Source organism: Nocardioides oleivorans, assembly GCF_004137255.1.
Taxonomy (GTDB): domain Bacteria; phylum Actinomycetota; class Actinomycetes; order Propionibacteriales; family Nocardioidaceae; genus Nocardioides; species Nocardioides oleivorans.
In genome coordinates this window covers 3,037,160-3,093,051 of the sequence record NZ_SDWT01000001.1, presented here as the reverse complement: position 1 = coordinate 3,093,051, position 55,892 = coordinate 3,037,160, and the positions used below count along the sequence as shown (strand labels likewise).

At 71.5% G+C, this 55,892-nt stretch carries 57 protein-coding genes (2 of these 57 running past the window's edge); 26 read left to right on the top strand and 31 right to left on the bottom strand.

Going from position 1 to position 55,892, the window contains the following annotated elements; all coding sequences use genetic code 11:
• Both EUA93_RS14825 and EUA93_RS14820 read left to right on the top strand, forming a co-directional pair.
• Positions 1-210: the end of a hypothetical protein gene (locus EUA93_RS14825; protein ID WP_129400834.1), read on the top strand. 420 nt of this gene lie to the left of the window's left edge; 210 of the gene's 630 nt are visible here — the last part of the coding sequence; its start codon lies off the left edge, out of view; its stop codon occupies positions 208-210.
• Entirely contained in the window at positions 207-1,592 is a 1,386-nt protein-coding gene (locus EUA93_RS14820; RefSeq protein WP_129400833.1) for a hypothetical protein, read from the top strand. The genes EUA93_RS14825 and EUA93_RS14820 overlap by 4 nt, the downstream gene beginning before the upstream one ends.
• Positions 1,593-1,608: 16 nt before the next feature.
• On the opposite strand, the gene trpD is transcribed toward EUA93_RS14820, so the two are convergent.
• Genes trpD through EUA93_RS14805 form a run of 3 tightly spaced genes read right to left on the bottom strand, consistent with a single transcriptional unit; the run spans position 1,609 to position 3,984 of the window.
• Entirely contained in the window at positions 1,609-2,643 is a 1,035-nt protein-coding gene (gene trpD, locus EUA93_RS14815; RefSeq protein ID WP_129400832.1) for an anthranilate phosphoribosyltransferase, read from the bottom strand.
• Between the two features lie 44 nt (positions 2,644-2,687).
• Positions 2,688-3,566 carry a glycosyltransferase family 87 protein gene (locus EUA93_RS14810; protein WP_129400831.1) on the bottom strand — a complete coding sequence of 293 codons (879 nt, stop codon included), beginning with the start codon at positions 3,564-3,566 and terminating at the stop codon, positions 2,688-2,690.
• A 7-nt stretch (positions 3,567-3,573) separates the two neighbouring features.
• Positions 3,574-3,984, bottom strand: coding sequence for an Rv3143 family two-component system response regulator (locus tag EUA93_RS14805; protein ID WP_129400830.1), 411 nt, complete (start codon positions 3,982-3,984; stop codon positions 3,574-3,576).
• A gap of 91 nt (positions 3,985-4,075) precedes the next feature.
• Between EUA93_RS14805 and EUA93_RS14800 the strand changes: the two genes are divergently transcribed.
• On the top strand, positions 4,076-4,984 hold the full coding sequence (locus tag EUA93_RS14800; protein ID WP_129400829.1) for a glycosyltransferase family 87 protein: 909 nt from the start codon (positions 4,076-4,078) through the stop codon (positions 4,982-4,984).
• Here the strand turns inward: EUA93_RS14800 and EUA93_RS14795 are convergent.
• Complete coding sequence (locus EUA93_RS14795; protein WP_129400828.1) at positions 4,869-5,822, bottom strand: cytochrome c oxidase assembly protein; 954 nt, start codon at positions 5,820-5,822, stop codon at positions 4,869-4,871. The genes EUA93_RS14800 and EUA93_RS14795 overlap by 116 nt on opposite strands.
• 12 nt (positions 5,823-5,834) lie before the next feature.
• Here EUA93_RS14795 and ctaE point away from each other — a divergent pair, with 12 nt between their 5' ends.
• From ctaE to qcrB, 4 genes are read left to right on the top strand one after another with little or no spacing between them, the layout of a single operon-like run.
• A complete protein-coding gene (ctaE, locus tag EUA93_RS14790) occupies positions 5,835-6,539 on the top strand; it encodes an aa3-type cytochrome oxidase subunit III (RefSeq protein ID WP_476703584.1) in 705 nt (234 codons plus the stop codon).
• Between the two features lie 31 nt (positions 6,540-6,570).
• Positions 6,571-7,443 (top strand): cytochrome bc1 complex diheme cytochrome c subunit, encoded by an 873-nt coding sequence (gene qcrC, locus EUA93_RS14785; protein ID WP_129400826.1) that lies wholly within the window; start codon positions 6,571-6,573, stop codon positions 7,441-7,443.
• Complete coding sequence (qcrA, locus tag EUA93_RS14780) at positions 7,440-8,513, top strand: cytochrome bc1 complex Rieske iron-sulfur subunit (protein ID WP_207208693.1); 1,074 nt, start codon at positions 7,440-7,442, stop codon at positions 8,511-8,513. The genes qcrC and qcrA overlap by 4 nt, the downstream gene beginning before the upstream one ends.
• Entirely contained in the window at positions 8,510-10,264 is a 1,755-nt protein-coding gene (gene qcrB / locus EUA93_RS14775; protein WP_420819070.1) for a cytochrome bc1 complex cytochrome b subunit, read from the top strand. Before qcrA ends, qcrB begins: the two co-directional genes overlap by 4 nt.
• Before the next feature lie 85 nt (positions 10,265-10,349).
• Here the strand turns inward: qcrB and EUA93_RS14770 are convergent, their stop codons facing one another.
• From EUA93_RS14770 to ctaC, 5 genes are all read right to left on the bottom strand, one after another.
• Entirely contained in the window at positions 10,350-11,513 is a 1,164-nt protein-coding gene (locus EUA93_RS14770) for an RtcB family protein (RefSeq protein ID WP_129400825.1), read from the bottom strand.
• A gap of 122 nt (positions 11,514-11,635) precedes the next feature.
• On the bottom strand, positions 11,636-12,877 hold the full coding sequence (locus EUA93_RS14765) for a L,D-transpeptidase (protein ID WP_129400824.1): 1,242 nt from the start codon (positions 12,875-12,877) through the stop codon (positions 11,636-11,638).
• Between the two features lie 122 nt (positions 12,878-12,999).
• Entirely contained in the window at positions 13,000-13,398 is a 399-nt protein-coding gene (locus EUA93_RS14760) for a cytochrome c oxidase subunit 4 (RefSeq protein ID WP_129400823.1), read from the bottom strand.
• Positions 13,395-15,179, bottom strand: a complete 1,785-nt coding sequence (ctaD, locus tag EUA93_RS14755) for an aa3-type cytochrome oxidase subunit I (RefSeq protein ID WP_420819069.1) — start codon at positions 15,177-15,179, stop codon at positions 13,395-13,397. Before ctaD ends, EUA93_RS14760 begins: the two co-directional genes overlap by 4 nt.
• Complete coding sequence (gene ctaC, locus EUA93_RS14750; protein ID WP_242497385.1) at positions 15,176-16,069, bottom strand: aa3-type cytochrome oxidase subunit II; 894 nt, start codon at positions 16,067-16,069, stop codon at positions 15,176-15,178. Before ctaC ends, ctaD begins: the two co-directional genes overlap by 4 nt.
• Positions 16,070-16,256: 187 nt before the next feature.
• On the opposite strand from ctaC, the gene EUA93_RS14745 reads away from it, so the two are divergent.
• Complete coding sequence (locus EUA93_RS14745; protein ID WP_129400822.1) at positions 16,257-17,396, top strand: cysteine desulfurase family protein; 1,140 nt, start codon at positions 16,257-16,259, stop codon at positions 17,394-17,396.
• Positions 17,393-17,653, top strand: coding sequence for a sulfurtransferase TusA family protein (locus EUA93_RS14740; protein ID WP_242497384.1), 261 nt, complete (start codon positions 17,393-17,395; stop codon positions 17,651-17,653). The genes EUA93_RS14745 and EUA93_RS14740 overlap by 4 nt, the downstream gene beginning before the upstream one ends.
• A gap of 25 nt (positions 17,654-17,678) precedes the next feature.
• On the opposite strand, the gene EUA93_RS14735 is transcribed toward EUA93_RS14740, so the two are convergent.
• Positions 17,679-18,665 carry a carbohydrate kinase family protein gene (locus tag EUA93_RS14735; protein ID WP_129400821.1) on the bottom strand — a complete coding sequence of 329 codons (987 nt, stop codon included), beginning with the start codon at positions 18,663-18,665 and terminating at the stop codon, positions 17,679-17,681.
• Positions 18,666-18,729: 64 nt separating this feature from the next.
• Here EUA93_RS14735 and EUA93_RS14730 point away from each other — a divergent pair, with 64 nt between their 5' ends.
• The gene (locus EUA93_RS14730; RefSeq protein WP_129400820.1) at positions 18,730-18,984 is read left to right on the top strand and encodes a hypothetical protein; all 255 of its coding nucleotides are present in this window, start codon (positions 18,730-18,732) and stop codon (positions 18,982-18,984) included.
• A 71-nt stretch (positions 18,985-19,055) separates the two neighbouring features.
• Here the strand turns inward: EUA93_RS14730 and erpA are convergent, their stop codons facing one another.
• Together erpA and EUA93_RS14720 are read right to left on the bottom strand one after the other, a co-directional pair.
• Positions 19,056-19,415, bottom strand: coding sequence for an iron-sulfur cluster insertion protein ErpA (gene erpA / locus EUA93_RS14725; protein WP_129400819.1), 360 nt, complete (start codon positions 19,413-19,415; stop codon positions 19,056-19,058).
• 160 nt (positions 19,416-19,575) lie between these two features.
• A complete protein-coding gene (locus EUA93_RS14720; RefSeq protein WP_129400818.1) occupies positions 19,576-20,658 on the bottom strand; it encodes a glycerate kinase family protein in 1,083 nt (360 codons plus the stop codon).
• Between the two features lie 41 nt (positions 20,659-20,699).
• On the opposite strand from EUA93_RS14720, the gene EUA93_RS14715 reads away from it, so the two are divergent.
• Both EUA93_RS14715 and EUA93_RS14710 read left to right on the top strand, forming a co-directional pair.
• On the top strand, positions 20,700-21,119 hold the full coding sequence (locus EUA93_RS14715) for an SRPBCC domain-containing protein (protein ID WP_129400817.1): 420 nt from the start codon (positions 20,700-20,702) through the stop codon (positions 21,117-21,119).
• On the top strand, positions 21,116-22,003 hold the full coding sequence (locus EUA93_RS14710) for a GNAT family N-acetyltransferase (RefSeq protein ID WP_207208692.1): 888 nt from the start codon (positions 21,116-21,118) through the stop codon (positions 22,001-22,003). The genes EUA93_RS14715 and EUA93_RS14710 overlap by 4 nt, the downstream gene beginning before the upstream one ends.
• Before the next feature lie 31 nt (positions 22,004-22,034).
• Here the strand turns inward: EUA93_RS14710 and EUA93_RS14705 are convergent, their stop codons facing one another.
• On the bottom strand, positions 22,035-23,255 hold the full coding sequence (locus tag EUA93_RS14705) for a glucose-1-phosphate adenylyltransferase family protein (protein ID WP_129400816.1): 1,221 nt from the start codon (positions 23,253-23,255) through the stop codon (positions 22,035-22,037).
• 56 nt (positions 23,256-23,311) lie between these two features.
• Between EUA93_RS14705 and nadA the strand changes: the two genes are divergently transcribed.
• On the top strand, positions 23,312-24,496 hold the full coding sequence (gene nadA / locus EUA93_RS14700; protein ID WP_129400815.1) for a quinolinate synthase NadA: 1,185 nt from the start codon (positions 23,312-23,314) through the stop codon (positions 24,494-24,496).
• Positions 24,497-24,506: 10 nt separating this feature from the next.
• Entirely contained in the window at positions 24,507-25,685 is a 1,179-nt protein-coding gene (locus tag EUA93_RS14695) for a winged helix DNA-binding domain-containing protein (protein ID WP_129400814.1), read from the top strand.
• 40 nt (positions 25,686-25,725) lie between these two features.
• On the opposite strand, the gene EUA93_RS14690 is transcribed toward EUA93_RS14695, so the two are convergent.
• Genes EUA93_RS14690 through EUA93_RS14670 form a run of 5 tightly spaced genes read right to left on the bottom strand, consistent with a single transcriptional unit; the run spans position 25,726 to position 29,485 of the window.
• The gene (locus tag EUA93_RS14690) at positions 25,726-26,907 is read right to left on the bottom strand and encodes a GAF domain-containing sensor histidine kinase (protein WP_129400813.1); all 1,182 of its coding nucleotides are present in this window, start codon (positions 26,905-26,907) and stop codon (positions 25,726-25,728) included.
• Positions 26,904-27,476 (bottom strand): PspA-associated protein PspAB, encoded by a 573-nt coding sequence (pspAB, locus tag EUA93_RS14685; RefSeq protein WP_129400812.1) that lies wholly within the window; start codon positions 27,474-27,476, stop codon positions 26,904-26,906. Before pspAB ends, EUA93_RS14690 begins: the two co-directional genes overlap by 4 nt.
• A 14-nt stretch (positions 27,477-27,490) precedes the next feature.
• On the bottom strand, positions 27,491-28,399 hold the full coding sequence (gene htpX / locus EUA93_RS14680; RefSeq protein ID WP_129400811.1) for a zinc metalloprotease HtpX: 909 nt from the start codon (positions 28,397-28,399) through the stop codon (positions 27,491-27,493).
• 10 nt (positions 28,400-28,409) lie between these two features.
• Complete coding sequence (gene pspAA / locus EUA93_RS14675; protein ID WP_090971874.1) at positions 28,410-28,688, bottom strand: PspA-associated protein PspAA; 279 nt, start codon at positions 28,686-28,688, stop codon at positions 28,410-28,412.
• On the bottom strand, positions 28,685-29,485 hold the full coding sequence (locus EUA93_RS14670; protein ID WP_129400810.1) for a PspA/IM30 family protein: 801 nt from the start codon (positions 29,483-29,485) through the stop codon (positions 28,685-28,687). Before EUA93_RS14670 ends, pspAA begins: the two co-directional genes overlap by 4 nt.
• A 181-nt stretch (positions 29,486-29,666) precedes the next feature.
• On the opposite strand from EUA93_RS14670, the gene EUA93_RS14665 reads away from it, so the two are divergent.
• The 5 genes from EUA93_RS14665 to EUA93_RS14645 all read left to right on the top strand — a co-directional run bounded on the left by EUA93_RS14665 (position 29,667) and on the right by EUA93_RS14645 (position 32,237).
• Positions 29,667-30,242 (top strand): DUF3043 domain-containing protein, encoded by a 576-nt coding sequence (locus tag EUA93_RS14665; RefSeq protein ID WP_129400809.1) that lies wholly within the window; start codon positions 29,667-29,669, stop codon positions 30,240-30,242.
• Positions 30,239-30,799, top strand: a complete 561-nt coding sequence (locus EUA93_RS14660; protein ID WP_129400808.1) for a GNAT family N-acetyltransferase — start codon at positions 30,239-30,241, stop codon at positions 30,797-30,799. Before EUA93_RS14665 ends, EUA93_RS14660 begins: the two co-directional genes overlap by 4 nt.
• A 107-nt stretch (positions 30,800-30,906) precedes the next feature.
• On the top strand, positions 30,907-31,134 hold the full coding sequence (locus EUA93_RS14655; RefSeq protein WP_129400807.1) for a hypothetical protein: 228 nt from the start codon (positions 30,907-30,909) through the stop codon (positions 31,132-31,134).
• Between the two features lie 66 nt (positions 31,135-31,200).
• Positions 31,201-31,932 (top strand): AzlC family ABC transporter permease, encoded by a 732-nt coding sequence (locus tag EUA93_RS14650; protein WP_129400806.1) that lies wholly within the window; start codon positions 31,201-31,203, stop codon positions 31,930-31,932.
• Positions 31,932-32,237, top strand: coding sequence for an AzlD domain-containing protein (locus EUA93_RS14645; protein ID WP_129400805.1), 306 nt, complete (start codon positions 31,932-31,934; stop codon positions 32,235-32,237). The genes EUA93_RS14650 and EUA93_RS14645 overlap by 1 nt, the downstream gene beginning before the upstream one ends.
• A 48-nt stretch (positions 32,238-32,285) precedes the next feature.
• On the opposite strand, the gene EUA93_RS14640 is transcribed toward EUA93_RS14645, so the two are convergent.
• Together EUA93_RS14640 and dapB are read right to left on the bottom strand one after the other, a co-directional pair.
• Positions 32,286-33,911 carry a M4 family metallopeptidase gene (locus EUA93_RS14640; RefSeq protein WP_129400804.1) on the bottom strand — a complete coding sequence of 542 codons (1,626 nt, stop codon included), beginning with the start codon at positions 33,909-33,911 and terminating at the stop codon, positions 32,286-32,288.
• A 99-nt stretch (positions 33,912-34,010) separates the two neighbouring features.
• Positions 34,011-34,742 (bottom strand): 4-hydroxy-tetrahydrodipicolinate reductase, encoded by a 732-nt coding sequence (dapB, locus tag EUA93_RS14635; protein ID WP_420819078.1) that lies wholly within the window; start codon positions 34,740-34,742, stop codon positions 34,011-34,013.
• A gap of 150 nt (positions 34,743-34,892) precedes the next feature.
• Here dapB and EUA93_RS14630 point away from each other — a divergent pair, with 150 nt between their 5' ends.
• Positions 34,893-35,408 carry a class I SAM-dependent methyltransferase gene (locus tag EUA93_RS14630; protein ID WP_129400802.1) on the top strand — a complete coding sequence of 172 codons (516 nt, stop codon included), beginning with the start codon at positions 34,893-34,895 and terminating at the stop codon, positions 35,406-35,408.
• On the opposite strand, the gene EUA93_RS14625 is transcribed toward EUA93_RS14630, so the two are convergent.
• On the bottom strand, positions 35,392-36,285 hold the full coding sequence (locus EUA93_RS14625; RefSeq protein WP_207208691.1) for a LysR family transcriptional regulator: 894 nt from the start codon (positions 36,283-36,285) through the stop codon (positions 35,392-35,394). The two genes, EUA93_RS14630 and EUA93_RS14625, sit on opposite strands and share 17 nt — an antisense overlap.
• A gap of 77 nt (positions 36,286-36,362) precedes the next feature.
• Here EUA93_RS14625 and EUA93_RS14620 point away from each other — a divergent pair, with 77 nt between their 5' ends.
• Positions 36,363-37,349 (top strand): EamA family transporter, encoded by a 987-nt coding sequence (locus EUA93_RS14620; protein ID WP_129400800.1) that lies wholly within the window; start codon positions 36,363-36,365, stop codon positions 37,347-37,349.
• On the opposite strand, the gene EUA93_RS14615 is transcribed toward EUA93_RS14620, so the two are convergent.
• From EUA93_RS14615 to EUA93_RS14600, 4 genes are all read right to left on the bottom strand, one after another.
• Complete coding sequence (locus EUA93_RS14615; RefSeq protein WP_129400799.1) at positions 37,306-38,616, bottom strand: M16 family metallopeptidase; 1,311 nt, start codon at positions 38,614-38,616, stop codon at positions 37,306-37,308. The genes EUA93_RS14620 and EUA93_RS14615 overlap by 44 nt on opposite strands.
• A gap of 126 nt (positions 38,617-38,742) precedes the next feature.
• Positions 38,743-40,968 carry a polyribonucleotide nucleotidyltransferase gene (locus tag EUA93_RS14610; RefSeq protein WP_129400798.1) on the bottom strand — a complete coding sequence of 742 codons (2,226 nt, stop codon included), beginning with the start codon at positions 40,966-40,968 and terminating at the stop codon, positions 38,743-38,745.
• A gap of 240 nt (positions 40,969-41,208) precedes the next feature.
• Positions 41,209-41,484, bottom strand: coding sequence for a 30S ribosomal protein S15 (gene rpsO, locus EUA93_RS14605; RefSeq protein ID WP_129400797.1), 276 nt, complete (start codon positions 41,482-41,484; stop codon positions 41,209-41,211).
• 213 nt (positions 41,485-41,697) lie between these two features.
• A complete protein-coding gene (locus EUA93_RS14600) occupies positions 41,698-41,961 on the bottom strand; it encodes a DUF6458 family protein (RefSeq protein WP_129400796.1) in 264 nt (87 codons plus the stop codon).
• A 119-nt stretch (positions 41,962-42,080) separates the two neighbouring features.
• Between EUA93_RS14600 and EUA93_RS14595 the strand changes: the two genes are divergently transcribed.
• Positions 42,081-44,210, top strand: a complete 2,130-nt coding sequence (locus EUA93_RS14595) for a molybdopterin-dependent oxidoreductase (RefSeq protein WP_207208690.1) — start codon at positions 42,081-42,083, stop codon at positions 44,208-44,210.
• A gap of 72 nt (positions 44,211-44,282) precedes the next feature.
• Here the strand turns inward: EUA93_RS14595 and EUA93_RS14590 are convergent, their stop codons facing one another.
• Positions 44,283-45,371, bottom strand: a complete 1,089-nt coding sequence (locus tag EUA93_RS14590; RefSeq protein ID WP_129400795.1) for a DUF1700 domain-containing protein — start codon at positions 45,369-45,371, stop codon at positions 44,283-44,285.
• Positions 45,368-45,721, bottom strand: a complete 354-nt coding sequence (locus tag EUA93_RS14585) for a PadR family transcriptional regulator (protein WP_129400794.1) — start codon at positions 45,719-45,721, stop codon at positions 45,368-45,370. The genes EUA93_RS14590 and EUA93_RS14585 overlap by 4 nt, the downstream gene beginning before the upstream one ends.
• A gap of 180 nt (positions 45,722-45,901) precedes the next feature.
• Between EUA93_RS14585 and EUA93_RS14580 the strand changes: the two genes are divergently transcribed.
• The gene (locus EUA93_RS14580) at positions 45,902-46,846 is read left to right on the top strand and encodes a TauD/TfdA dioxygenase family protein (RefSeq protein WP_129400793.1); all 945 of its coding nucleotides are present in this window, start codon (positions 45,902-45,904) and stop codon (positions 46,844-46,846) included.
• A gap of 54 nt (positions 46,847-46,900) precedes the next feature.
• Here the strand turns inward: EUA93_RS14580 and EUA93_RS14575 are convergent, their stop codons facing one another.
• The 4 genes from EUA93_RS14575 to ptsP form a co-directional block, all read right to left on the bottom strand.
• The gene (locus EUA93_RS14575) at positions 46,901-47,335 is read right to left on the bottom strand and encodes a PTS mannitol transporter subunit IIA (protein WP_129400792.1); all 435 of its coding nucleotides are present in this window, start codon (positions 47,333-47,335) and stop codon (positions 46,901-46,903) included.
• Positions 47,336-47,527: 192 nt separating this feature from the next.
• Positions 47,528-49,027, bottom strand: coding sequence for a PTS mannitol transporter subunit IIBC (locus EUA93_RS14570; RefSeq protein WP_129400791.1), 1,500 nt, complete (start codon positions 49,025-49,027; stop codon positions 47,528-47,530).
• Between the two features lie 197 nt (positions 49,028-49,224).
• A complete protein-coding gene (locus EUA93_RS14565; protein ID WP_129400790.1) occupies positions 49,225-50,961 on the bottom strand; it encodes a zinc-binding dehydrogenase in 1,737 nt (578 codons plus the stop codon).
• Between the two features lie 119 nt (positions 50,962-51,080).
• Positions 51,081-52,763 carry a phosphoenolpyruvate--protein phosphotransferase gene (ptsP, locus tag EUA93_RS14560; protein WP_129400789.1) on the bottom strand — a complete coding sequence of 561 codons (1,683 nt, stop codon included), beginning with the start codon at positions 52,761-52,763 and terminating at the stop codon, positions 51,081-51,083.
• An 81-nt stretch (positions 52,764-52,844) separates the two neighbouring features.
• Here ptsP and EUA93_RS14555 point away from each other — a divergent pair, with 81 nt between their 5' ends.
• The 3 genes in view from EUA93_RS14555 to EUA93_RS14545 are tightly spaced (each overlapping or abutting the next) and all read left to right on the top strand, a layout consistent with a single transcriptional unit that may run on beyond the window.
• Complete coding sequence (locus tag EUA93_RS14555; RefSeq protein WP_129400788.1) at positions 52,845-53,612, top strand: DeoR/GlpR family DNA-binding transcription regulator; 768 nt, start codon at positions 52,845-52,847, stop codon at positions 53,610-53,612.
• Entirely contained in the window at positions 53,609-54,574 is a 966-nt protein-coding gene (locus EUA93_RS14550) for a 1-phosphofructokinase family hexose kinase (RefSeq protein WP_129400787.1), read from the top strand. The genes EUA93_RS14555 and EUA93_RS14550 overlap by 4 nt, the downstream gene beginning before the upstream one ends.
• Positions 54,571-55,892, top strand: partial view of a PTS fructose transporter subunit IIABC gene (locus tag EUA93_RS14545; protein WP_129400786.1) — the 5' portion only. It continues 775 nt past the right edge of the window; 1,322 of the gene's 2,097 nt are visible here — the first part of the coding sequence; the start codon lies at positions 54,571-54,573; its stop codon lies off the right edge, out of view. Before EUA93_RS14550 ends, EUA93_RS14545 begins: the two co-directional genes overlap by 4 nt.

Here is a 55,892-nt window from a genome sequence, read left to right as displayed (position 1 = left end):
GAGGGCGAGACGGCGAGGGTCCAGCTCGACTACGTGACCCCGCGCTACCGCGACTTCTCCCCCGGCGAGTTCGTCTGGCGGCGCAGCGGCCTCCTGGCGGGTCGCGGCATCCGCGAGGTCGTCACCCCGCCCGGGATGGTCGGCGCCTACTACGACCGGCTCGGCTTCCAGCGGGTCGGGCAGTCCTGGCGCCTCGACCTCGGCTCGTGATCACCACCTTCATCCGCCGGGTCCTCCCGCTGGTCGGGCTGGCCGCCGCCCTGGTGGTCCTGATCGGCCTCCAGGACGTGCCCGCGGCGGGCAGCGACGCCTGGCTCCACCTGCGGCTGGGACAGGAGTTCCGTGACGGCTGGTCGCTGGCCCACCCCGGCCACCTCGGTGTCTACGACACGGCCACCTGGTACCCCACCCAGTGGGCGTCGCAGCTGGCGATGTCCTGGACGTGGACCACGTTCGGCACCGCCGGGATCATCTGGCTGGCAGGCGCGCTGACCCTGCTGCTGCCGGTGACCCTCTACCTGGTCAGCCGTCGCCGTGCCTCACCGCTCCCCGCCGTGCTGGCTGCCTGCCTCGGTGTCTGCGCTGCCGCGCCCGGCCTCACCGCCCGGCCGCAGCTGGTGAGCTACCTCTTCATCGCGATCGTCGTGGCGGCCTGGCTCCGCACGGTCGAGGACGGCCGGCCGAGGTGGTGGCTGGTCGCGCTCACCTGGGTGTGGGTGCCGCTCCACGGGATGTGGATCGTCGGCGTGAGCATCGGCGTCGCCGTGACCGTGGGCATCGCGCTGTCGCGTCGCCACGACCTGCGCCGGGTGCTCCAGCTCGCCTCGATCCCGGTGCTCTCGACGCTGGTCACGGTTGCCACGCCCCTCGGCCTCGACATCGTCGACTCCGTCACCGGCGTGGGCACCCGCAACAGCGTGCTGACCGAGTGGGGCCCGCCGGACTTCACCAGCCCCGGCTCGTTGTTCCTCGTCCTGATGGTCGCGATCGTGCTGGTCGTGCACCTGCGCGGCGACGCGCTCGACTGGCCGACCCTCATGCTGCTCGGCCTGTCGATGGCGTGGGGCCTCTACTCGGTGCGCACGGTCATCGTCGCCGGCATCATGCTCACCCCGCTGGTCGCGGTCGCGCTCCAGCGGATGGTGCCGCCCACGGGCGCCCCGGGGCGGCGCGAGGTGTCGGTCGTCGCCGCCATCACCGCTGTGGCGCTCGGCGCCCTGGCCGTCACGTCGGCCCAGCGCGCCGACCAGCCGGTCGTCGCGTCGTGGGTGGACTCCCGCCTCGACGCGATGCCCAGCGGCACGAAGGTGCTCGACGACTGGCCGCTCGGCCACTACGTGCTGGCCAACCACCCCCAGGTCCAGGTGGTCATGCACGGCTACGTCGAGATGTTCACGCCCGACGAGCTCGATCGCAACGTCGACATCACGCGGCTCAACCCGGACTGGGACTCGATGGTCGACGACCTCGACGTCGACTACGCCCTCGTCGATCCCGACTCGCAGCTCGGCTACGCCCTGGTCCACCAGCTCGGCTGGACGACCGTCGAGGGCGACGACGACTACGTGCTGCTGGTCCCGGCCGCGTCCTGACCGACCGGCAGCGGGCTCACCGACCTGCAGCGGTGGCGGCGACCCAGCGCTCGAGCGTCCCGAGGGCAGCCCCGGAGTCGATCGCCTCGGCCGCCCGGGCCACCCCGGCCGCGAGCGACTCCTCAGCGGGCCGCGCGGGCTCGGCGTGCACCGCCAGCGCCGCCCCCGCGTTGAGCAGCACGGCGTCACGCACCGGACCGGGCTCGCCGGCGAGGAGACGGCGTACGACGTCGGCGTTGTGGGCCGCGTCGCCTCCCCGGAGGTCCTCGGTGGTGGCCCGGGCGATGCCGAGGTCGGCCGGGTCGATCGTGAGCGTGCGCACCGTCCCGGCGTGGACCTGCCACACCGTCGAGGTGGACGTGGTGGTCAGCTCGTCGAGGCCGTCGTCACCCCGGAACACCCAGGCGTCCACCTCGCGCTCGGCCAGCACGCCGGCCATCACCGGGGCCATCCGCGCGTCGGCGCAGCCGATGGCCTGCGCCTGGGGGCGGGCCGGGTTCGTCAGGGGGCCGAGGATGTTGAAGGTCGTGGCGATGCCGAGCTCGCGGCGCGTCACGGCGGCGTGCCTCATCGCCGGGTGGAAGGCGGCCGAGAAGCAGAACGTGATGCCGGCCTCCTCGGCCACCTCGGCGACGCGCGCGGGCGACAGGTCCAGCCGGACGCCCAGCGCCTCCAGCACGTCGGCGGAGCCGGACTGCGAGGAGGCCGAGCGGTTGCCGTGCTTGACGACCCGGGCGCCGGCACCCGCCGCGACGATCGCCGACATGGTCGAGATGTTGACCGACATCGAGCGGTCTCCCCCGGTCCCGACGACGTCGAGGAGCCTGCCCGGCACCGAGATCGGGTTGGCGGCGGCGAGCATGGCCGCCGCGAAGCCGGAGACCTCCTCGACGGTCTCGCCCTTGGCCCGCAGCGCCACCACGAAGCCGGCGAGCTGGACGGGGGTGGCGGCACCGGCGAAGACCTCGTCGGTGGCCCATCGTGCCTGCTCCGCGGTGAGGTCGTCGCCTGCGACGAGGGTGGAGAGGACGTCGGGCCACGTGTGGGACATGGGGGTCAGGCTATCGGCGCGGCACCGACAACCCGCACGTCCGCTCAGGAGTCGGTACGACGCCCGCGCGCCGGACCCGGAGTGCCGGCCCTCCCGGCCGCGTCCAGGCGCACCAGCCCCGCCAGCACGGCCAGGGCGCCGATGCCGAACACCGGCGATCCCAGGATCATGCCCACCGGCAGCACCCAGGTCCGTCCGAGACGGGCTCCCACCGCGACGACGACGACCGCGAGCGGGATGCGGATGACCGGTGCCGGCAGGAGCGACCCGCCGAGGACGCTCGTGCTGCGATCGGCATTGCTGACGAGGAAGTCGAACCACTGGCGCCAGAGCTCGGGTGCCGCGACCGCCGAGACGAGGACCACGCCCAACGTGGCCCCCACGGAGACGCCCAGGGCACGCCACTCGCGCCTGACCAGGAACCAGACCGGCCCGACGCAGGGGGTCACCTTGGTCAGGGCGGGGAACGCCCACAACCACGGATGCCGCAGGCCGAGCGCGGCCACGACGGCGAAGACCCAGTTGACGTTGCCGGTGGCGATCTCGAACGAGCAGCACAGCATCAGCGGGACCCACCAGCGCCACCCGAGTGGTCTCAGCAACCACCAGAGCGTGATCGTCGTGGCCAGCGACACGCCGGCGACGAAGACGGCGCGCGGCAGGTAGGTGAACGGCCAGATCGCCTGCGCGAAGGCCGGGCTGTAGAGGTACGCACCGGCCCTGGCGGGCGGGACGTCGTAGAGACCGTCGCGCCAGGCACCCCAGTAGGCGCCGGAGTCGATCCCCCAGCCGTACTCGGACAGCCACGCCCAGGTGCCGGCCACCATGAAGACGCCGAAGATCCAGGCGAGGTCGCGGGGCAGCCGTTCGCGGACACTGACCTGCCGGGACAGGCGCCCCCTCAGCGACGGGTCGGCGGCCACGCGCGCGTCAGCGGGCAGCCGGTACCGATGGCCGGAGGAGGCCGACGACCGCCTCCGCGAGCTGGATGGGGTCGATCGGGTGCGGGACCGCTGCCTCGGCGCGCGACCACGTCGCGAGCCACGCGTCCTGGGGACGGCCGGTGAGCACGACGACCGGCGGGCAGTCGTAGATCTCGTCCTTGAGCTGCTTGGCGATGCCCATCCCCCCGGCCGGGACGGCCTCGCCGTCGAGGATCGCGAGGGCGATGTCGCCGCGGTCCATGTTCTGCAGGACGACCGGCTCGGTGGCCACCTCGACGTACTCCACCTCGGGGAGGTCGGGGTGCGGACGGCGTCCCAGCGCGAGGATGACCTGCTGTCGCGTGTTCACGTCGTCGCTGTAGACGAGGACCTTCAACGGCTTCACGGTGTCGCTCACGAGCACATGGTAGTCACGGACGGCGCCGAGGCGGTCCGTCCGGACCACTGATTCCGCAGGATCGCGCCTCCGGTTCATCTAGGCTCCGACGGTGCAGCCGACCGCTGGAGCGCGCGAGAGTCCGCAGGTGGACGTCGACCTGCGGCGACGCCTGCCCGCGTTCGCGCTCTGCCTGCTGCTCGCGGCCGTCGGCCTCATCGAGACCTGGGCCCACCTCGAGCAGGGCGGGCCGGGCTGGGACGCCCGCGCCTACTGGGACGCCTGGCGCGGTCCGATGTACGACGGGTCGGTCGGCGACCCCGGCCACTTCCTCTACAGCCCCGCCTTCGCCCAGGTCGTGTGGCCGCTCGCCCAGACGACCTGGCCCGTCTTCCTGGCCGTCTTCATCGTCGTCAACGCGGTCGGGCTGGCCTGGCTGCTCCGGCCGCTGCCCCTGGTCCTCTCGGTGCCGCTGTGGCTCGCCGCGTCACAGGAGATCGTGTCCGGCAACGTCTTCGTCCCGATGGCGATCGTCGCCGTGCTCGGGATGAGGCGCCCGCACCTGTGGGCCTTCGTCGCCCTGACCAAGATCACCCCCGCCCTCGGTCCCGTCTGGTTCGCCGTCCGGGGCGAGTGGTCGGCCGTGGTGAAGGCGGCCGTCACGACCGTCGCGGTCGCCGCGGTGTCGTACGTCGTCTCCCCCGGGCTGTGGCACGAGTGGTTCGGGTTCCTGGCCGACCAGGCGCGGCTCTCCGACGGCGCGATCGGCTACGAGTTCATCCCCGGTCCGCTCTACCGGATCCCGGTCGCCCTGGCGCTCGTGGTGTGGGGCGCGCGCACCGACCGGGTCTGGGTGCTGCCCGTGGCGATGCTCCTCGCGACGCCGTTCATCTGGAACGGCTCCCTCACCCTGCTGGCGGCGATCCCCCGGCTCCGGACGTCCGGGACCGCCGCTCGACCAGGTCGAGCCTCCGGTCCTCCCGGGCGGCCTCCTTCATCGACGAGCGCACCCACTGGATGAACAGCACCGCGAAGAACAGCACGCCGATCAGGTCGCCGCTGGCCCACAGGATGCCGCCGGCGAGGTGCTGGTCCTCCAGCGCGGGGGGCAGCCACGCACCCATCGGCCCCTCGCGCAGCGCGAGGTAGTGCTCGCCCCCGATCAGGGTCGTCTGGCCCATGATCGTGACGCCCAGGAAGGCGTGGAACGGCAGCGTCATGAGCGTCAGCAGCACCCGGAACGGCTCCGAGACGCGACCGGGCACCGGGTCGATGCCCATCAGCGGCCAGAAGAACAGCGTGCCGACCAGCACGAGGTGCACGTGCATCATCTGGTGGACGAACGACGAGGCCAGGCTGGCGTCGTACCAGGAGCTGAAGTAGAGCGCCCACGGCGAGGCGACGTAGAGGGCGAAGGTGAGCGGCGGGAAGGCCAGCACCTTCGCCACGCGTGAGTGCAGCACCGCCAGGAGCCAGCGCCGCGGCGTCGGCGGCAGCGTGCGCAGCGCCAGCGTGACGGGTGCGCCGAGCGCGAGGGCCAGCGGCACGACCATCGACAGCAGCATGTGCTGCACCATGTGCACGCTCAGCAGCGTGGTGTCGTAGCGCCCGACCCCCGAGCTGGTGGCGAAGAAGAACGAGCCCATGCCGAGCCCGACGAACGCGAGGGTGCGGCCCACCGGCCAGCGGTCCCCGCGTCGGCGCAGCGCGGCCACGCCGACGACGTACAGCCCCACCGCCCACACGGTCACGATGAACGGGATCGGGTCGATCCCCCAGTCGGTGAAGACCCGTCCGAGCGTGAATCGCGGGAGGGTCTCGAGGCCGACCTGGGAGGAGCCGGAGAGGGGGATGAGCACCCTGTGAACTTTATGACGGTGCTACACAGGGGGTCGGGGTGCCCTCCACCTCCGGGAAGGGCAATAATGACGCCTGTGGCGACAGCGACTACTGCGATTCCGGCATCCCGTCTGCACGGGCACCACGACCGACCGAGCATGGTCAGCGTGGGAACGATCATCTGGCTCTCGAGCGAGCTGATGTTCTTCGCCGCGCTGTTCGCGGCCTACTTCACGATCCGCGCGGTCAGCCCCGAGCTGTGGGCGCAGGAGACCTCGAAGCTCAACGTGCCGTTCTCGACGGCCAACACCGCGATCCTGGTCGCCTCGTCGTTCGCCTGCCAGTGGGGGGTGTTCGCCGCGGAGCGTGGCCAGGTCGGTCGCACCGGCGGACTGCTCAACTTCACCAAGTGGGGCCTGCGCGAGTGGTTCATCCTGACCTACCTGATGGGCGCGATCTTCATCGGCGGACAGGCACTCGAGTACGCCGAGCTGATCCACCACGGCGTCACGATCCCGAGCTCGGCCTACGGCTCGATGTTCTACCTCACCACCGGGTTCCACGGCCTCCACGTGACGGGCGGGTTGATCGCCTTCCTCTTCGTCCTGGGCCGCACCTACCTCGCTCGCCGCTTCACCCACGAACAAGCCGTCACCGCCATCGTCGTGTCCTACTACTGGCACTTCGTCGACGTGGTGTGGATCGGCCTGTTCTTCACGATCTACGTCATCCAGTAAGCACCGATCCCCCCACCGGCAAGGACTCATCGTGCGTTTGCTCAACCGAACCGCTGGTCGCCTCTCCCGGCACCGTCGGGGACCGCTTGCGGGTCTCGTCGTGCTGCTGCTCGGACTGCTGATCTCCGGCTCCCTCTACACCGCCTTCGCGCCCGCCCAGGCGCAGAACCAGGCCAGCGCGACCGACCAGATCGCCGAGGGCAAGAAGCTCTTCCTCGCCAGCTGCGCGTTCTGCCACGGCCAGAACGGTGAGGGCATCCCCACCGTCCGCGACGGCTACCAGATCGGTCCCTCGCTCGTCGGCGTCGGCGCCGCCGCGGTCGACTTCCAGGTCGGCACCGGCCGGATGCCGCTGGCGAGCCCGGGCGCCCAGGCGCCCCGCAAGCCGGTCGCGTTCGACGACGAGGAGACCGCTGCGCTGGCGGCCTACGTCGCCTCGCTCGGCCCCGGCCCCGCGATCCCGAACGAGTCCGACTACTCGATCGAGGGACTCTCCGAGACCGAGCGCGAGGAGGCCATCACCCGCGGTGGCCAGATCTTCCTCACCAACTGCACGGCGTGCCACAACTTCAACGGCGCCGGTGGCGCCATGCCGCGCGGCGGCTACGCCCCGACCCTGCACGGCGTCGAGGGCAAGTACATCTTCGAGGCGCTGCTGACCGGCCCGCAGAACATGCCGAACTTCAGCAACGGCAACCTCGCCCCCGAGGAGAAGCGCGACGTGATCGCCTACCTCGACAGCATCCAGGACACCCCCGAGTACGCCGGCTTCACCCTCGGCGGCCTCGGCCCCGTCTCCGAGGGCATGTTCGCGTGGCTCCTGGGCATCGGCGGCCTCGTCGGCGCCGCGGTCTGGATCGCCTCGCACACGACCCGCACGAAGAAGAGCAAGGTGGACGCGTGAGCAACGACAACACGCCCGAGCCGCACGACGAGCACCTGCCGTCGCTGCCGCAGGCCGAGCCGATCCCGGACCCGGGCCTGCCGGCCCACACGTGGCGCCCCACCGACGTCGACCCCGCGGCCGAGCGCCGCGCCGAGCGCCAGATCGCCGGCATGTTCATCGCCGCGATGGCCTTCGCCGTCCTCTTCGTCGTCGCCTACTTCTCGCTGTCGGTCGGCGACAACTGGGACACCTTCCTGGGCATGGGCGCCTCCACGATGGCGCTCGGCGTGACCCTGGGCCTGTCCCTGCTGCTCATCGGCATCGGCATCATCCACCTGGCCCGCAAGCTGATGTCCGACGTGGAGATGGTGGAGATGCGCCACCCGGCGGCCTCCCCCGCCGAGGACCGTGAGGCCACCGTCGCCGCGCTCAACGCCGGCCTCGACGAGGCCGGGATCGGTCGCCGCCCGCTGGTGCGCAACACCATGCTCGGCGCCGTCGGCGTGCTCGGCCTGCCGGCCGTCGTGCTGCTGCGCGACCTCGCCCCCGGCGACGAGCTCGACATCGACAAGCTCGCCCACACGATCTGGGAGCCCGGCATGCGCCTGGTGCGCGACGTCGTCGGCACCCCGATCCTCGCCAGCGAGATCGAGATGGGCGACCTGATCAACGCGGCGCCCGAGGCCATGTTCCCCACCGAGGAGAACGGCTACGAGGAGCTCCACGGCGCCCAGGAGCAGGTCGACAAGGCCAAGGGCGCGATCATCATCGTCCGTATGGACCCCGACGACATCATCCCGGCCAAGGGCCGGGAGAAGTGGACCGTCGACGGAATCATCTGCTACTCCAAGATCTGCACCCACGTGGGATGCCCGATCTCCCTCTACGAGCGCACCACGCACCACGTGCTCTGCCCGTGCCATCAGTCGACCTTCGACCTCGCCGACCACGCCAAGGTCGTCTTCGGTCCGGCTGCCCGTCCCCTTCCGCAGCTGCCACTGGCAGTGGACGATGAGGGATACCTGGTCGCTCAGAGCGACTTCACCGAGCCCATCGGGGCTAGCTACTGGGAGCGTGAGAAGCAGTGAGCGTCGACACCAGCAAGGTCGCGACGAGCAACCGCACCGACGCCGCAACCACGTCGAAGCCGGGCCCGGCCGGCTCGTTGGCCACCTGGGCCGACGACCGCCTCGGCCTGGCCACGGCCATGAAGAAGAACCTGCGCAAGGTCTTCCCCGACCACTGGTCGTTCATGCTCGGCGAGATCGCGCTCTGGAGCTTCGTCGTGCTGCTCCTCACGGGCGTGTTCCTCACCCTGTGGTTCAACCCGTCGATGGGCCACATCACCTACGAGGGCACCTACGACCAGCTGCGCGGCGTCGGGATGTCGGAGTCGATGGCCTCGACCCTGCACATCTCCTTCGACGTGCGCGGCGGCCTGCTCATGCGTCAGATGCACCACTGGGCGGCGATGATCTTCATCGCCTCGATGATGGTGCACCTGCTGCGCGTCGCCTTCACCGGCGCCTACCGCAAGCCGCGTGAGATCAACTGGGTCATCGGCTGCCTGCTGCTGCTCCTCGGCACGCTCGAGGGCTTCACCGGCTACTCGCTCCCCGACGACCTGCTCTCGGGCACCGGCGTCCGGGCCGCGGACGGCTTCCTGAAGGCCACGCCCGTGGTCGGCACCTACATGTCGTTCCTGCTGTTCGGCGGCGAGTTCCCCGGCGAGGCGATCATCCCCCGCCTCTACATCATCCACGTGCTGCTGATCCCGGGCATCCTGCTCGCCCTCATCGCCGCGCACATGCTGCTGCTCGTCTACCACAAGCACACGCAGTGGCCCGGCCCCGGCCGCACGGAGCAGAACGTCGTCGGCTTCCCGATGCTGCCCGTGTACGCCGCGAAGGCCGGCGGCTTCTTCTTCATGGTCTTCGGCGTGATCGCCCTCATGGGCGGCCTGATGTCGATCAACCCGGTCTGGAAGTTCGGGCCCTACGACCCCACCAAGGTGACCGCGGGCTCCCAGCCCGACTGGTACATGGGCTGGCCCGACGGGCTGCTGCGCATCATGCCCAGCCACATGGAGACCGTGATCTTCGGCTACACGATCTCGTGGAACGTGCTGATCCCGATCCTGATCGTCCCGCCGATGATGCTGACGATCCTGATCCTGCTGCCGTTCCTCGAGGGCTGGATCACCAAGGACAAGCGCGACCACCACCTGCTCCAGCGCCCGCGCAACGCGCCGACGCGCACCGCGGTCATGGTCGCCCTGATGACCTTCTACGGCCTCGCCTGGGCCGCGGGCGGCAACGACATCATCGCGATCAAGCTGCACGCCAGCATCAACCAGATCACCTACTTCATGCGCGGGGCGCTCTTCATCGGCCCGCTCGTGGCGTTCTGGATCACGCGACGCTGGTGCATCTCCCTGCAGCGCCACGACAACGACAAGCTGCTCCACGGCTACGAGACGGGCATCATCACCCGCTCGCCCGAGGGCCAGTACTCCGAGCGGCACCTGCCGATCAGCGAGTCGTCGGCCTACACGCTGACCGCTCGTGAGCGCGACGAGGTCCTGGCGATCGGTGGCGACACCGATGCTGCCGGTGTGGCCGCACCCAACTCGCGCTCCGAGCGGGTCCGGGCCAAGCTCTCGTCGTGGATGTTCACGCACAACGTGCAGAAGCCCACGGCGGCCGAGCTCGAGGAGGCGCACCACCACGCCGAGCACGAGGCCGAGCTGCAGTCGGGCCTCGACCACCCGGCCGACGGTCACCAGTTCGACGACCACCGGCTGCGTGACGCGGACGACGTGCCGCTGCGCGACCACTGATCGACACGCTCCACGCACGAGGGCCCGCCGGGATGATCCCGGCGGGCCCTCGTCGTTCACGCGCTGCTGGTGCTCCCGCCGCGCCTCAGTCGCCCTTGACGTTGACCAGCTGCCGCAGCACGTGGCGTACGTCGACGAGCTCGGCGGCGTCGGCCATCACCCGGTCGATGTCCTTGTAGGCCGCCGGGATCTCGTCGATGAAGGCGTCGGTGTCGCGGTACTCGATCCCCGCCATCGCGACCCGCAGGTCGTCGGCGGTGAAGGTCTTGCGCGCCCGGGTCCGGGAGTACTCCCGGCCCGCTCCGTGCGGTGCCGAGCAGAGGGAGACCGGGTCTCCCTTGCCGACCACCACGTAGGACGCCGTGCCCATCGACCCGGGGATCAGGCCGGGCCGGCCCTTCTCCGCGTTGATGGCGCCCTTCCGCGAGAGCCACACGTCCTGGCCGTAGTGGTGCTCGCGCTCGGTGTAGTTGTGGTGGCAGTTGATCTCCTCGACCCGCTGCACGTCACCACCGACCCACTCGCCGAACTGCCGCACGACCCGGTCCATCATCTCCTCGCGGTTCAGCAGGGCGTAGGTCTGCGCCCACCGCATCTCGCGGACGTAGGCGTCGAACGCCTCCGTCCCCTCCGTCAGGTAGGCCAGGTCGCGGTGGGGCAGGTCCTCCCCCGCGCACAGCTCGCGGGCGACCGCGATGTGCTTCTGCGCGATCCGGTTGCCCACGCCCCGCGACCCGGAGTGCAGGAAGAGCCACACTCCCCCGTCCTCGTCGGCCGTGATCTCGATGAAGTGGTTGCCCGAGCCCAGCGTCCCCAGCTGGAGGTCCCACCGCTGGGCGTACGACGCGGGGTCGAAGCCGGCCTCGGCCGCAAGGTCGCGGAGCCGCTCGAGGCGCGCCCGCGTGTGCTCGCGGCTGACCTTGCGGTTGCTGGCACCCGCGTTGAGCGGGACGGCCCGCTCGATGGCCTCGCGGACCGGCTTGCGGTCGCCGGGCAGCTCGTGGGTGGCGTACTGGGTGCGCACGGCGATCATGCCGCAGCCGATGTCGACGCCCACGGCGGCCGGGATGATCGCACCGAGGGTCGGGATCACCGATCCGACGGTCGCGCCCAGGCCGAGGTGGGCATCGGGCATCAGCGCGACGTGGGGGTCGATGAACGGCATCTCGGCCGTCTGCTCCGCCTGCGCGCGCGTGTCGTCCTCGAGGATCGACGCCCAGCTGATGAGCGTCGGGGTCAGGGTCTCCATCGTCCTTCTTCCACTGAGAGGGCCCGCGGTGGTGCGGACCGACCCAGGACCCTAGGCACCCGGAAACGGCTTGCACCGCCGATTTCTGGTGGCCTATCGCGCGCGAGGTCGCGCGCGAGGGCTCAGGAGAGCGCGGACCCCTTCTTCCAGGCCTCCGGGGACAGGTTCCAGTCGCCGTAGCCGTTGTCGAGCGTCATCGGCCGGTCGGTGCCGGTGTACTCGACGACGTCGCCGCGACGGCTCATGGCGTAGAGCCAGCCGGCGTCGGCCGTGGACATGCCCGTGCACCCGTGGGAGACGTTCGCGTAGCCCTGCGAGGAGACCGACCAGGGCGCGGCGTGGAGGAACTCCCCGGAGTAGGTCACCCGCATGGCCCACTGGACGTCGTCGATGTCGTAGGCCTCGGGGTTGTCGCGACCGATGCCGACGGTCTCGGAGTTCATCCGCTTCTCGGCGAACTTCTCAATGATCACCTTGGTGCCCGACCGGGTGGTGAAGCCCGCCTTGCCCGTGGTGATCGGGATGGTCCGCAGGAGCGTCCCGTTGGAGAGGACCTGCATCTGGTGGGTCTGGGCGTTGACCTTGTAGACGTGGGAGTCGCCGACGTGGAAGTCGATGGTGCGCGACTCCTGGCCGAAGACGCCGTTGCCCGCGGGCAGGCTGTTGACGTCGATGTCGACCGAGACGTCGGTGCCGGCCTTCCAGTAGCGGTAGGGGCGGAAGTGGGCCTCGCTGTCGCTCAGCCAGTACCACGAGCCCTTCTGCGCCGGTGTGCTGGTCACGTGCATGTGCTTCTCGAAGACCGCGCGATCGGTCACGGGCACGTCGAAGGTGACGATGACCGGCATCCCGACACCGACGGTCTCACCGGCGAGCGGCGCGATCGAGGGATACGTCTGCTGGGCCAGGGTCAGGTCGATCGTGTGGAAGGTGCGCGTGCGCTCGACCGTGCGGCCGTCGGAGCGGGTCGCCGAGGCGGTGAGCGTGTAGTCGGTGCCGGGCTCGAGGAGGGAGCTCGCGGTCCACTCCGAACCGGTCACCTCTCCGGTGACGTCGCCGTCGGCGGAGGTCATCGCGACGTCGTCCAGCGTGCCGCCCTGCGCCGTCACCGACACGGGCGCGTCGATCGGGACCGCGGTCGGGTCGCTGAAGCTCGTGCTGAGGCGTACGGGCTCGGGCTTGGGCGCGTCGGACGCGGCCTGGGCACCCGGGCCGCTCCCCGAGCCGTCCGAGCCGTCCGGGCCGTCGGTGCTGCCACCGCTGCTGCACGCCGCCAGGCTCGCGGCGAGGGCGACGAGCGCCAGCGCGGACGCCGTACGACGGCGCGGTGCGGAGCGTGTGGGACGGAGCGCGCGAGTGCGCATGCGACTGGACCCCCATGAGACCTGCGTGAGACCGGACCGGCTGGAACGGAAGAACCCGCCCAGCGTACGTCGCGGGCGGGTCCATCCGAAGTCGGCGCGAGCGCGCCGTGGGTGTCGGCTGCTCAGTGGGCGTGCTCGCCGCGGTAGTACTCGAAGACGAATCCGCACGACATGACGGCGCCGACCGTGAAGCCGATGATGACGAGCCACCAGGCCGCCAGCGCGACGCCGTAGACGATCACGCCGAGCGCGAGGGCACACCACAGCGGCCACCACGAGTACGGCGGGAAGAAGCCGAGCTCACCCGCGCCGTCGGCGATCTCGCCGTCCTTGCGGTCCTCGGGACGAGGGTCCATCTTGGCGGCGTGGAAGCCGAGGTACATGGTGACCATGCCGAAGAGCAGGGCCGTCATGACCAAGGCCGACGTGCCGGTCCAGTCCTCGGCGAGGAACCAGTAGGCCGGGGTCACGACCGCCACGAAGAGCGCGGTCACCCCGAAGATCCAGGCTTCGGCCTTCATCGGTTGTCCCCCTCGTCGGAGTCGGTCTCGGTGGTCGGCTCGGCGGAGTCCCCGGCCCGCTCACGCAGCATCTCCTCGCGGCCGTCCACGTCGGGCGCGTCGGCGAAGTCGCCTTCGCGCTCGGCGTCGTGGTCCTCGAGCTCCATGAGCGCGATCTCGGGGTGGTGCAGGTCAAAGGCGGGCGACTCCGAGCGGATCCGCGGCAGGGTGTGGAAGTTGTGGCGCGGCGGCGGGGAGCTGGTGGCCCACTCGAGCGAGCGGCCCCAGCCCCACGGGTCGTCGACCTCCACCTTCGGCCCCTTGGCGGAGACGTAGACGTTGTAGAGGAACGGCAGCATCGAGGCGCCGAGCAGGAACGAGCCCACGGTCGAGATCTGGTTGAGCGTGGTGAACCCGTCGTCGGGCAGGTAGTCGGCGTAGCGACGCGGCATGCCCTCGACACCCAGCCAGTGCTGGACGAGGAACGTGGTGTGGAACCCGACGAACAGGATCCAGAAGTGCAGCTTGCCAAGACGCTCGTCGAGCATCTTGCCGGTCATCTTCGGCCACCAGAAGTAGAAGCCGGCGAACATCGCGAACACCACGGTGCCGAAGACGACGTAGTGGAAGTGCGCGACCACGAAGTAGGAGTCGGACACGTGGAAGTCGAGCGGCGGGCTGGCCAGGATGACGCCGGTGAGGCCACCGAAGAGGAAGGTCGTCAAGAAGCCGACCGACCACAGCATCGGGGTGTCGAAGGACAGGCTCCCGCCCCACATCGTGCCGATCCAGTTGAAGAACTTCACCCCTGTCGGCACGGCGATGAGGAACGTCATGCCGGAGAAGAACGGCAGGTCGACGGCGCCGGTGACGAACATGTGGTGGGCCCACACCGCCACGGACAGCATCGCGATGCCGAGGGTCGCCGCGACCAGGCCGACGTAGCCGAAGATCGGCTTGCGGCTGAAGACCGGGAGGATCTCGGAGATGATGCCGAAGAACGGCAGCGCGATGATGTAGACCTCGGGGTGCCCGAAGAACCAGAACAGGTGCTGCCAGAGCACCGGGCCACCGTGCGACGGATCGAACACGTGGGCGCCGAGGATGCGGTCGGCCTCGAGCGAGAGCAGCGCGCCGGCGAGGATCGGGAACACCATGATCACGAGCATCGAGGTGATGAGCGTGTTCCAGACGAAGATCGGCATCCGGAACATCGTCATGCCGGGCGCGCGCATGCAGATGATCGTGGTGATGAAGTTGACGCCACCGAGGATCGAGCCGAGACCGGCCATCCAGAGGCCCATGATCCACAGGTCGCCACCGACACCCGGGCTGCGCACGGCGTCGGAGAGCGGCGTGTAGGCGAACCAGCCGAAGTCGGCGGCACCCTGCGGCGTGAGGAAGCCGGAGGCGGCGATCAGGCCGCCGAAGAGGAAGAGCCAGAAGCTGAACATGTTGAGCCGCGGGAACGCGACGTCAGGGGCACCGATCTGCAGCGGCATGATCACGTTGGCGAACCCGAAGAACAGCGGGGTCGCGAACAGCAGCAGCATGATCGTGCCGTGCATCGTGAACAGCTGGTTGTAGAGCTGGTCGTTGACGACCTGCATGCCGGGGTAGGCGAGCTCGGCGCGGATGAGCATGGCCATCAGGCCGGCAGCGAGGAACCACCCGAACGAGACGGTGAGGTACATCTTGCCGATGAGCTTGTGGTCGGTCGTCGTCAGCATCCGGACGACCTGCTCGCCCAGGGGCTTGCGCGCCGGCTGCACCGGGGCCTGGGGGGAGGCGGTGGCAGTCACTCGTTCTGTCCTTCCGAGTCGGTCTCGAGCCCGGCCTGGTCGTTGACGTAGCTGCCTCCGAGGACCGGAGTCTCAGCGGTGTTGCCCGCCTCGGCGAGGTCGGCGAGGTAGGCGTCGTACTCGGCCTGGCTGACGACCTCGACGTTGAAGAGCATCCGCGAGTGCGAGACGCCGCAGAGCTCGTAGCACTTGCCCTTGTAGAGGCCCTCGACGGTCGGGGTGACCTGGAGCTTGTTGACGCGTCCCGGGATGACGTCCATCTTCACGAGGAAGGCCGGGACGCCGAAGTCGTGGATGACGTCGGGCGAGTGCAGGTTGAACTGGATGGTCTGGTCGACCGGGAGGACCAGCGTCGGGATGTTGCGGCCCGTGCCGCTGGTGTAGACGTAGCCGTCGTAGGCGAAGTCGCTGGGGTCGCCGTTGCGACCGGGGTCGCCGGTGGCGGAGGTGTCCTGCTCGCCGACGCCGTAGTTGAAGGTCCACGACCACTGCTGGCCCGTCACCTCGACGGTCATGTCGGGGTCAGGGACGATCTTGAGGACCTCGTCCTGCACGCGGACGGTGTGGAAGAAGAACACGACGCACATGAGGACCGGGGCGATCGTGTAGAAGACCTCGAGCGGGAGGTTGTAGCGCGTCTGGCGGGGGACCTCGTCGTCGCTGCGCCGGCGGAACTTCACCACGGCGTAGAAGATCAGGCCCCAGACGATGACGCCGGTGACGAGGGCCGCGACCCAGGCCCACTTCCAGAGCTCGTAGGTGTAGGGACCCTGGGCGCTCGCACGGTCGGGCATGGCCCAGTTGCGGATCTCGTGCTGGTCGGCCTCGGAGCACCCGGCCAGCACCAGCATCGTCACACCCAGCAGCGCGACCTTCAGGGTGCGCCGCACGGCCACGCCTGAAAGGTTGGGGACTTGCAGACCCACGGACGAGCCTCTCTCTAGGTCCTTTTCGACATACAGAGACTATCCCCAACCGGCCGCGTCGTGCGGGGCAGGGTCGGGTGTCGTCGGATCTGGCCCGTCCAGCCTCCCCCGACCGCAGCAGCACAGGCTGTGTGTGGCATAAGTTGCCCCTGTGACAGGTCCGGCGGCACCGCGCGGCGCCACCCGGCGCGACCTCGACAGCGCGTCGTCCGTGCCCCTCCAACCGGCCGCGCGCGACGTGCTGCTGGCGGCGCTCGACCGGGGGTACGCCGACCCGCGCAGGCTGCACCTCGGCGGGCGCGAGGCGCGGCTCCTGCTCGACAACGCGCGCGAGGCGACCGCGGAGGCGCTCGGGGTGCGGCCCGACGAGGTCACCTTCACCCCCAGCGGCACCCACGCGGTCCACCTCGGCCTGCTCGGGCTGGTGCGCGGGTCGCGGCGCGGCGACGTCGTCGTCCACCCGGGCGTCGAGCACTCGGCCGTGCGTCACGCGGTGGCCTGGGGCGCGCAGGCCGACGAGGTCGCCGTGACCGGCGACGGCCGGGTGGACGGCGCCGACCTGGTCGAGCGCGCCACGGCCGCCGGGGCGGCCGTCGTCGCGCTGCAGACCGCCAACCACGAGGTCGGCACAGTCCAGCCCGTCGGTGACGTCGGGCTGCCGGACGACGTCCCGCTCTTCACCGACGCCTGCGCCTCGATGGGGCGCCTGCCGCTGCCCGCGGGCTGGGCCGCCGCCGCGGGCTCGGCGCACAAGTGGGGCGGACCCGCCGGCGTCGGCGTGCTGCTGGTCCGCAAGCGGGCGCGGTGGCGCAACCCCTTCCCCGGCGACGACCGCGTCGACGAGCGGTCGACCGGCTTCGAGAACGTCCCCGCCGTGCTCGCGGCGGCAGCCTCGCTCCAGGCGGTGGTGGCCGAGCGGGACGAGGTCAACGCGCGCCAGCACGCCCTGGTGGACGTCGTACGGCAGCGGGTGGCGGCGGAGGTGCCCGACGTGGAGGTCGTCGGCGATCCCGTGCGCCGCCTCCCCCACCTCGTCACGTTCTCCTGCCTCTACGTCGACGGCGAGGCGCTGGTGACCGAGCTCGACCGTCGTGGCTTCGGCATCGCGAGCGGGTCGGCCTGCACCGCCTCCACCCTGACCCCGAGCCACGTGCTCGAGGCGATGGGCGTGCTGACCCACGGCAACGTCCGGCTCTCCCTCCAGCACGACACCACCCGCGCCGACGTCGACGCCTTCTGCGACGCGCTGCCCGGGATCGTGGCCGAGGTCCGGGCCCGGGTGGGCATGTGAGCCCCGGCCCCAGCGGGCCCCTCGGCCCGATCGCGCTCGAGCTCGACTGCCGCGAGGTGCCGTGCCCGATGCCGGTCATCGAGCTGGCCCGCCACCTCGCCGACGTGGCGGTCGGGGACCTGCTGGCCGTCGTCGCGCACGACCCCGCGGCAGCGGTCGACGTACCGGCCTGGTGCCGGATGAAGCAGCAGGACTACGCCGGCGCCGACACCGCCGACGACGGCGCCCCGCGCTACGTGGTGCGACGACGCAGCTGAGGGCGTACGGCTGGCCCGGTCTCGATCAGGGACGGATGGTCTTGAGGTGCGGCTCGAAGTCGGCGACGGCGTCGGCGCCGTAGGTCGCCTCGCAGCGGGCGAGGAAGGCGCCGCGGGAGATCTCGTACTCCTGCGTGCCGACCTGCTCGACGACGTAGACCGCGAGCAGGCAGCCCAGCTGGGCGGCACGCTCGTGGCCCAGGCCCCAGCTGAGCGCGGCGAGGAAGCCGGCGCGGAACGCGTCGCCGACGCCGGTGGGCTCGACCTTCTCGATCTCGGGCACGGCCCGCACGACGACGGACTCCTCGCCGGCGCGGTCGATGCGTACGCCGTCGGGGCCGAGCGTGACGACCCACGTGCCGACCCGCGAGAGCACCTCGTCGCGGCTCCAGCCGGTCTTCTGGGTGATGAGGCTGGCCTCGTACTCGTTGGAGAACAGGATCTCCGCGCCGTCGATCAGCGGTCGGATCAGGTCGCCGTCGCCGAACGCCAGCTGCTGCGAGGGGTCGGCGAGGAACTTGTAGCCGCGCTGGCGGCACTCCTCGGTGTGGCGCAGCATGCCCTGCGGGTCGTCCGGACCGATGATCACGTAGTCGGGCTCACCCACGCGGTCGACGATCGGCTTCAGCTCGATCTCGCGCGACTCGCTCATCGCGCCGGCGTAGAAGCTCGCGATCTGCGCGTGGGAGGAGTCGTTGGTGCACACGAAGCGGGCCGTGTGGCGGGTCTCGGAGACGTGGATCGAGTCGCAGTCGACGTGGTGGCGCTCGAGCCAGGCGCGGTACTCGGCGAAGTCCTCACCGACCGCGCCGACGAGCACCGGGCGCAGGCCCAGGTTGCCGAGGCCGAAGCAGATGTTGGCGGCACAGCCGCCGCGGCGCACCTCCAGGTCCTCGACGAGGAACGACACCGAGAGCTTGTCGAGCTGGTCGACCACCAGGCTGTCGGAGAACTTGCCCGGGAACGACATCAGGTGGTCGGTCGCGATGGATCCGGCTACGAGGAGGGACACGACGCGGAACACTACCCTCAGGTAGGCCTCGGGATACCTGACGGTAGCCAATAGCGTCGTTCCCATGACGACTTCGAGCCGCCCCTCCTACCTCGTCTCCGACGAGCTGGGCACGCCCGCAGAGCTGGCCGCCGACGGGCGCGCGACCGGTCGCAACCTGGGGCTCCACAGCTCCCTCGAGCGGGCCGCGCGCGCCGCCGTCGCCACTCCCCCGAGCCTCCACTACGACGACTACCCGGCCGAGGTCGGCAAGCGCGAGATCCGGGTCTCCGACGCTGCCGCGCGGATCGCGAACGCGCTCCACCTGCACCTGGACTGACCCACCGACGCGCCGACGCATGACGAAGGGCCCCAGCCGATCGGCTGGGGCCCTTCGTCGTCGAGCTCAGATCAGTGGAACGAGTCACCGCACGCGCACGAACCCGTGGCGTTGGGGTTGTCGATCGTGAAGCCCTGCTTCTCGATGGTGTCGACGAAGTCGATCTCGGCACCGTTGAGGTAGGGGACGCTCATCCGGTCGACCACGACGGTCACGCCGTCGAAGTCGGTGGTCACGTCGCCGTCGAGCGTGCGCTCGTCGAAGAAGAGCTGGTAGCGCAGGCCCGAGCAGCCACCCGGCTGCACGGAGATGCGCAGGGCCAGGTCGTCGCGGCCCTCCTGCTCGAGGAGGCTGCTGATCTTGCTGGCGGCGACGGCAGACAGGTTGATCTGGTCGGTGCGGCGCTCAGTGGTCTCGACCTGCTCGGTCATCTCATCACTCCAGAAGGTCTCGGGGTACTGCTTGCTCCAATGGTCGCACACGGCGGGTTATTCCCGGGGCGTCCATCTCACCTCCAGCTCACGTCCCACCTCGCGTCCGTCCCACCGGCTCCCCCCGCCCCCGGACCGCGATGAGCAGGAGGCATCGGGATCAGCGCGACCAGGTGCGGGCGACGCGCTGGGCGAGCTCGGCGAGGGCGTCGGCGGGAGCGCCGAGGGCGCGCTCCTCGCCGACGAGGTCGACCAGGGAGTACGCCGACTCGATGCCGAGGGCGCGCATCTCCCGCGAGCCGACGAGGACCTGGCCGGCCAGGGCGATGCAGGGACGGAGCGCCTCGGAGGCGACACCGGCGACGCCGTAGGGCACCTTGCCGGCCCGGCTGGAGAAGTCGAAGGCACCCTCGCCGGTGACGACGAGGTCGGCCGACCGCGCCCGCTCGGCCAGCGAGACGGCGGCGGTGACCAGGCCGATCCCCGGCTCGCGGGTGGCGCCGAGGGCGAGGAGCGCGAAGCCGATCCCGCCGGCGGCACCGGCGCCCGTCTCGAGCGACGTACGACGATCGGTGGCCGTCGCGAAGGACTCGAGCCAGCCGTCGACCTCCGCGATCCGCTCCTCGGCGATGCCCTTCTGCGGCCCGAAGGTCTTCGCGGCCCCGAAGAGCCCGGTGAGCGGGTTGTCGACGTCGCTCGCCGCGACCAGCGCCACCCCGGACACCCGCGACCGGGTCACGCCGAGGTCCACCGAGGTGACCGACGCCAGGCCGGCGGCACCACCGTCGAGTGCTCCGTCCGCGGTCGTCCCGAGGGCGGCGAGCATGCCGGCACCGCCGTCCGTCGTGCCCGAGCCGCCGAGCCCGACGACGACCGTCCGGGCGCCTCCGTCGACGGCGGCGGCGACGAGCTGCCCGACGCCGAACGAGGTGGCCGTCTCGGGCGAGCCGTCGAGCAGGTGGAGCCCGGCCGCCTGCGCGCTCTCGACGTACGCCGTCTCCCCCACGCGCAGCACGACCGCCGGAACCGGAGTGCCGTGCGGACCGCTGACGGTGACCGCGTCGAGCGAGCCCCCGAGGGCCGCGTGGAGCACGTCGACGAAGCCGGGGCCGCCGTCGGCCATCGGCGCGAGGTCGAGCTCGTCACCGGGAGCCTGGCGGCGCCACCCGGTGGCGATCGCCTCGGCGGCCTGCACCGCGGTCAGGGTGCCGGCGAACTTGTCCGGGGCGATCAGCACGCGCATGGCTGCATCCTTGCAGTGGCCCCGTCCGGCATGCTGGGCGCATGAGCACTGATCCCGTCGTGGCCGAGGTCGTCGTCCCGGGCAGCCCGAGGTCGGCGTTCGTCGGCTTCACCGCCCAGATGGGCGAGTGGTGGGACCCGCTGCTGACCCCCGACTCCGCGACCTTCACGGGCATCTCGATCGACCCCAACGGTCCGGTCGCGATGGTGCACGGCGACGAGGAGTACGTCTGGGGCCGCGTGATGTCGTGGGACCCCATCGGCCACTACACCCAGGAGTTCTGGCTCGGCCACCCCGAGGACGAGGCGACCGTCATCGACGTGCGCTTCACCGACACCGGCGAGGGAAGCACCCTCGTGCGCCTGGTGCACAGCGGCTGGAACGCGGAGACCGAGTCGCTCCGCGAGAAGTACACCCACTGGGACGACCTCCTGGCGCGCTTCGCGGCCCACGTGTCGTGACCGACGCGCTCGTCCGGCCGATGCGCGAGGGTGACCTCGAGGCCTTCGCCGAGATCACGGCCACGAGCTACTACGAGGTCGACGCGCGCACCTACCAGCGTGCCTGGCCCGACCCCGTACGCCGCCCCGCTGCCCGCAACGGCGCCTGGATCAACCGCACACGCGCGGCCCTGCGCACCGACCCCGGAGGCTGCTGGGTGGCCGAGGTCGACGGCGAGCTCGTCGGCGGCGCCGTGTCGCGCGTGCGCGAGCTGATGTGGGTGCTGGCCTCCTTCGCCGTCCGCCCGGGGCACCAGGGCCAGGGCATCGGTGCCGAGCTGATGGCGGCCGCGCTGCACCACGGCCGCGGCTGCCTGCGCGGGATGTTCGCCGCGAGCGCCGACCCCGGTGCCGTACGCCGCTACCGCCTCGCCGGCTTCGACCTCCACCCGCAGATGACCGTCACCGGCGTCGTCGACCGGGCGGCCCTCCCCGTCGTGGAGCGGGTGCGCGAGGGCAGTGCGGGCGACGTCGACCTGCTGGACTCGATCGACCGCCGGACGCGCGGTGCCGCGCACCTCAGCGACCACGAGCTGCTGCTCGCGCAGTTCCGCCTCGCCGTCGTCGACCACTCGACCGGGTCGGGCTACGCCTACGTCGACGCCGACGGTGCGCCGGCCCTCTTGGCGGCGACGAACCGTCGTACGGCCGCCGCGCTGATGTGGGAGGCCCTCGCCTCGTCACCGCCCGGCACCCAGGTCTCGGTGCCGCACGTCACCGCCGCCAACCAGTGGGCGCTCGACGTCGCGCTCGCTGCCCGGCTGGCGATCTACTCCAACGGCTACCTGTGCGTGCGACGGATGAAGCCGCCGGCGCCCTACCTGCACCACGGCAGCCTGCTCTAGGCACGAGGCGGGCCCGTGACCGCCACCCGATCTACGAGCTCCCCGGCTCCAGCCGGGCGCCGGCCCCGACCTCGCCGGCGACGCGCGAGCCGCGGCCGACCAGGGTCACGTCGTCGTCGACTGCCAGCCGCCGTGACGGCTCTGCGCCGACCCGCGCCCGCGGAGCGACCTCGCACCGCTCGTCGAGCACCGAGGTCCGCACCACGGCACCGGCCCGGATGACGCAGTCCTCCATGACCACGCTGTCGTGCACCTCGGCGCCCTTCTCGACCACGACCCCGGGGCCGAGGACGCTGCCGACCACGAGGCCGCCGACGTCCGCGCCGGGCGAGAGCACCGAGTCGTGGCAGTCCCCCGACGCCCGGACGCGCGCGGCCGGACGATCCGGCCAGTGCGAGATCACCGGTCGGCCGGGGTGGTCGAACACGTCGACCCTCCCCGCCAGGAGGTCGCGGTGGGACTGGAGGTAGAGCCCGGGCTGGCCGACGTCACGCCAGTAGCCGGTGAGCGGCTCTGCTGCGACCCGCCCGCCCTCGACGAGCCTCGGGAGCAGGTGCTCGCCGAAGTCGCCGATGCCGCTGTCTCCGTCGTCGGTGCCGGAGAGCTCGCGGCGCAGGTCGCGCAGCACGCCCAGCAGGGTCTCGGTGTCGTAGACGAAGATCTCGGTGGCCACCGTGCCCGCGGACGGGCGCGACGGCTTGTGCTCGACGGCGGTCACGGTGCCGCTCCGGTCAGCCAGCACGACGACGTTGTCCGAGGCGTCCTTCTTGGAGACCTCGCTCGTCAGGAGGGTCGCCGCCCGGCCGGCAGCGACGTGCTCCTCGATGACCGGCGCGAGGTCCATGTTGAAGACGTGGTCGGCGCTGCACACGACCAGGGTCCGGGCGCCGAACGCCTCGATGTCGGCGGACATGCGGAGCAGCAGGTCGCCGTTGCCGAAGGCGAAGCCGCTCTCGGTCGCAGGACCGGTGCCGGTCTGGGGCACGACCCGGCGGAACCCGCCGCGGTTGCGGTCGAGGCTCCACGGACGGCCGCCGGACAGGTAGTCGTCGAGCGAGGTCACCTGGTACTCCAGGGAGACCCAGATGTCGACGAGCTCGGCGTGCACGAGGGCCGAGAGGGCGAAGTCGACGAGGCGGTGCACGCCGCCGTAGGGCAGGGCGGGCTTGGCGCGCTCCCGCGTCAGCACGTCCATGCGCGACCCCTGTCCGCCTGCCTGCACCAGCGCCAGGACCTCACCACGTCGCACCATGGCCGCCACCCTGCCACGGCGTGCTCCCGGCCGGGCTCCCCTCCTAGGATGGGCACGTGAGCATCATCGACCTGCCGCTCCTCCCCCTCGGCAAGGGCCGCGACCTCGACGCCGAGCGCGGGGTGGAGTGCCCGGGTGACCTGCCGGCGGCGTCCGACCCCGACCTCGTCGCCCGCGCTCGCGCGGCCAAGGAGGCCCTCGGCGAGCGGGTCTTCGTCCTCGGGCACCACTACCAGCGCGACGAGGTCATCCAGTTCGCCGACGTCACGGGCGACTCGTTCAAGCTCGCGCGCGACGCTGCGGCGCGTCCCGACGCCGAGTTCATCGTCTTCTGCGGCGTGCACTTCATGGCCGAGTCCGCCGACATCCTCACCGGGCCCGGGCAGAAGGTCGTGCTGCCCGACCTGGCCGCCGGCTGCTCGATGGCCGACATGGCCCGGCTCCGCCAGGTCGAGGACGCCTGGGACGCGATGGCCGACGCCGGCATCCAGGACTCGGTCGTCCCGGTGACCTACATGAACTCCTCCGCCGACATCAAGGCCTTCTGCGGCCGCAACGGTGGGGTGGTCTGCACGTCGTCGAACGCCGACGTCGCGCTCGACTGGGCGTTCGCTCAGAAGGCCGACGTCGACGGCGGCGCCAAGATCCTCTTCCTCCCCGACCAGCACCTCGGCCGCAACACCGCCGTGCTCGAGATGGGCATCGGGCTCGACGAGTGCGTGGTGTGGGACCCGCTGCAGCCCGGCGGCGGGCTCACCGCCGAGGAGCTCCAGCAGGCGCGGATGATCCTGTGGAAGGGCCACTGCTCGGTGCACGGCCGGTTCTCCGAGGACGTCGTCGACGAGCTGCGCGCCAAGCACCCCGGCATCAAGGTGCTCGTCCACCCCGAGTGCAAGCACGAGGTCGTCCTCAAGGCCGACCTGGTCGGCTCGACCGAGTTCATCATCAAGACCATCGAGGCCGCCGAGCCCGGCTCGGTCTGGGCGATCGGCACCGAGCTCAACCTGGTCAAGCGCCTGGCCGACGCCCACCCCGACAAGACGATCGTCTTCCTCGACCGCAACGTCTGCTACTGCTCGACGATGAACCGCATCGACCTGCCGCACCTGGTCTGGTCGCTGGAGAACCTCGTCGCCGGCGAGGTGCTCAACCAGATCACCGTCGACCCCGAGACCGAGGCCGACGCCCTGGTGGCCCTCCAGCGGATGCTCGACCTGCCCGGCAAGTCCCACCGCGACTGACGGGCACCCGGTGCGCACGATCAGCGACGCCGAGCGCCGCAACCGCATCGGCGTACGGCACGGGCTCTCGCCCGCCCACCGCCTCGACAGCGTCGAGGCCGTCACCCGCGCGATGACCGTGCTCCACGCCACGGAAGCGGCGACGGTCCACCTCGCGGTGGCCGCCCGCTCCGAGGGCGTCGGGGTCGACGACGTCGACGCGGCGCTCTACGACGACCGCGCGGTGGTCAAGCAGCTCGCCATGCGCCGCACGCTGTTCGTCTTCCCCCGCGACCTCCTGCCCGCGGCGTGGGGCAGCGCGTCGGCCCGGGTGGCGACCGCGGAGCGCAAGCGGATCGCGAAGGCCATCACGGGGGCCGGCATCGCCGCCGACGGCGAGGCCTGGCTCGACGCCGCCCGCGCGGCCGTGCTCGAGCGGCTCGCCGACGGACCGGCGAGCGTGGCCGAGCTCCGCGCCTCCGTGCCGGAGCTGGCGGGGATGATCGGCGGCGACACGGACAAGACGTGGGACCGGCCGGTCTCGGTCGCGCCGTGGGTGCTCACCCACCTCGGCCTCGACGGAGCCACCCTGCGCGGGCGCAACGCCGGGCACTGGCGGCTCAACAAGCCGAGCTGGTCGCTCGCCGAGGACTGGCTCGGCGACCTCCCGGAGCCCCTCGACGAGGCCGCCGGCTATGCCGAGCTCGTCCGTCGCTGGCTGGCCACCTTCGGCCCCGGCACGGCGACCGACGTCCAGTGGTGGCTCGGCTCGACGAAGACCGCGGTCACCCGCGCCCTGGCCGAGGTCGGGGCCGTCGAGGTCGGGCTCGACGGCGGCGCGACCGGCTGGGTGCTGCCCGACGACTCCGACGTCGGGCCGGTCGAGCCCTGGGCGGCGCTCCTGCCGACGCTCGACCCGACCGTCATGGGATGGAAGCAGCGCGACTTCTACCTCGACCCGGCGCACGTGCCGTACCTCTTCGACACCAACGGCAACGCCGGCACCACGGCCTGGTGGGACGGCCGGGTCGTCGGCTGCTGGGTGCAGGACGGCGACGGCGCCGTCCGGCTGTCCCTCCTGGAGGAGGTCCCACCCGCGGGACGCGCGGCCCTCGACCGGGAGGCCGAGCGACTCACCGCCTGGCTCGACGGCACCGTGATCGGCAACGTCTACGCCTCGCGCCAGATGAAGCAGGCCAAGCTGCCCTAGACGCCCGCGCGTCCGGCTGCGTCACCAGCGATGGAGGGGCTCAGGGCTCCTCGACGACCGGCAGCAGGAACCAGAAGGTCGTGCCGCCGCCGTCGCGGGCCTCGACCCCCATCGAGCCGCCGTGGGCCTCGACGATCCGCCGGCACGTGGCCAGCCCGATCCCTGAGCCCTCGACCGACTTGTCGAGCCGGGCCAGCGGCGCGAACACCCGCTCCTCCTTCTCGGCGGGGATGCCGCGGCCGCGGTCGCGCACCTCGATCCGGTTGCCGGCGTCGACCGGGTGCGAGTCGACCTCGACCTCCGGCTCCTCGCCGTCGAGGGTGAACTTCACGGCGTTGTCCAGGAGGTTCATCAGGACCGATCGCAGCTGGGACCCGTCGCCCTGCGCGAGCGGGAGCGGGCCCACCTTGACGCGATCGCGCGAGACCCGGCCCGCGAGGTCGTCGAGCGCCGCGGAGAGCTCCATGTCCAGGTCGACGACGTCGGCGCCGGGTGCCTCGCCCTGCTGGGCGAACTCCAGCAGGTTGTTGATCAGGCCGTTCATCCGGTCGACCCCCCGGCGGGCTCGCGCGACGGTGTCGACCTGGAACGGATCGGTGACCTCGAGCTCCAGCGACTCCAGCGACAGCGAGACCGCCGTGAGCGGGTTCTTGAGGTCGTGGCTGACCTGTCCGGCGAAGTGGGCCAGCCGGTCGTTGGAGGTGGCGAGGCGGTCGTTCAGCTCGCCGAGGCGCCGCGACGCCAGCTCGAGCTCGAGCACGTCGACCACGCGGTCGGCGAGCTGCGACAGGCCTCGTGCGGCCTCGGGGGTCACCTCGTGGGTCTGGTCGTCGAACACGCACAGGGTCCCGATCGTGATCCCGCCCGGCGTGGTCAGCGGGTGGGAGCCGTAGTACTTGACCTCGGCGATCTCACCCGTGGTCCACGGGTTCTCGGCGAAGCGCACGTCCTCGCCGGCGTTCTCCAGCATGATCGGCTTGCCGCTCTCGACCACCAGACGGCACATCGAGTGGTCCACCGACGAGTCCTCGCCCTCGAACCCCGCGGTGGCCACCTGGTGCTGCGAGTGCGAGTCGAGCAGGTTGACCGCCGCGAAGGGCACCCCCGCGACCTGCGCGGCGAGCTCGACGAGCGAGTCCAGCTCCCGGCGGTGCGGACCGTCGATCACGTCGTACGCCGCCAGCGCGCGCTCGCGACGACGGCCTGCGTCGGGACCGCTCACAGGCCCGGCGCCTTCCAGACCGCGAGCCAGCGCTGGAGATCGGGTTCCATGGGGAGCTCCTGTCCGAGAAGGTCGCGCACCGACAACTCCAACAGGGTGTCACGTGACTGCTCGCCGGTGGGCGCGAATGGGTAGAAGGTGCCCTGCTTGTAGAGGTAGGTCAGGCCGAACTTCTGCCCGGCGGCGTTGGCGAACGGCACCATCGAGCAGAGCAGCCCGCCCTCGAACCCGTTGAGCTCGAGCGTGGTGTTGACCGCGTGCAGGTCGGTGCACAGGCCGGACATGTCGGCCGGCTCGCCGTCGACGACCAGCCAGGTGAACCCGAAGTCGTCGCGGGTCACGGTGACCGCGGGCGCCTCGGCGTCCTCGCCGATCAGCGCGACGACGTCCTGCTGGGTCTGCGCGAAGGCGGCGCCGGCCGCGGAGCGGTAGCAGACCGACCCGGTGCCGGTCGGCTCGAAGCCGAGCGCGGTCTGCAGGGTGATGGCCGCGCTGGGCACCAGGAAGAGCGCGTCGAGGTCGTTGCGCCTGGGCTTGGTGCGCGCCCGCATCGTCTCCCAGAGACCCATCGCCGTGCCCGCCCTCAGCCCGTCGGCCGGCTGAGCTCGGCCTGGATGCGCGCGAGCTGCTCGAGACGCTGCTGCAGCGGCGGGTGGGTCGCCATCAGGCCGCCCAGGCCGCTCCCGCGCAGGGCCGGGACGATGCACAGGGCGCTGGCCGCGCCGGCCGAGCGGAGGTCGCGCGTCGGCGTCGCGGCCGCCTGGCCGCTGATCTTCTGCAGCGCCGAGGCCAGCGCGGCGGGCTTCATCGTGAGGTAGGCGCCTGCGCGGTCGGCGCTCAGCTCGCGGTAGCGCGAGAGCAGGCGCAGCAGCAGGAAGCTGACGGCGTACACCACCAGGCTGACCAGGAGCGACACCATGGCCGCGGCCGCGGCACCGCTGTTGCGCGAGCGGCTCATCCCGCCGAACTGGGCGAAGCGCATGAGCAGCCCCGCGGCGATGCCGGCGGACGAGGCCACGGTCATGACCAGCACGTCGCGGTGGGCGACGTGGCTCAGCTCGTGGGCCAGCACGGCCTCGAGCTCCTCGGCGTCGAGCGCGTGCAGGATGCCGGTGGTCACGCAGACCACCGCCCGGTCCGGCGAGCGCCCGGTCGCAAAGGCGTTGGAGATCGCCATGTCCGACACCCCGACCCGGGGCTTCGGCATGTCGGCCAGCGCGCAGAGGCGGTCGATCATGCCGTGCAGCTCGGGCGCCTCCTGGGGCGTCACCTCGCGCGCGCGCATCGCCCGCATGGCGACCGAGTCGGAGCTCCACCACTGCCAGAAGGCGATGCCGATCGCCACGAGGGCGACCACGACGGCACCACCGGGGCTGCGGACGTAGAGGAGCACCATGGCCACCAGCGCGACGTAGAGCCCGCCGAGCAGGAACATGGTGAGGGTCATCCGGGCAGTGAGCCCGCCGTCCTTGATGAAGCGAGATGCGGCCATGTGGCGGGCGTCAGCCCGGGATGAGGCCGTCGTCGCCCAGGAGCTCGCGGACCTCGTCGATCGTGGCGTCCGGGGGCGGGAGGATCAGGTCGGACTCGTCGAGCGAGTCGGGGTCGTGGTGCGTCCCGCTCGCCCGCACGCCGGCGAGCAGACCCTGCAGAGCGGTGCGGAACATCGCCTCGTCGCCCGACTCGATGGCCTGCTCGATCTGGTTGTCGAGCCCGTTGAGCGCGTCGAGGGCGTGGTCGTCGAGGTCGTACTGGCCCTCGCCGAGGATCCGCACGATCATGCCGGGCCGCCCTCGTTGACCTCGCGCTTGACCGCCTGCTCCTCGGGGGCCTCCTCGAGGATGTCGCCGCCCGCCTCGATCGCGGGTGTCGGCTCCGGGGCGCTGAGGCCCTTGAGCCGGGCCAGCTCGGCCTCGACGTCGGAGCCGGAGCTGAGCGCGTCGAGCTCGCGGGAGATGTCGTCGCCGGCGTTGAACGAGGAGGCGTCGTCGAGGGCGCCGGAGGCGATCAGCTCGTCGATCGCGGCACCGCGCGCCTGCATCTGGGCCGTCTTGTCCTCGGCACGCTGGATCGCGAGGCCGACGTCGCCCATCTCCTCGCCGATGCCCGACATGGCCTCGCCGATGCGCGTCTGCGCCTCGGCTGCGGTGTAGGTGGCCTTGATGGTCTCCTTGCGGGTGCGGAAGGCCTCGACCTTGGCCTGCAGCCGCTGCTGGGCCAGGACGAGCTTCTCCTCCTCGCCCTGGAGGGCCGCCTGCTGCTCCTTGAGGTTCGTGATCTGCGTGGCGAGACCCGACTTGCGGGTCAGCGCCTCGCGCGCCAGGTCCTCGCGACCGGCGCCGATGGCCTTCTCGGCCTGCGCCTGCAGCTTGGCCGCCTGCTGCTCGATCTGGTTGACCTGGAGCTCGACCCGCTTGCGGCTGGTGGCGACGTCGGCCACGCCGCGACGGACCTTGGAGAGCAGCTCGAGCTGACGCTGGTAGCTGTAGTCGAGGGTCTCGCGGGGGTCCTCCGCCTTGTCCAGGGCCTTGTTGGCCTTGGAACGGAAGATCAGGCTGATGCGCTGCATGAGGCTCATCTGGGTGTGAACCCTCTCTGGGTCAGTCTCGTGACGGCTGGGCTGTCCCCTCACCCTAGAACCAAAGCCAAGCCGTAGGTAGGGCGTCCCCCGCCCGCCCCGGCCGTACGACGTCGGCGTGGCCGCGACGGCGTACGGCGATAGGCTGCCCCCAGCATCCGATCCACGTGAAGGCAGCGCCTTGTTCCGTCGCAACAGCACCGAGCCGGAGACCACCCCGACCCACGACAAGGTGGGCGGCAAGGGTCGCCCCACCCCGTCGCGCAAGGAGGCCGAGGCGGCCGCCCGCGCCCGTGCCAAGGTGCCGCGCACCCGCAAGGAGCAGGCCGCCGCCCAGCGCGGCGCGCGCGGGGACACCTCGCGCAGGATGCGCGAGGCGATGAAGACCGGCGACGACCGCTACCTCCCGGCCCGCGACCGCGGCCCGGTGCGTCGCTTCATCCGCGACTTCGTCGACGCACGCTTCTCGTTCATCGAGCTGATGGTGCCGCTGCTGATCGTGTCGATGATCCTCGGCTACAACGGCAGCACCGTGCAGCTCGGCAACACGCTCCTGTTCACCACGCTGCTGGTGATCATCGTCGACATCGTGATGCTCCGGTTCCGCCTGCGGCGCGAGCTGGCCCGCCGCTTCCCCGGTGAGACGCCCAAGGGAGCGACGCTCTATGCCGCCATGCGCTCCCTGCAGATGAAGTTCCTGCGCCTGCCCAAGCCCCAGGTCAAGATCGGCGAGAAGCTCCCCGAGACCTATCGATGACGCACTCGCACTCCGGCGGACCGACCGCCGACGTGTCGGTGCGCATCGCCTGGTCCGACGACGCCCCCGCGATCGCCGCGGTCCAGGTGCGCGCGTGGCCCGAGATGTACGCCGACCTGCTGCCGGCAGGCGTGCTGCCCAGCGACGTCGATGCCGTGGCCGCCCAGTGGCGCCAGCTGCTCACCCGCCCCGCCGACGCCCGCAACCGGGTGCTGGTGGCGCTCGAGCGCAACCGCGTCGTCGGCTTCGCGCTCACCTCCCCCGCCGCCGACCCCGACTGCGACCCGGTCGCCGACGGTGAGCTGGCCGAGGTCACCCTCGACCCCGCCGAGCGCGGCAAGGGCCACGGCTCCCGCCTGCTCCAGGCCGCTGTCGACACCCTGGCCGCCGACCGGTTCACCCGTGCGACCACCTGGATCACCGTCGGTGACGACGCGCTGCGCACGTTCCTCACCGACGCCGGCTGGGCCCCCGACACGGCCCACCGCGAGCTCGACCTCGACGGCTCCGGCACCACCCGGGTCAAGCAGGTCCGCCTGCACACCGCCATCGGCTGACCGTCCCCGACCTGGGTGAAACCCACCCCTGGGGCTGCTTGCATTTCGCGTGACCGGGGTCACTATGGAGGTCCGGCCACTCAGCCGGTCCGCACCCGGGGGTCCACATGCTAGGTCCGCTTCCCTCGCTCCACAGGTTCGCACTCGTCCTCGCCGCGCTGGTGGTCTGCGTCGGCATCGGGTTCTGGCTCGGCGTCGTGCCGGAGATCCCGCTCAACGTCAGGGTCGGCCTGCTGGCGGGCGGCGCGGCCGGTGTCGCGGCCGCCTTCGTGCTGGTCCACGACTTCCACCAGCGCCACGTGCGCCCCTCCCGGATGCGTCGCCACCGCCTCTGAGCCGTCGCCCGGCGAGCAGGTGGGACCCGGTCCGGCGGGCCCGCGGTGATGTCCTAGCCTCGGGTCGTGCCCGACGCTGCCCTCACTCCCGCGGAGCGCTCGTCGATCGTCCGTGACAGCCTCGCCGTGGGTGTGGCCACGGGCGCGTACGGCATCGGGTTCGGCGCCGTCTCGGTCGCGTCCGGGCTGAGCGTCCTGCAGACCTGCGCGCTCTCGCTGCTGATGTTCACCGGCGCCAGCCAGTTCGCCCTGGCCGGAGTCGTCGCGGCCGGCGGAGCACCCCTGTCGGGCGCTGCGACCGCGCTGCTGCTGGGCACCCGCAACACGCTCTACGGCCTGCGAATGGCGCCCGTCCTCCAGTGGCGGGGCTGGCGCCGGTTCGCCGCCGCCCACGTGCTCATCGACGAGTCGACCGCGATGTCGGTCAACCGCCCGACCACCGAGGGGGCGCGGGTCGGCTTCCTCACGACGGGCGTCTCGGTCTTCGTCCTCTGGAACGTCGCGACCGCCATCGGCGCGATCGCCGGCGAGGCGGTCGGGGACCCGCGGACGTACGGCCTCGACGCGGCCGTCGGCGCGGCGTTCCTCGCGCTGCTCTGGCCGCGGCTCCAGGACCGGCGCAACGTCGTGGTCGGGCTCCTGGCCGCCGCCGTCGCGCTCTCGATGGTCCCGATCACGGCGCCCGGCGTGCCGGTGCTCGCGGCGGGCGGCGTCGCCCTGCTGGTCGGCGCGCTGGCGCGCACTCCGCGCCCGACCCGGGCGCCCGGTCCCGACGACGCGGCGGGAGGTCACCGCTGATGTGGACCGCCGTGCTCCTGGCGTGCCTGGGGTGCTACCTGCTGAAGCTCGCCGGGATGTCCCTGCCCGAGCGGGTGCTCAGCCACCCCACCGTCGAGCGGGTGGCCGACCTGATCCCGGTCGCACTGCTGTCGGCGCTGGTCGCCGTCCAGGTCTTCGCCGGCGGTGGCGACGGTCCTGCGCTCACGCTGGACGCGCGGGCGCTCGGCCTGGCCTTCGCCGTCGTCGCGCTGCTGCTGCGTGCGCCCTTCCTGGTCGTGGTGGTGGGGGCGTCGGTCGTGGCGGCCCTGTCCCGCCTCGTCTGACGCCCCCACCACACCCCCGCGAGGGGCGCCCTGGGTGAGGGGCGTCCCTCAGCCGACCGAGACCGCGCTCCAGGCGGCGGCCACGGTGTCGTACTGGGTGCTGCCCTGGCCGTAGAGGTCCCGGGCGGCGCTGAGCGTCGCGGTGCGCGCGCCGGCGTAGGTCGTGCTCGACGTCATGTAGACCGTCAGCGCGCGGTACCAGATGTCGCCGGCGGCCTCGCGGCCGATGCCGGTGACCGACGAGCCGTTGCAGGTCGTCGAGCTGTGGGCCACGCCGCCGATCGTCTTGGCACCGCTGCCCTCGGCCAGCAGGTAGAAGAAGTGGTTGCCGATGCCCGAGGAGTAGTGGACGTCGACGTCCTTGGCGCCGGTGCTCCAGCAGTCGAGGGACGAGCCGTCGCTCGAGGGTGTGTCCATCCGGCGGAAGCCGCGGTGCTGGGTGAGGTCGAACTGCTCACCGATCAGGTAGTCGGCCGGGTCGTTGGCGTTGTCGGCGTAGAACTCCACCATCGTGCCGAAGATGTCGGACGTCGCCTCGTTCAGGCCGCCGGACTCACCGGAGTAGGTGAGGTTGGCGGAGTTCTCGGTGACGCCGTGCGACATCTCGTGGCCGGCGACGTCGAGCGAGACGAGCGGGCCGAAGTCGACGCCGTCCCCGTCGCCGTAGGTCATCTTGCTGCCGTCCCAGAAGGCGTTGACGTAGCCGTTGCCGTAGTGGACCCGGTTGAACGACCCGCGGCCGTCGCCCCAGATGCCGTCGCGGCCGTGGGTGTCCTGGAAGTAGTCCCAGGTCTCGTTGGAGCCGTACTGCGCGTCGGCCGCGGCGCTGGCGCGGTTGCCCGTGGTGCCGTCACCGAAGGTGGTCGACGTCGAGGTGAAGGTGGTGCCGGCCGAGCAGCCCATCTGGAGGATCTGGCACAGGACCGAGTCCTCGGCGTTCTTCATGTCGGTCGTGTAGGTCCCGCCGCGCGTGGCGTCCTTGAGCGTGTACGACGACCCGGACCCGCTGACCTGCAACGGCACGTCGCCGCTGTAGAGCGTCTCGCCGTGGCCGTCGACGTTGACGATCTGCTGCTCGCTGCGGATCACCAGGCCTGTCCTCGCGTCGACGTACGTCGCCAGGCGCGAGGGTGTGCCGTCGGCCTGCATGCCGCCGGTGAGCACCTCCCACGCGAGGCGGGGCCGGCCGCTGGTCGCGTCGACGACGAGCTCGCCGGCCTCGGCCTTCCCGTCTCCCCGGACGGCGGTGCTGCGCGCGTTGCGGGCGAGCACGGTGCGCTGGGCGGCGGCCCTGGCGACCGACGCCTCCGTGGCGAGGGTGAGCGGTGCGGCCAAGGTCTGGCTGACGCCGTCGAAGGCGTCCGCGGCATCGCGGTGCACGACGAGGTCGCCGCCGAGGACACGGAGCCCGTCGATGGTGCGGTCGAAGCGGACGTGGGTGCTGCCGTCGGCATCGGTGACCGTGCCGGTCGCGACGAACGCCTGCCCGTCGGTCGCGCGCGCGGCGCCGGGGTGCCGCTCGAGCGCCGCGAGGGCGTCGGAGACGACGCCGGCGCGAGCGTCGGTGGTCGACGCCGACGGTGCGCCCTGCGCACTCGTCGCGGTCGTCAGGGGCAGTGCGGCTGCCGCGGCGGCGGCGACCGCGAACGCGGCCAGTCCTGCAGTTCGGCGCATGGAGAAACCCTCCCGAGAGTGTGCCGGGTCCCCGAGTGGACCGCGGCGGTCACGTCCTCAACGAGGACAGGCGACCGGGAGTTACACGACCGGCGCGGATCAGTCGAGGTCGAGGAGGTCCTCGAGCCCGACCGTGAGGCCGGGACGGCTCGCGACCGCCCTCACACCGACCAGCACCCCGGGCGTGAAGGACACCCGGTCGAGCGAGTCGTGGCGGATGGTGAGGGTCTCCCCCGCCGTGCCCAGGAGCACCTCCTGGTGCGCGACGAGGCCGCGCACCCGCAGGCTGTGGACGCGGACGCCGTCGACGTCGGCGCCGCGTGCGCCGTCGAGCCCGGTCGAGGTCGCGTCCGGCATCGGGGCGCTGCCGGCCTCGCGACGGGCGGCGGCGATCAGCTCGGCGGTGCGTCCTGCCGTGCCGGAGGGCGCGTCGGCCTTGGAGGGGTGGTGCAGCTCGACGACCTCGACGGACTCGAAGAACGGCGCCGCCTGCGCCGCGAAGCGCATCATCAAGATCGCGCCGATGGAGAAGTTGGGGGCGATGAGGACACCGACACCCGGGGCGTCGGCCAGCCACGCCTCGAGCTGGTCGAGCCGGCCCTGGTCGAAGCCGGTCGTGCCCACGACCGCGTGGATGCCGTGCTCGATGCAGAACCGCAGGTTGTCCATCACGACGTCGGGATGGGTGAAGTCCACCACCACCTGCGCGCCCGCACGGACCAGCTCGGCGACGTCGTCGCCGGCGTCGACCGCCGCGACCAGCTCGGTGTCGGGCGCGGCCTCGACGGCCCGGCAGACCTCGGCCCCGACCTTGCCGCGCGCCCCCAGCACGCCGACCGCGACGACCGGCTCGTCCTGCGTGCCGCCCTGGTCCCGATCCTGCGTCCCACCACCTGTGCTCACGGGCCAAACCTATCGGTCGGGGCAGATCGCGAGTGGCGGTGGCTGACTCGTCGACCCCGGTCTGGCAGGGTAGAGACCATGCCTGCCCCGACCATCCCGCCGCGCATCAAGTGGGCCGTCGACCTGATGGACGTCCAGCCGAACGACCAGGTGCTCGAGATCGGCTGCGGCCCCGGAGCCGGTGCCGAGGCCATCTGCGCCCGGCTCGAGACGGGCAAGCTGTTCGCGATCGACCGCTCGGAGTCCGGCGTCGACCGGACCAAGCGCCGCAACCAGAAGTACGTCGACGCGGGCCGGCTCGTCGTACGCCAGATCGACCTCGCCACGCTGCGGGTGCCGGTGAAGCGCCTCACCAAGGTCTTCGCCTTCAACGTGAACCTGTTCTGGGTGCGCGACTGCCAGGACGAGATCGCCCTGCTCCACGAGCGCGTGGTTCCCGGCGGCGCGGTCTACCTCTTCTACGAGGCGGCCCGCCCCGAGCTCGTCCCCAACATCGTCAAGAAGGCGTCCGAGAACCTCGTCCGCGGCGGTTTCCGGGTTAGCGTGGTCGAACAGAAGGCTCCCCCGGTCATCGGGCTCATCGCCCGCCGCTGACCCGCTCGCCGACCTCCTCCAGCGCGGCCAGCACCCGGCGTACGGCACGCCTCCGGGCGCGGTCGGCACGCAGGATCGCGACGATGTTGCGACCCGAGTCGATGCCCGCGAGCGGCCGGAGCACCACCTCGTCGCCCGCCGGCGCGGTGAACCGCGGCAACACCGCCAGGCACTCGCCCGCACCCACCAGCGCCTCGACGAGGAGGTTGTCGCGCATCCGCTGGCGCACGTCGACGCGGGTGCCGGTCGCCTCCTCGACCGCGAGCCGCACGGTGTCGAACGGATAGCCGAGCGGTACGCCGATCCACGGCCACGCGGCCACGTCGTCGGCCGTCACCTGCTCGTGCCCGGCGAGGGGGTGGTCGCGGGCCATCGCGATGTCGAGGGGCTCGCGCGCGAGCTGCCGGACGACCAGGTCCTCGGTGTGCGGAGGCACGAGGTGCGCACTGTGGGCGATCACGATGTCGTGGTCGAGCACCTGACCGGCGAAGGCGGCCTCGGCGATGTCGACGTCGGTGCAGACCACCTCGATCGGCTCGTCGGCGAGCTCGCGGAGCACGCCCGGCAGCAGGAAGGTCGCCGCACTGGGCAGCGCGGCCACGGACACCGTTCCGGCCGCAGTGCCGTGGAACTCCTGCCACCGCGCCTCGGCCTCGGCGATCGCCACCGCGACGTCGCGGGCCGCCTCCGCGAGCACCCTTCCCGCCTCCGTGAGCCGGAGCCCACGACCGCTCGCCTCGACGAGCGTGGCGCCGAACGCGCGTTCGGCGCTCCTGAGCTGCTGGGACACCGCCGACGGGGTCCGGTGGCCGGCGGCGGCGACCGCGGTCACGCTGCCGCGGTCGTCCAGCTCGCGGAGCAGTTCGAGGTGCCTCACGTCCATGTAGCCAGCCTACACAACGAGGTGTGATTCTTTCACTTGTCCTTCATCATGCCGTGCCGGAGGCTGGTCCCGTGCCCACCCGTCACCGCCTCCTCGCCGTCGTCGTCGCCCTCTGCTGGGGGCTCAACTTCCTGGCGATCGACGCCTCCCTGCAGCACTTCCCGCCGTTCTTCCTCGTCGCGCTGCGGTTCGCGCTCATCGCCGTCCCGACGATGCTGTTCGTGCCCGTGCCGCAGGTCCCCCTGCGGTGGCTGGTCGGCTACGGACTGGGGTTCGGCACGTTCCAGTTCCTGTTCCTCTACTGGGGCATGGCGGCGGGCATGCCGGCCGGCCTGTCCTCGCTGGTGCTGCAGGCGTCCGCGCCGTTCACCGTGGTCCTGGCCAGCGTGTTCCTGCGCACCCGGCTCGCCCCGCGGGCGTCACTCGGCGTGCTGGTGGCAGCGGTCGGGCTGGCCGTCGTCGGCTGGCAGCGGCTCGACGGCCCGGCCGCGTTCGCGCCCTTCGTGCTCGTGCTGGCCGGGGCGCTCGCGTGGGCCGTGGGCAACATCTGCACCGCGCAGGCCCGGGCGCCCCACCCGCTCCACCTCACGCTGTGGATGTCGGTGGTGCCACCGCTGCCGATGCTCGCCCTGTCGCTCGTCGTCGAGGGACCGAGGCGGATCGCCGACTCGCTCACCGACTGGGGCTCCCCCGCCACCCTCCCGGCCCTCGTCGGGCTGGCCTACACCATCGTCGTCGGGACCCTGGTGGGCTCGGGCATCTGGTCGTGGCTGATGGCCCGGCACCCGGCCGGCACGGTGGCGCCGTTCTCCATGCTGGTCCCCGTCGTGGGGATGAGCGCGGCGTGGCTGGCGCTCGGCGAGACGGTCAGCCGGGGCGAGGTCGCCGGTGCCGTGCTCGTCGTGGGCGGGGTGCTGGTCGCGACGCGGCCGCCACGACCAGCGGCGCTCGTCCTCGAGGCGGAGCCGGCGCCGCAGCCGGAGCCGGGGTCAGAGCCGGGGTCGGAGAGGGTGGTCAGCCCTGCGGACCGACGACCGCGAGCAGCTCGGGCTGGCTGAACAGCTCGCGCGCGAGCCGCGACACGTCGTCGAGGGTGACGGCCTCGATCCGGGCGACCACCTCGTCGATGGTGAGCAGGTCGTCGTGGACCAGCTCGGCCTTGCCGATGCGCGACATCCGCGACCCGGAGTCCTCCAGGCCGAGGACCAGGCCGCCCTTGAGCTGGCCCTTGCCCCGCTCGACCTCCTCCTCGGTGAGGCCGTGCTCGGCCACCTTGGCGAGCTCGGTGCGCACGGTCTCCAGCACGGCGTCGTACTTGCCGGGCAGGCAGCCGACCGCGACGCCCACGACGCCGGCGTCGGCGTGGTGGGTCGCGAAGGAGTAGACGGAGTACGCCAGGCCGCGCACCTCGCGCACCTCCTGGAACATCCGGGACGAGGTGCCGCCGCCGAGGGCGGTGTTGAGCACCCCGAGGGCGTAGCGCCGCGGGTCGGTGCGGGTCAGGCCCTTCACGCCGAGCACGAGGTTGACCTGCTCGAGCGGACGGACCGTGGTCGAGGTGCCCGGGCTGACCTTGCGGGCCTTCTCCGACTGCTCGGAGGGAGCCGGCGTCGCCTCGCCCTCCAGGAAGCCCTCGCGACCGAACGCGGCACGCACCTGGCGTACGACCGAGGCGTGGTCGATGTTGCCGGCGACCGACACGACCATGTTGTCGGGACGGTAGTGGCGGCGGTAGAAGCGGTGGACCTGGGCCCGCGTCATCGCGCTGATCGAGGCCTCGGTGCCGGCGATCGGCCGACCGAGCGGGGTGTTGGCGCCCCAGGCCTGCTGGGCGAAGAGGTTGTGGACCACGTCGTCGGGGTCGTCGTCGTGCATGGCGATCTCGTCGAGGATCACGTCGCGCTCGGCGTCGACGTCGAACGCGGTGATGGTCGAGGCGGTGATCATGTCGCCGAGCACGTCGACGGCCGTCGCGAGGTCCTCGTCGAGGACCCGGGCGTGGAAGACGGTGTACTCCTTCGTCGTGAAGGCGTTGAACTCCCCGCCGACCGCGTCGAGCGCGACGGAGATGTCCATCGCGGAGCGCTCCGGGGTGCCCTTGAAGAGCAGGTGCTCGAGGAAGTGCGAGCAGCCGTGCAGGGCCGGGGTCTCGTCGCGCGACCCGACGTTGACCCACACGCCGATGCTGGCCGAGCGGGAGCCGGCCATCTGCTCGGTGACGATGCGCAGGCCGCTGGGCAGGACCGTACGACGGACTCGGGAGGTCACCGCACCTTCGGCGTCCTTGACGGTGTGGAGGGTGCGGGTGGTGCCGTTCTTCTGCACGGGGGTCCTTCGGTGATGGCGGGAGAGCCACGAGCCTGCTGCTCGGGGTGGTGCTGTGCCCTGAAAAGGGCCCACGACCGGCCGGCCAGGCGGCCGACCGGTCGTGGGTGGTGCGTCAGGTGAGGATCACTCGGCGTCGGTCGCCTCGTCGGACTCCTCGGAGCCCTCGGCCTCGTCGACGACGGGGACCAGCGAGAGCTTGCCGCGGTCGTCGATCTCGGCGATCGAGACCTGGACCTTCTGGCCGACCGAGAGGACGTCCTCGACGGCCTCCACGCGCTTGCCACCGGCCAGGGCACGGAGCTTGCTGATGTGGAGCAGGCCGTCCTTGCCCGGCATGAGCGAGACGAAGGCACCGAAGTTGGTGGTCTTCACGACGGTGCCGAGGTAGCGCTCGCCGATCTCGGGCATCGTCGGGTTGGCGATCGCGTTGACCGCGGCCTTGGCGGCCTCGGCAGCCTCGCCGTTGGTCGCACCGATGTAGACCGTGCCGTCGTCCTCGATGGACAGCGTCGCGCCCGTGTCGTCCTGGATCTGGTTGATGATCTTGCCCTTCGGACCGATCACCTCGCCGATCTTGTCGACGGGCACGCGGACGGTGATGATGCGCGGCGCGTGGACCGACATCTCCTCCGGCGCGTCGATCGCCTCGGCCATCACGTCGAGGATCGCCAGGCGCGCGTCGCGGGCCTGGGTCAGCGCGGAGGCGAGCACCTCGGCAGGGATGCCGTCGAGCTTGGTGTCGAGCTGGAGGGCCGTGACGAACTCGCGCGTGCCGGCGACTTTGAAGTCCATGTCGCCGAACGCGTCCTCGGCACCGAGGATGTCGGTCAGCGCGACGTACTGGGTCTCGCCGTCGACCTCACCGGAGATGAGGCCCATCGCGATGCCCGCGACGGACGCCTTGAGCGGCACGCCGGCCTGCAGCAGCGACAGGGTCGAGGCGCAGACCGAGCCCATCGAGGTGGAGCCGTTGGAGCCCATCGCCTCGGAGAGCTGGCGGATCGCGTAGGGGAACTCCTCGCGCGAGGGCAGCACGGGCAGGAGGGCGCGACGCGCCAGGGCGCCGTGGCCGACCTCGCGACGCTTGGGCGAGCCCACGCGGCCGGTCTCGCCGGTGGAGAACGGCGGGAAGACGTACTTGTGCATGTAGCGGCGGTGCTTCTCCGGGGAGAGCGTGTCGAGCTGCTGCTCCATCTTGAGCATGTCGAGGGTGGTGACGCCCAGGATCTGGGTCTCGCCACGCTCGAACAGCGCGGAGCCGTGGACGCGCGGGATCACGTCGACCTCGGAGTGCAGCGGACGGATGTCGGCCAGGCCGCGGCCGTCGATGCGGATCTTGTCGCGCAGGACGCGCTCGCGCACGACCGCCTTGTTGAGCGAGCGGAAGGCCGCCCCGATCTCCTTCTCGCGGCCCTCGAACTGGCCGGCGAGCGACTCGAGCAGCGACGCCTTGAGCTCGTCGGTCCTCGCCTCGCGCTCCTGCTTGTCGCCGATCTGCATGGCGGCGGTGAGGTCGGCCTTGGCGGCGGACTCGACCGCGGCGTAGACGTCGTCCTCGTAGTCGAGGAAGACCGGGAAGTCCTGGACCGGCTTCGCGGCCTCGGCGGCGAGCTGCGACTGCGCCTCGCACAGCTGCTTGATGAAGGGCTTCGCGGCGTCGAGGCCGCTGGCCACGACCTCCTCGGTGGGCGCCTGGGCGCCGCCCTGGATGAGGGCGATGGTCTCCTCGGGGGCCTCGGCCTCCACCATCATGATGGCGACGTCGCCCGAGTCGGTGACGCGACCGGCGACGACCATGTCGAAGACGGCGTTCTCGAGCTGCGAGTGCGACGGGAAGGCGACCCACTGGCCCTCGATGAGCGCCACGCGGACGCCACCGACCGGACCGGAGAACGGCAGGCCCGAGAGCTGGGTGGACATGGACGCTGCGTTGATGGCGAGCACGTCGTAGGGCATGTTCGGGTCGAGCGCCATGACGGTGATGACGACCTGGACCTCGTTGCGCAGGCCCTTCTTGAAGGTCGGGCGCAGCGGGCGGTCGATCAGGCGGCAGGCGAGGATCGCGTCCTCGCCCGGGCGGCCCTCGGACCGGAAGAACGAGCCGGGGATCTGGCCCACGGCGTACATCCGCTCCTCGACGTCGATCGTCAGGGGGAAGAAGTCGAAGTGGTCCTTGGGCGTCTTGCCCGCGGTCGTCGCCGAGAGCAGCATGGTCTCGTCGTCGAGGTAGGCCGTGACGGCACCGGCCGCCTGGCGGGCGAGCAGGCCGGTCTCGAACTTGACCGTGCGCTTGCCGAAGGAGCCGTTGTCGAGAACGGTCTCGACAGCGGAGATGATGGGTTCACTCATGGAAGCAGGATCTGCTTTCTCTTCGCGGAGCGATCCGCGACGCCGCATGAGGTGCCGGTCTTCGATCGAAGCCCGCAGATCGAGGATCTGAGAGCCACTACCGAGGACCGAGCCGGGATTCGCGGGTCGCTCCTGGATCTCTGTGTGTTCAGTTGTGTGGTTCCGGGGCCGACACTAGCGCGGCGGGACCCCCGAAACCGAGCGGAGCGGCTCCCCGTGTCGGGGAACCGCTCCAGTGGTTCAGCGTCGGAGGCCGAGGCGCTCGATGATCGAGCGGTAGCGCTCGATCTCGGTCTTCTGCAGGTAGTTCAGCAGGCGACGGCGCTGGCCGACCAGCAGCAGCAGGCCACGACGGCTGTGGTGGTCGTGCTTGTGCTGCTTGAGGTGCTCGGTGAGGTGCGAGATGCGGTGGCTGAGCAGCGCGATCTGGACCTCGGGGGAACCGGTGTCACCCTCGACAACGGCGTACTCGGCGATGATCTTCTTCTTGGTCTCCGCGTCGGTACCAATCGACATGGGGGCTCCTTCGGTTCTCGTTGCGCGGCGCGCCCGGGCCTGTTCACCGGGGCACTCTGGTTCCGCGGCCGTCATGACGGCATGTCACCCGTGTGGGCAACCGGGGAAGCATATCGAGGCGCACGACCGCGGCCCAATCCACGAGGGTCGCGGACCGGGCGCGGGCGATGGCCGCAGAGGGGCTCGACGGGGCTCGAAGTTGCTCGGAGGTGCTCAGACCGCCGGCGGGGGCGGGTCGGACTCGGTGGTGCGCTGCGTGGTCGCCTGACGACCGGACGCGTCGGTCGTGGTGGCGGTGGTGGTCTGCTGGCGGCGGGTGTTCTGCTGCACGAGGGTGAGCAGCAGCCAGACCGCACCCGCGGCGACGAGGATCCAGCCCACCGTGGTGACCTGGACGGGTCCCACCTGCTGCTCGGTCAGCGCCAGCGACAGCACCAGCCCGATGACGATGAGACCGATCGGTCCTCCGTAGCCCATGGCGTTCTCCCCTTCGTGTCGGTGATGCCCGGCTCCAGCCCGGCGGCGGCAAGTGTGCACCACCGGGCTCCCGGTGCGGAACCCACCCCGAGGTGAGCGTCGCGTGCTTTGATCGGGGGGTGCCAGTCGAGAAGCGGATCGGGGTCTGCAACCTCTGCGAGGCGATCTGCGGCCTCGAGATCACGATCGAGGGCCGTGACGTGACCGGTGTCCGCGGCAATCCCGCCGACCCGCTCTCGCGCGGCCACGTCTGCCCCAAGGGCGTCGCGATCGGGGACGTGTACGCCGATCCCGACCGGTTGCGGCGACCGGTGAGGCGGGTCGGCGAGGGTGCCGGCGCGACGTGGGAGGAGATCGGCTGGGACGAGGCGTTCGACCTCGTCGCCGAGCGCCTGGCCGCGACCATCAACGAGCACGGCGACGACGCGCTGGGCGTCTACCTCGGCAACCCCAACGCGCACAGCCTCGGCGCGATGACCCACGGCACTGCCATGTTCAAGTCGTTCCGGACGAGGAACCGCTACTCCGCGACGTCGGTCGACCAGCTCCCCCACCAGCTGGTGGCGCACCTGGTGTTCGGCCACCAGCTCTTCCTCCCGATCCCCGACATCGACCGGACGTCGTGGTTCCTGGTGATCGGCGCGAACCCGATGGCGTCCAACGGCTCTCTGATGACCGTGCCCGACTTCCCACGGCGGGTGCGCGACCTCCGCTCCCGCGGCGGCCGGATGGTCGTGCTCGACCCGCGCCGCACGGAGACCGCGAAGGTCGCCGACGAGCACCACTTCGTCCGACCCGGCACCGACGCATGGGTCCTGCTCGCCCTGCTGCACGTGCTCACCACCGAGCTCGCCGACCGGCTGCCGCCGGCCGCGTCCTACGTCGACGGCCTGGACACGGTGGTCGGGCTCGTCGCGGACTTCACCCCCGAGCGCGCCGAGGCGATGAGCGGCCTCCCGGCCGACGTCGTACGCCGTCTCGCCCGCGAGCTCGTGGCCGCCGACGCCGGTGTCGTCTACAGCCGCATCGGCGTCTCCGCCGGGCCGTGGGGCACGGTCTGCCAGTGGGCGGTCACCTGCCTCAACGTCCTCAGCGGCAACCTCGACCGACCGGGTGGGGCGATGTTCACCTCACCGGCGATCGACGCGGTGGGCACCGGCCTCATCGGTCGCGGGCACTTCGACGCCTGGCGCTCGCGGGTGCGCGGCCTGCCCGAGACGGCCGGCGAGCTGCCGGTCTCGGCACTGCGCGAGGAGATCGAGACGCCCGGCGAGGGGCAGGTGCGCGCCGTGCTCACGGTCGCCGGCAACCCCGTCCTCTCCACGCCCGACGGGTCGCGCCTCGACGGTGCGCTGCGCGGACTCGACTTCATGGCGGCCGTCGACATCTACGTCAACGAGACGACCCGTCACGCCGACGTGATCCTGCCGCCGACGACTGCCCTCGAGCGCGACCACTACGACCTGGTCTTCCACCTGCTCGCTGTCCGCAACACCGCGCGCTTCACCCCGGCGGTCTTCGAGAAGGACGCCGACCAGCGCCACGACTGGCAGATCTTCCGCGAGATCACGCTGCGCACCACCGCGCGGCTCACCCGCAAGCCACCGCTGAGGAAACAGCTCGTGCAGCGCGCCCGGCTCACCGCGAGCCCGACCCTGCTCATCACCGGGCTCCTGCGGCGTGGCGACAGCGGCGTGACCATGAAGAAGCTGCGTGCCCGCCCGTCGGGCCTCGACCTCGGTCCGCTGCGCGGGGGCCAGCTCCCGCGACGCCTGCCGGCGAAGGGCAAGCGGGTCGACCTCGCGCCCGCGCTCGTCGTCGAGGACGTCGCCCGCCTGGCCGCGGTCGCGACGCCCGCCGACCACGAGCTGCTGCTCATCGGACGGCGGCACCAGCAGGACTGCAACTCGTGGATGCACAACTCGCAGCGCCTGACCAAGGGCCGCGCCCGCCACCAGCTGCTGATGAACCCGGCCGACCTCGCCTCCCGCGAGATCACCGACGGCGCACGCGTGCGGGTCACCTCGCGGGTCGGCTCGGTCGAGGTGGAGGTCGCCGCCTCCGACGACCTGATGCCCGGGGTGGTCTCGCTCCCCCACGGCTACGGCCACGCGAGGGACGGCGTCCTGATGACCCGCAGCCGCGAGGTGCCCGGCGTGTCCGTCAACGACCTCACCGACCCCGAGCTGCTCGACGTGTCGGGCAACGCCGCCCTCAACGGCGTACCCGTCGCGGTGACGCCCGCCTGACCCGGGCGCGCCCGGGACGTCATGGGGAGCGGTCGCCCCCGCGACCACTCCCCATGACCGTGCGGACCGAGGTCATCGCCTCCGGTCGTACGCGGTGCCGCCGGAGCGGCCGTCCTCCCGGTCGGACCTCTTCCCTTCCGCTTCCTTCTCGTCCGCCCGGCCGTCGCGCGACCTCGGCTCGGGCACGAGGGGGTTGGTGACCTCGGGCGCGGTGGCCCGGTCGGGCGTCGGGAAGGCCGCGCCCGTGAGGTCCGCACGTCGTCGCTCCGAGCGCGCCGGACGGTCACGCTCCCCCAGCGGGTAGACGTTCCAGCGCGTGACGTCGCCGAGCACCCACGGCACCTTGACGGCCTGCTGGTCGTAGCAGCCGACAGCGAGCGGCCGACCGGACTGGTCGAAGAGCTGGACGCCGGTCAATGGCTGGCCCTCGGCGTCGTAGGCCGAGATGTTGCAGACCTCGTTGCCGCGGTTCGTCAGGCCACCCTGGCCCGCGTCCCACTGACCGTCGCTGTAGCCGTCGTCGTAGCGGTTCCACGACTGCTGCTCGAGCTGCCCCAGGATCACCGGCACCGCCAGGATCGCGCCGAGGTTCAGCAGCAGCAGGACCGTCCGCGCCAGCACGGCGGTGCTGCCACCGGGCCACACCCGGCCGAGCCCGACAAGCGTGCTGCCGACGACGCACACGAGCAGGATGAGCAGGGCCGTGGCCTGCTCGACCCCGGGCAGCCAGACGAAGCCGTAGTCGTACCAGCCCGGCACGAGCCGGGCGACGACGACCGCTGCCGCCCACGCACGCAGCACCCACCATGCCGGCCGCAGGACGAGGATCCCCTGCCACACCGGCGCCACCCGCGGGTGCGAGATCCACCGGTCCCAACGCTCGACGCCCTCGCGCGCGAGGTCTCCCAGTCCCACACCACCTCGCAGGATCGAGGGACGCGCCGCCGGCTCGAACCCGGCTGCGGCGCGCAGCTCGCGGGCGTACTCCACCGGGTCGCCGAGCACCGCCCCGCCGTGCTCGGCGACCTGGTCGGTGAGGTCCGCCTCGAGACCCTCGGTCAGCTCGAGCCGGTCCTCGTCGGAGAGGTCGTCGAGCAGCTCGCGGACCCGCGCGACGAACGCGGAGACGTCGGGACGGACGGGGAGTTCGGTGGTGTTCATGCGCTGGCTCCCTGGGAGGTGGGGTGCGGAACGGGTCCGGCGAGGAGCCCGTCCAGGGTGGTGGCGAAGGCTCGCCAGTCGTCGCCCTGGCGCTTGAGCTGGTCGCGACCGATCGGCGTGATCCCGTAGTACTTGCGGTGCGGGCCGCTCTCGGACGGGACGACGTACGACGTCAGCGCGCCGGCGGCGTAGAGGCGACGGAGCGTGCCGTAGACCGAGGCGTCGCCGACCTCGCTCAGGCCGCCGTCGCGCATGCGCCGGACGATGTCGTAGCCGTAGCCGTCCTCCCCCTGCACGACCGCGAGGACGGCGAGGTCGAGCACTCCCTTCAAGAGCTGCGTCTGATCCATGCGCCGCACACTACTACGCACTGCGAAGTACCACGCGCCATGGAACAGCGGCGGCGTGTCGACGGCAGGTCCCGCCTCGCGGCCCGCAGGCGCAACCCGGCGTTGACGTCGTGCGGTTCGCCCGCAGGTCGTGGTTCATTGTCTACTGAACCGATAGACAAATCTCGGAAAGGCACGCTCATGACCCTCCAGCTCGAGCAGGACCACATCGCCGCCGAGGACGTCCGGGTGCACCGGCTCGGTGGTCGCATCGGCGCCCGCATCGACGGCGTCCGGCTCTCCGGCAGCCTCGACGACGCCACCGTGCAGCGCGTGCGCGAGGCGATCCTGGCGCACAAGGTCGTCTTCCTCCGCGGCCAGGAGCACCTCGACGACGATGCCCACATCGCCTTCGCCGAGCGGCTCGGACCGCTCACCACGGCGCACCCGACGGTCAACACCGGCAGCGAGCGGATCTACACCCTCACCGCCAACAAGGGCATGGCCGCCAACAGCTGGCACACCGACGTCACCTTCGTCGACCGGGTGCCGGCCTTCAGCGTGCTGCGCGGAGTGACGATCCCGCCCTACGGCGGCAACACGGTGTGGGCCAACACCGTCGACGCCTACGACCGGCTCCCCGACCCGCTCAAGGCGCTGGTCGAGAACCTGTGGGCGGTGCACACCAACGCCTACGACTACGCCGACCGCGACGAGACCGAGGACCACGACGACGCCGTCGCCGTCGCCCGGCGCGCGGAGTTCCGGCGCACGACCTACGAGACGCAGCACCCGGTCGTGCGGGTGCACCCCGAGACCGGGGAGCGCGCCCTGCTGCTCGGCCACTTCGTCAAGCAGTTCGTCGGCCTCAACCAGCTCGAGTCGAGCACGCTCTTCAACCTGCTCCAGAACCGGGTCACCCGCCTGGAGAACACCATCCGCTGGACCTGGCAGGAGGGCGACGTCGCCATCTGGGACAACCGGGCCACCCAGCACTACGCCGTCGCCGACTTCGGTGAGGAGCCCCGCGAGGTGCGCCGGATCACCGTCGCAGGCGACGTCCCGGTGTCCGTCGACGGCCGTCGCAGCGAGGTGCTCGTCGGCGACGCGACAGGGTTCGCCGACATCGACCGACTGATCAGCTGAGACGCACGAGAGCCCCCGCCGGTCGCACCGGCGGGGGCTCTCGTCGAGGAGTCGTCAGGCGCTGACGTCACCGAGGACGGCGAGGATGTCGTCCGGGCTCTGCGCCGCATCGAGGGCGGCGATCTTGGCGTCGTCGGTGAAGGCGCCCGCGAGCGCCTGGAGCACCACCAGGTGATCGTCGCCGGCACCGGCGATGCCGACGACGTACTTCGCCGGGCTGCCCTTCCAGTCGACGGGCTCGTCGTAGCGCACGAAGGAGATCGCCGTGTGCTCGATGAGCGACTTGGCCTCGTTGGTGCCGTGCGGGATCGCCAGGCCGTTGCCCATGAACGTCGACACCGAGGTCTCGCGCTCGTGCATCGCCTCGACGTAGGCCTCCGGCACCGCCCCGCTGGCCACCAGCAGGTTGCCGGCCTCGGTGATCGCACCGTCACGGTCGCGGGCCTGGCCGCCCAGCACGATCGACTCCCGGCTCAGTACGTCGCTCATCTGTCACTCCTCAGCAGTTCGTCGCCGTCACGGACGGCAGGTGGCTCGTGGCGCCCATCACACCACATCGGTGGTGGTGGACCGGGGTGCCGGCCGGTGCGGCCGGACGTCGTACGACAACGGGCCCGGCGCTCCGCGGAGGAGGACCGGGCCCGTGTCACGTGACCCGCTCGGGACGGGTCACCCGTCGCATCAGGACGGGTTGTTCTCCTGGACCATCGCGACGATCTCGTCGTAGCGGGGGCTGCCCATGAAGTTGTCGACCGACACGTGGATCGCGGACGGGGTCTTCTCCCGGGCGCGGTCCGTCAGGTCCTGGTGGGTGACCACCAGGTCGATGTCGTCGGTCAGGTTGGAGATGGCCTTGTTGACCACCGTGACCTCGGAGTGGCCCGAGTCCTGGATCTTCTTGCGGAGCACCGAGGCGCCCATCGCCGAGGAGCCCATGCCGGCGTCGCAGGCGAACACGATGTTGCGGATCTCCTTGGTCGCGGTGGCGGTGGTGGCGGTGGCGGCGGTGCCACCGGTCAGCGCGCTGGCGACCGAGGACTTCTTGCCCTTGTTGGCCTCCATCTGCGCGGTGGCGGCGGCCAGGTCGACGTCCTCCTCGCTCCGGTCGAGCTTGAGCAGGATGGCGGCGACGACGAAGGTCACGATGAGCGCGCTCGACCAGCACAGGGTCACGCCGAGGACGCTCCCCTTGGCCACCGACGAGTACACCGCGAAGATCGATCCGGGCGCGGCCGGTGCGACCAGGCCGGAGTCGAAGATGACGTTCATCAGGGTGCCGGTGGCGCCACCGGCGATCAGGGCGAGGAGCAGGCGCGGCTTGGCGAGCACGTAGGGGAAGTAGACCTCGTGGATGCCGCCGAGGAACTGGATGACCAGCGCGCCGGGGGCGGTCGCCTTCGAGACACCCTTGCCGAAGAACATGAACGCGAGGAGCATGCCGGCACCCGGGCCGGGGTTGGCCTCGAGCAGGAACAGGGCCGAGTGACCGATCTGCTTGGCCTGGTCGAGGCCGAGGGGGGTCAGCACGCCGTGGTTGATCGCGTTGTTGAGGAACAGCACCTTGGCGGGCTCGATGAAGATCGCGGTGAACGGCAGGAGGCTGTTGTCGACGAGGAACTCGACGACGTTGCCGAGGATCTCCATCACGGCGCGGACGATCGGGCCGAGGATGAACATGGCGCCGATGGCCATGAGCGCGCCCGCGATGCCGGCCGAGAAGTTGTTGACGAGCATCTCGAAGCCGGGCTTGATCTTGCCGTCCCACAGGCCGTCGAGCTTCATGATCACGTAGCCGCCGAGCGGGCCCATGATCATCGCGCCGAGGAACATCGGCGAGCCGCCGGTCTCGGTGTAGACCTCGTTGAAGAGCGGCGAGCTGGTCGCCATGATGATGCCCATCGTCGCGGTGGCACCGACCACGCCGCCGCGGACCTTGTAGATGTTGTAGCCGCCGGTGTAGGCGATCAGCAGCGGGATCAGGTAGTAGATGCCCGGGCCCACGATGGTCGCGATCTTCTCGTTGGGCGTCCAGCCCACCGGGATGAAGAACGCGGTGATCAGGCCCCACGCGATGATCGCGCCGATGTTGGGCATGACCATGTTGGAGAGGAACGTGCCGAACTTCTGCACGCGCACCCGCGCGCCGGTGCTCGACGCCGGAGTGGAAGTTGTGGTCGCCATGCTTGATGTCCTCCAGTTGAGCCAGGGGGTGGGTGACCCCCATCACATGATGCCGTGATTAAACCGCACGAACGGGCATGTTGCCAAGCATTCGGGCACGATTTCGTGCCCGACTGTGTGGCTTTCTCAGGAAACGAGCGCCCACGTGTCCTCGGCGGCGGAGGAACCAGGTGGTCGGCGACCGACCGCGGGCTCCCCTACCCGCCGAGCTGGCTGTCGAACAGCGCCTTCTCGACCTCGCCGTTCCACGTGTTGCCGGGACCGAGCTTGGCGGCGACCTCGGGCAGCTTCTCCTCGAGCTCGTCGAGCCCCATCAGCGGGAGATCGTCGATCTGGGGGAAGATCAGCACCTTGCCTGAGTAGCTGCCGTCCACGAGGGCCTGGAGCCCGTCCTTCGCGGCCCGCATGCCGCCCACGGCGCCGACGATCGATCCCGGTGACAGCTCGCCGCGGGTGGCCAGGTCGACCACCTGCTGCTGGTCGTGGATCGTCAGTCCCGACGTCCCGGTGTACTGGGCGTTGTCGAGGTACACCTCGCTCAGGTTGACCGGCGCCAGCGTGCCGTTGGGCACCCCGGCGAAGAAGACCAGCATGCCGTCCGACCTCATCAGGGTGTCGGCCTCGGCCATCACGTCCGCGATGGGGACGCTGACGACCACGTCGTCGGCGCCCCGGTCGTCGGTGAGGCCCATGACGAAGTCGTGGAGGGACACCTCCGAGGTCTGCGAGTTGAAGGTGATCAGCTCGCAGCCGTTGCTCTCCGCGAGGTGGGCCAGGCGGTCCTCGAGGCTCTTGAGGCGCTCGTCGCTGACCTCCGTGGCCACGATGGTGCGCGGACCGTCGGCCTGCTGGATGGCTCGCTGGACGTGCATCAGGCCCATCGGCCCTCCGGCGCCGACGAAGACCGTGACGCCCTGGCGACGCAGGTCGCAGCGGTTGCGCGCCTCTCCGTAGGAGGCGGCGATGTCCGGACCGCGGCCACCGACGTAGGCGGTGTAGTCGTAGTGGAGCCGGCCCACGTCGGTGCTCACCAGGCCGTCGAGGGCGGTCTCGCCCACCATGTTGAGGGTGCCCCGCCGGGCGATGTGCGTCGCGACGGCGCCGACGGTGTCCGCGGAGCGCGGGTCGAGCATGACGATGTCGTCGAAGCCCGTGCCGTCGGTCAGCTCGTCCACGAGCGCCTGGAAGTCGTCGGTGCCGATGCCGTCGCGGACGACCACGGTCGCCGAGGTGGCCTCGACCAGCCTCGCCACGGAGGCCGGGACGTCGGTCAGCACGATGGTGGCCGGTGCGTCCAGCCCGGACGAGAAGTCGTACTCCCTCTCGTCGCCTGGCCGGCCGACGATCCACATGGTCCCGCCGCCCTTGGGCTCGAGTCGGCGACGCTGGGTGTAGGCCGCCATCACGCAGCCCCACGGCTCCAGCGTGGAGGCCTCGGCGTAGCCGAACGAGTCCGGGAGCGGCAGCAGGCAGGCGCCGTCGTCGGTCTCGAGCATCTCCGCGCCCATGAGGTGGTACTGGATCAGGCCGCCGGGGATCGTGTAGCCGTAGGCGGTGCTCTTGCCGTCCTGGTAGATGTCTGGCTGCACGGCGAGGCGCTGGCCCGCGTGGTAGCGGTCCTTCAGGTGGTCGCCGACCTCGATGACGGTGAGGCTGACCTCGTGCCCCAGCCGGGTGGGGTCGTGGGCCAGGTCGCGGTTGTAGAGCTTCGGGTGGCTGCCGCCTTGGCGCATGATCTTCACGTCGGAGAAGCAGAGGCCCACGCTGTCGATGCGCACCAGCATGTGGTCGGCGTCGGGCGTGGGGACGGGGAGCAGCTCGGGGCCGTCGTCCTTGCCCATGTTGTCCTCGCCCGCGCCGTGCAGCTGCCAGGCCCAGGCGCCGTCGGGCACGTCGAGATCGGCCGCGCGGTAGCGGTCATACGCTGAGGTCATGCTTCCTCCAAGGTGAGTGGGACGGGGCCTCCGGGGACGACACCGTTGCCCCGGGACGGAGACGGAGCTCCCGGGGCTGGTCTCGCCCGGCGGGGCGAGGAGTCGATGGGCTCAAGGCCTCAGTGGCCCAGCAGCTCACGGACGGCCGCACGGGCGGCCATCGGGTCGGGGGCGCCGAGGGCGGCCTCGGCGGCGGCCTCGCACGTCTCGAAGGTGACCTTGCCGAGCTGGGCGCCGACGGGGCGCACGGCGCGGGCGGCCATCGAGAGCGACGTGATGCCCATGCCGATGAGCGCCGTCGCGAGCAGCGGGTCGGCCGCAGCCTCCCCGCAGACGCCGACGGGCTTGCCCGCCTCGGTGCCGGCGTGGGCGGTGATCGCGATGAGCTGGAGCACGGCCGGCTGCCAGGGATCAGTCAGGTGCGCCAGGTCGGTGGCCATGCGGTCGGCCGCCATGGCGTACTGGGTGAGGTCGTTGGTGCCGATCGAGAGGAAGTCGACGACCTCGAGCATCCGGTGCGCGAGCAGCGCCGCACTCGGGATCTCCACCATGACGCCCGCCTTGAGCCCGCGGCTCTTGACCTTCTCGGCGAAGTCGGCGGCCTCGGCGACGGTGGCGACCATCGGTGCCATCACCCAGGTCTCGGTGCCGGTCCTCTCGGCGGCGGCCGCGATGCCGTCGAGCTGGCGCTCCATCAGGCCGGGGTTGTCGAAGCTGAGCCGCAGGCCACGGACGCCGAGGGCGGGGTTCTCCTCGCCCTCGTGGGTGGCGAACGCGATCGGCTTGTCGGAGCCGGCGTCGAGGGTGCGCACGACGACGTAGCGGTCGTCGGAGTAGGGCGCGAGGACGGCGCTGTAGATGTCGGCCTGCTCCTCGACGCTCGGCTCCTCCTTGCGGTCGAGGAAGCACAGCTCGGTGCGGAACAGGCCCACGCCACCGACCGGCTCGACGCCCGCGGTCTCCGCGGAGGCACCGTCGGCGACGTTGGCGAGCAGCTTGAACGGCATGCCGTCCGCGGTCGAGGCCGGGCCGCTCCAGCTCGCGAGCTCCTCGCGCAGGCGCCGGCTCTCCTCGACCCGCGCCCGGGCCTCCTCGGGGTCGGCGCCCTGCTCGATCGTGCCGGACTCGCCGTCGACGACGACGAACGTGCCGGCAGCGAGCCCGGTGATGCCGGCGGCACCGACGATGCACGGGATGCCGAGCTGCCTGGCGATGATCGCGGTGTGGCTGGTCGCGCCGCCACGCTCGGTGACCAGCGCGGTCACCAGCGACGGGTCGAGACCGGAGGTGTCGCTCGGGGCGAGGTCCTCGGCCACCAGGATCGAGGGCTCCTTCGGCGTCGGCACACCCGGCTCCGGCTCGCCGACGAGGTGGGCGACGACGCGGCGCTCGATGTCGCGCAGGTCGGTGACCCGCTCGGCCATCAGGCCGCCCATGTTGGTGAAGATCGTGACGAACTGCTCGACGGCACCCTGGACCGCGGCCACCGGGCCCTGGCCGGCCTGCAGGTTCTTCGACACCGCGCCACGCAGGCCCTTGTCGCGCGCGAGGCCGGCGCTCGCTGTCAGCACCTCGGCGGCGGCGCCCTGCGCCTTGCCCGCCTTCGCGGTGAACGTGTCGGCCAAGGCGGCCGCTGCGTCGTCGTAGGCCGCGAGGGCTGCGTCGGCGTCGGCGAAGTCGCCCTCACCGAACCGGGCGATCGCGTCGGGCGACACCTCGCCGCGCACGTGGAGGACGGGGCCTGCGGCAACACCCGGAACGACCGGGGTCCCGCTGAGGGAGGGGCTCTCGGGTGTGGTCATGGACACACCGTAGAGCCTAGGCTTGTTGACAAGCAACACGTTCGGGACTAAAACAACACATACACAGATCCCGGGAGGACCATGTACGCCGAAGAGCGCCAGCAGGCGATGGCTCACCTGATCAGCCGTCGAGGCCGCCTGTCCGTCGTCCAGCTGTCCGAGGAGTTCGACGTGACCACGGAGACCGTACGCCGTGACCTCTCCACCCTCGACCGGATGGGTCTCGTCCGGCGTGTGCACGGGGGCGCGGTGCCCGCCGGCTCGCTCACCGTCATCGAGTCCGGCATCGGCGAGCGCGACCAGTCCAACACCCAGGCCAAGGAGGCGATCGCGACCGCGGCGCTCTCCCTGCTGCCCTCCCCCGACTCCGTCGTGGTCATCGACGCCGGCAGCACGACCTCGCGCTTCGCCGCCGCGCTCCCCCGCGACCACCGGCTGACCGTCGTCACGCACGCTGTGCCGGTCGCCACCCGCCTCGCCGGACTGCCGCAGATCGAGCTCCACCTGCTGCCCGGCAAGGTCCGCCCGGCCACCCACGCAGCCGTCGGCGCCGACACCGTCGCCGCGCTCGCCGAGCTCCGCGCCGACGTGGCCTTCATCGCCACCAACGGCATCACGGTGGGCCACGGGCTGACCACCCCCGACAGCGACGAGGCCGCCAGCAAGCGCGCGATGATCGCGTGCGCGCGCCGGACCGTCGTGCTCGCCGACTCCACCAAGTTCGGCGTCGAGACCGCGGTGCGCTTCGCGACGCTCGACAGTCTGGACGTGCTGGTCACCGACAGCGACATCGAAGCCGCGGACCGCCGCGCGCTGGAATCCGCCGGAATCGAGGTAGTGATCGCATGATCCTGACCCTGACCCCCAACCCGAGCTTCGACCGCACCGTCGCGCTCGACGGTGAGCTCAGCCGTGGCCAGGTCCACCGGGTGCTCTCGGTGACGTCGCAGGCCGGCGGCAAGGGGGTCAACATCTCCCGCGCCGCGGTGAGCGCCGACATCCCCAGCATCGCCGTCGTACCCGCCCTCAAGGACGACCCGTTCGTGCTCGAGCTGCTCGGCGCCGGCATCGACTGCCGCCCCGTGCGCCCGGCCGGGGCGGTGCGGGTCAACCTGACCATCACCGAGCCCGACGGGACGACCACCAAGCTCAACTCCCCCGGCGCCGAGGTCGCCCACGACGACCTCGAGCGGATGGTGGAGGCCGTGCTCGCACGCGCCGGCACGGCCGCGTGGACCGTGCTGGCGGGCTCCCTGCCCGCGGGCGCCCCCGCAGGCTTCTACGCCGACCTCGTACGACGCCTGCGCGCCGTCGGCGGCCACGTCGCCGTCGACACCAGCGAGGCGCCGCTGCAGGCGCTGGTCGAGGCGCTGCCCGACGCCGCGCCCGACCTGATGAAGCCCAACGGCGAGGAGCTCGCCTCCTTCACCGGCGGCGACGCCGACGAGCTCGAGTCCGACCCGGCGGCCACGGCCGTCGCCGCTCGCCAGCTCATCGACCGGGGCGTCGGCGCTGTGCTGGCGACGCTCGGCGGCAACGGCGCCGTCCTGGTCACCGCGGAGGGTGCGTGGCACGCCACGCCCCCGCCCACCACCGTCGTCAGCACCGTGGGCGCCGGCGACTCCAGCCTCTTCGGCTACCTGCTCGGCGACATCAGGGGTCTTGCGGCTCCCGAGCGCCTGGCGTTGGCTGTGGCCTACGGCAGCGCCGCCGCAGGACTACCTGGCACCACCATCCCCCTGCCCTCGCAGCTCCGCACGGAGCTCGTCGGCGTCACCGCACTGACCGCTTCTTCGGGAGGCACCGCATGACCGACCTGATCACCACCGACCTCGTGCGCCTCGGTGCCGACTGGGGTGCCGACAAGCAGGACGTGATCCGCGCCCTCGCCGCCGTCGTCGAGGACGCCGGACGCGCCAGCGACAAGGACCAGCTGATCACCGACGCGTTCGCGCGCGAGTCGACCTCGGCGACGGGGCTGCCCGGTGGCATCGCGATCCCCCACTGCCGCACGACCGGGGTGGAGACCCCGACCCTGGCGTTCGCCCGGCTCGACCCGCCGGTCGACTTCGGTGCCAAGGACGGCCCGGCCGACCTCGCCTTCCTGATCGCCGCCCCGGCCGGCGGCGACGCCGACCACCTCACGATCCTCACCAAGCTCGCCCGCGCCCTCGTGAAGCCCGCCTTCACCGACGCGCTGCGCACGGCCGAGACGCCCCAGGACGTCGTCGACCTGATCGCCCACGAGCTGGGCGAGCCGGCCCCCTCGACCAGCAAGCCGGCTCCGTCCGGTGCCCCCTCGGGTGCCGCCACCCCCGCCGGCGAGGTCACCTCGACCCCGCAGGCAGCGCCGGCCGCTGCACCCGCGGCGACGTCCGGCGGCAAGCCGTCGCTCGTCGCGGTCACCGCCTGCCCGACCGGCATCGCGCACACCTACATGGCGGCCGAGGCCCTCGAGGCCGCCGCCGAGCGCGCCGGCGTGCAGCTCGAGGTCGAGACGCAGGGCTCGGCCGGCTCGACGCCGCTCGCACCCGGCACCATCGCCGCGGCCGGTGCCGTGATCTTCGCTGTCGACGTGGGGGTCCGTGACCGCAGCCGCTTCGCCGGCAAGCCCATGGTCAGCTCCGGTGTGAAGCGGCCGATCGACGACGCCGACGCGATGATCGCCGAGGCGCTGAAGTACGCCGCCGACCCGGCCGGATCGCCGAAGGTCGAGGGCGACGCGTCCGGAGGCGCCGGCGCAGGTGCCGGCGGCGGGGCTGCCGAGGAGTCGTGGGGCGGTCGCATCCGCCGCGTGCTGATGACCGGCGTGTCCTACATGATCCCGTTCGTCGCGGCCGGTGGTCTGCTGATCGCGCTCGGCTTCCTCTTCGGCGGCTACGAGATCGTCACCGACGGCCAGAGCATCGCCGTCGACAACACCTTCTTCAACCTGCCCGACGTCGACGCGCTCGGGCTCGACCACGCACTCGGCGGCAGCGCGTTCTTCGCCTACATCGGGGCTCTGCTCTTCACCCTCGGCGCCGCCGCCTTCGGCTTCCTCGTGCCGGCGCTGGCCGGCTACATCGCCTACGCCATCGCCGACCGCCCGGGCATCGCGCCCGGCTTCGTGATGGGCGCGATCGCCGG

Bases quoted from the DNA above. Each gene is read 5' to 3' on its own strand.
- trpD (WP_129400832.1), bottom strand. From the start codon at position 2,643: ATGTCCCACACGTGGCCCGACGTCCTCTCCACCCTCGTCGCAGGCGAC.
- ctaE (WP_476703584.1), top strand. From the start codon at position 5,835: ATGACGGTGCTACACAGGGGGTCGGGGTGCCCTCCACCTCCGGGAAGG.
- EUA93_RS14770 (WP_129400825.1), bottom strand. From the start codon at position 11,513: ATGGAGACCCTGACCCCGACGCTCATCAGCTGGGCGTCGATCCTCGAG.
- EUA93_RS14765 (WP_129400824.1), bottom strand. From the start codon at position 12,877: ATGCGCACTCGCGCGCTCCGTCCCACACGCTCCGCACCGCGCCGTCGT.
- EUA93_RS14760 (WP_129400823.1), bottom strand. From the start codon at position 13,398: ATGAAGGCCGAAGCCTGGATCTTCGGGGTGACCGCGCTCTTCGTGGCG.
- EUA93_RS14730 (WP_129400820.1), top strand. From the start codon at position 18,730: ATGACGACTTCGAGCCGCCCCTCCTACCTCGTCTCCGACGAGCTGGGC.
- erpA (WP_129400819.1), bottom strand. From the start codon at position 19,415: ATGACCGAGCAGGTCGAGACCACTGAGCGCCGCACCGACCAGATCAAC.
- EUA93_RS14720 (WP_129400818.1), bottom strand. From the start codon at position 20,658: ATGCGCGTGCTGATCGCCCCGGACAAGTTCGCCGGCACCCTGACCGCG.
- EUA93_RS14715 (WP_129400817.1), top strand. From the start codon at position 20,700: ATGAGCACTGATCCCGTCGTGGCCGAGGTCGTCGTCCCGGGCAGCCCG.
- EUA93_RS14705 (WP_129400816.1), bottom strand. From the start codon at position 23,255: ATGGTGCGACGTGGTGAGGTCCTGGCGCTGGTGCAGGCAGGCGGACAG.
- pspAB (WP_129400812.1), bottom strand. From the start codon at position 27,476: ATGGGTCTCTGGGAGACGATGCGGGCGCGCACCAAGCCCAGGCGCAAC.
- htpX (WP_129400811.1), bottom strand. From the start codon at position 28,399: ATGGCCGCATCTCGCTTCATCAAGGACGGCGGGCTCACTGCCCGGATG.
- pspAA (WP_090971874.1), bottom strand. From the start codon at position 28,688: ATGATCGTGCGGATCCTCGGCGAGGGCCAGTACGACCTCGACGACCAC.
- EUA93_RS14670 (WP_129400810.1), bottom strand. From the start codon at position 29,485: ATGAGCCTCATGCAGCGCATCAGCCTGATCTTCCGTTCCAAGGCCAAC.
- EUA93_RS14660 (WP_129400808.1), top strand. From the start codon at position 30,239: ATGACGCACTCGCACTCCGGCGGACCGACCGCCGACGTGTCGGTGCGC.
- EUA93_RS14655 (WP_129400807.1), top strand. From the start codon at position 30,907: ATGCTAGGTCCGCTTCCCTCGCTCCACAGGTTCGCACTCGTCCTCGCC.
- EUA93_RS14645 (WP_129400805.1), top strand. From the start codon at position 31,932: ATGTGGACCGCCGTGCTCCTGGCGTGCCTGGGGTGCTACCTGCTGAAG.
- EUA93_RS14640 (WP_129400804.1), bottom strand. From the start codon at position 33,911: ATGCGCCGAACTGCAGGACTGGCCGCGTTCGCGGTCGCCGCCGCCGCG.
- EUA93_RS14630 (WP_129400802.1), top strand. From the start codon at position 34,893: ATGCCTGCCCCGACCATCCCGCCGCGCATCAAGTGGGCCGTCGACCTG.
- EUA93_RS14610 (WP_129400798.1), bottom strand. From the start codon at position 40,968: ATGAGTGAACCCATCATCTCCGCTGTCGAGACCGTTCTCGACAACGGC.
- rpsO (WP_129400797.1), bottom strand. From the start codon at position 41,484: ATGTCGATTGGTACCGACGCGGAGACCAAGAAGAAGATCATCGCCGAG.
- EUA93_RS14600 (WP_129400796.1), bottom strand. From the start codon at position 41,961: ATGGGCTACGGAGGACCGATCGGTCTCATCGTCATCGGGCTGGTGCTG.
- EUA93_RS14590 (WP_129400795.1), bottom strand. From the start codon at position 45,371: ATGAACACCACCGAACTCCCCGTCCGTCCCGACGTCTCCGCGTTCGTC.
- EUA93_RS14585 (WP_129400794.1), bottom strand. From the start codon at position 45,721: ATGGATCAGACGCAGCTCTTGAAGGGAGTGCTCGACCTCGCCGTCCTC.
- EUA93_RS14580 (WP_129400793.1), top strand. From the start codon at position 45,902: ATGACCCTCCAGCTCGAGCAGGACCACATCGCCGCCGAGGACGTCCGG.
- EUA93_RS14575 (WP_129400792.1), bottom strand. From the start codon at position 47,335: ATGAGCGACGTACTGAGCCGGGAGTCGATCGTGCTGGGCGGCCAGGCC.
- EUA93_RS14570 (WP_129400791.1), bottom strand. From the start codon at position 49,027: ATGGCGACCACAACTTCCACTCCGGCGTCGAGCACCGGCGCGCGGGTG.
- EUA93_RS14565 (WP_129400790.1), bottom strand. From the start codon at position 50,961: ATGACCTCAGCGTATGACCGCTACCGCGCGGCCGATCTCGACGTGCCC.
- ptsP (WP_129400789.1), bottom strand. From the start codon at position 52,763: ATGACCACACCCGAGAGCCCCTCCCTCAGCGGGACCCCGGTCGTTCCG.
- EUA93_RS14555 (WP_129400788.1), top strand. From the start codon at position 52,845: ATGTACGCCGAAGAGCGCCAGCAGGCGATGGCTCACCTGATCAGCCGT.
- EUA93_RS14550 (WP_129400787.1), top strand. From the start codon at position 53,609: ATGATCCTGACCCTGACCCCCAACCCGAGCTTCGACCGCACCGTCGCG.